Below are 55,333 nucleotides of genomic sequence, written 5' to 3'. Positions count from 1 at the left end.
GCCTCGAACTGCTGCAGGCGCTCGAACAGGCGTCGCGCCGCAAAACGCGACAGGTTCTTTGTGACCAGCGATCCGGGGACGGCATCTTCATTCAGGAGCAAAAATATCACGTCGCCGGCGCCCTTGGCACGCAGTTTTGGCGCTGCCGCCAGGAGTTTTTCGGCGCGGCGCGACAGCTCGGCGGCCAGCCGGCAGGTTTCGGCCGCCGCTTGAACCAGCGCGACACAAACCGCGCGCTCGAAACCTTTTTCGCCGGGTCGGATGCGCTTGCCGCTGGCCTCGCCGCGAAACGCCGGGCCAAAGGCCTGCGCCATCAGCAGCGGCAGCGGCCGCGGCCAGCGCAGGCTTTGCGCCAGCACCAGGTCGGCGAGCCACCAGGCCAACAGCTCGGCATCGGGGCGCATGGCGACGACGCGGGCGGCAATCGCCGCGGCGGCGAACGGCGCCGGCCGCCGCGACCCCGTCAGGTCCTCGATCTCAGCGCACAGGTCGGCGAGCGCCTCGTCGTCCCACGCGAGCCCAAGCATCTCGGCTGCTTTTGCCAGCCGATCGCCGCTGACCGCCGGCGGCTGCAGCGCCAGCTGGCGCCAGGCGCCAAAAATGGCGCCGGCCGGACCGGGATCGGCGCCGGCCGGGCAAAGCAGCCAGGCATCGCGCAGGGCGGCTTCGTCCTCGACGCGGCCGGCGAGCCGCATGCTGGCGGCGGCGCATTTGAGCGCCAGCCGCTGGCGCCAGGCGCCGGCCCAGGCCGGCTGCGCCCGGGCAAGCGTGTCAAGCGCGCCCAAGGCGGCGCCGGCCCGGAAAGCGGCGTCTGCGTCATGCATGGCACCATCGGCCGCGCGCGCCCAAACCGGAACGGTCGGCGGCGCGGACGGATTGGCGGTCGCGGGGTCGAGGCGAATCATGCTTTCGAGGGTAAATCGGGCGTGCGGTTTGTGCCATGATTTTCACGCCCAAACGCACAGCTTGTCGGCGACACAAAACGAATGATAATGTTGCCTTATCGTTCGTTTTGTGCTTAATATGAGAAATGGCCGTTTTCGTCGAGCAGAAGCCCAAAAACCACGCCGAGCGAGGCCCCGGACCGTCATACAGCCCGGACGCCGGGGATCACATTTCGGCGGCGCAGCCGTCGGCCGAGGCTGAGGCGCTTGGCGCCAGCGACCTCCCTGACCTCGTCGACGTCGTTATGGAGATGGGCAGGACGCCCGAAGAACCGCCCGCCGAAGCCCCCTCCCCTCCTCCAGCCATCGCCAATCGTCGCTTGCCGGCGCATCTCGACGCGCTTGCCGGCCGCGCACGCGACTACGTCGAGGCAGCGAGCTCAGCCAACACGCGCCGTGCCTACGCCGCCGACTGGAAGCATTTTGCGAGCTGGTGCCGGCGTCAAGGCCTGGAAATGTTTCCACCAGATCCGCAAGTCGTCGGGCTGTACATCACGGCTCAAGCGTCCGGCACGGTGACCGGCGACAAGAAGCCAAACTCCGTGTCGACGATCGAGCGCCGGCTCTCCTCCCTGACCTGGAATTTTTCCCAGCGTGGCCAGCCCCTGGACAGAAAAGACCGGCATATCGCCACGGTGATGGCCGGCATTCGCAACAAGCACGCCGCCCCGCCCCGGCAGAAGGAAGCAGTGCTGCCCGAGGATCTGATCGCCATGCTGGAGACGCTCGACCGCGGAAGCTTACGCGGCTTGCGCGACCGCGCCATGCTGCTGCTCGGTTTTGCCGGCGGCCTGCGCCGCTCCGAAATCGTTGGCCTAGATTGCGGCCGCGACCAGACCGAGGATTCTTCCGGCTGGATCGAGATCCTGGAGAAGGGCCTGCTGGTAACCCTGCGTGGCAAAACCGGCTGGCGGGAGGTCGAGGTCGGGCACGGCTCGTCCGACGCGACCTGCCCGGTCGTGGCGCTGGAGACCTGGCTGAAGCTCGGGCGCATCGCCCACGGTCCGCTGTTCCGCCGCGTCACCGGCCAGGGCAAGGCGGTCGGCGCCGAGCGGCTCAACGACCAGGAGGTCGCGCGTCTGGTCAAGCGCACCGCGCTCGCCGCCGGCGTGCGCGGCGATCTTTCGGAGGGCGAGCGAGAGAAGCTGTTTGCGGGCCATTCGCTGCGAGCCGGCCTGGCGTCCTCGGCCGAGGTCGACGAACGCTATGTGCAGAAGCAGCTCGGGCACACCAGCGCCGAAATGACCCGGAAGTATCAGCGCCGGCGCGATCGGTTCCGCGTCAACCTCACTAAAGCGTCCGGATTATAGAAAAAGCCCCTCCCCTACCCTGCTCGGTATGTTGCACCGGCAGGAAGGGAAGGCTCTCAGCGGACGGATACCTTGGATATCCGTTCAGCTCTTCAAACGCAGCTTCCGCTCACCTTGCAATCTCAAAGCGCAACTTTTAATTTGCAGGGATGATCCGTCGCCGTGTGCTACCTCAAATTCGTCAGGCGCTTGCTCGTCACGGCCGTCCCCGTCAGGTCGGCAAGACAACGCTCGCCTAGAGAATCTTGCCTCGGTGGCGCCTGAGGGGACGCTCGCCAGCTTCTTCCGCACGGCCGCCGGAGCCGAGATCGATCTTGTCCTTCAGCTTCCGGCCAATCGCGGCGTCTGGGCAGTCGAAATAAAACGCAGTCCTTCACTCGGAACGGGTCTGCACATGGCCTTGGAAGATGTTCGGCCCGACCGCACTTTCGTCGTGTACGCCGGAACCGAGTCCTATCCGCTAGCCCCGAAAATACAAACTGTCGGGCTCATCGAATTGGCATCGCTGCTAAGCGAGCAGTCATAGTCGCGTGTCGGCAAGGCCCTCTTCCTGTGTCAGCCCGATCAAGAATCCGGTCGATCGTGCGGGTCGCTCGGGCCGCGTTGCCAGCAATCGCGCCGTTGCCGCAAGACAACTTCACCAGCCCTTCTTCTTCATGCGGTCGCGCAGCGCGTCGCTGATATCAAGCGCGCTGCCCGCGGCCTCCGCCCCGCGCTGTTGCCCGGTCTGGGACTCCTTCGCCCCTTTTCCGGCGGCAGCCTTCTCTAGCGCCCCCACCCTGGCATTGAGCAACGCGGTAACCATCGGCCACACCGAGAATTTCTGAGCGCGCGCTTTTTCCGTGAGATCCCGCAGATAACCGCCGCAACTGCGAATATGTTCGGCACGTTGCAGGATCGCGGCCAGCGTAATCGCCGCGTTTTGCGCCCCCATGACCTCCACGGCGTCCTGCCAGGCGCCTGGGCTAACGCCGATAGTCGGCCGCGCCGTGTCCGCAGCGGCTGCGAAGTCCCGCCAGGTCCGGATTTGTGCCCCCCGCGTGAAGTTTGCGATGTCTGGGCAAGCGCTCAGCACCATTCCTAACGGCACGTCCCGTTGTGGCAGGCTGCGCACGTTCTCGTCGTGCTCGGCGTCGCGGCCGGCTTCATCTTTATATTCTGTGCAGTTTCTGGATTCACCGGTAGGATTATTATTTGTGTTTGAACTTTGTATGTGGCGTCCAGATTGGGACTCATTGGCGTCCGGATTCTGTGATTTTACAAATGTTTCCAACGTCTGATGCACGTCGATCCAAAGGTCTTCGAGGTCGGATGCAATACCCTCGAGTACCTGCCGGGGGGCGGTGCGTGGTAGGCTGGCAATAATTGCTTCATAACGGCGCAGGAAGCCTCGCCAGTTGGCAGGAACGCTCTCGTTGATGCCGGCGTCAATCATCTTCACCACATCGCGCCGGCAGATCGTCAGCCGCTCCTTGACCAGGCGGAACGCCTTGCGCTCGGCCGCAACCGCCTCCGCGAGCTCCCGAAACTCCTCGGCACGAGCGAGGATCGGCGACAGGTCGAAGCCGTAGGCCTGCTCGATCACGCCGCCCTGCCCTTTCCTGGCGAAGCGCTTGCCGTTCGGGCTATCGCGGCGGATGATCAGACCACAATCCACCAGGACTGCGATATGACGCCTGAGCGTGGTCGGCGGCATGCCGTTGGCGCGGCGGATGAGCTGCTCATTTGACGGGAAGACGACCAGATTGCCCTCCCCGGCAAGCTCGTCGTCACGATGAAACGTCAGCAAGGCATTGAGCACCGCTAGCGCGCGATCGGTTGCCCCGAGGGGTTCCTTGGCCTCTCTGATGTCGCGAAAGACCTGCCATTTCGAGACCTTGGCTTCCTGTTCCACGTTCCTGGCCGCTACCTGGCTTGAAATCAGGCCAAGCGTCATCGGCCGCCGCCCAAAGGGCGTCGTTGCAATATGCGTCCCCATCTTCCTTCACCTATCGCTAGGCAAAAGAAACCTGCTCGCCAAAACGACGCCAAGACTCTTGACAGTGATTCGTGGATTTGCGATTCTCAGAGTTGCTACACGACTGAGAAGGGCTTCCGCGCGGTGACGTTCGGGGGCCTTTTTCTTTTGCGGTTCAGTGCTCCTTAGTCCGTTATCTGTTGCCGGAACTCGTCATAAAGCGCTTGGAGGCGCTCCCGCACGAAGCTCGCGAATTCCGGTTCGCTGCGCTTGTCGAAAGCGAAGGTCGTTTTCGTTTCGCTATCACTGATCTTGACCAAGCGGGATCCGTTGGCGGCAGTCCAGACCGTCCGGTCGGGCTTGTTTGCGGTGGCCTTGACTAAGTCATGGATAGCCTGGAAGCGCTCATCGCTGATGCGAGCGGCAAATTCCGGCTCATGGATCATCTTCAACGCCTTGGCGCGGTTTCCCCGCTCCTCAAGCAGGTCGGCGAGTTCGGCCCATCGCTGGCGCCCAAATGATTCTGCCGTGCCGATGGCCTCGATGATTTCGGCCGGCAGACGGGCAACCAGCGCAATCATCTTTGAAAGCGCCGCCTTGTCGACGCCGAGTGAAGCCATGATGATATCGCGCGAGAAGCCCCTGGCCTCCAGCTTGGCCGCAAAATAGCACCGCTCTATGTAGGAAAGGTCGCTACGACTGTTGTTTTCCTGACCCTGGCTGACGACGAGTTGCTCGTCCGTCAGATCCCTGACGACGGCGCGGACCATCCGGCCGAGCTGTCTAACTGCGCGCAGTCTACGGTGACCGTAGGCCACCTGATATCGGCCGCCGTCCTCGGGATGTGGGCGGACCAGGATAGGGACCTGTTGTCCGTGCTCACGGATCTGCGCCACAAGACCCGCTTGCGCTTCATCACTCACGCCCAGACGATCGATCACGATCGATTGGTCGATCAGGACGGGATCGAGCTCAATGACCGCCTGCCCTTCAGACAGCTTGCGTTCGATCTCTTCAGCCCGCTGCGCGCGCGAATTGATGTTTTCAAGCGACTGCGAGATGGCTCCAACAGGCCGGCCGGGCTTGAGCGGCCGCTCAAGGCCCATGAGAGGCCTGACCAGCGCCGTTCTGGCACCGTCCGGCGGAGACTGGTCACTAGGGCCTTCGGACACTTCGAAAAGATTCTTGCGGGCCATGGCTACTTCCGCCCCCAGGTTTTTCGGATTAGTTCCTCGATTTCGCCGTTGACGAGGGTCAGGCTTTCTAAGGCGCGGTCATAGGTCCCACGCGTGAATTGGCCGCGTTCAACTTCATAGAGGGTTTGCTTGGTCAGTCCCGCATCGGAGATCGCGGTCGACTTGAGCATGGCGTTTTCAAGCACCCGATTGCCGAAGATCGATCGCATGAACCCGGCCATTTGGCTTTGCGGACCATCGTTTGGCTCGAATCGGGTGACAAGATAGCGCATCCAGTCATAGTCGGTATTGCCGCCGGCGTTTTCCACGACCGCTAGCAGGTCCGAGGTCATCAGCAGGAACTGGGACATCGACATGACATCGAGCATCTGTGGATGCACCGTGATGATCACTGCGGTGGCCGCGCACAAGGCAGACAGCGTCAAGAACCCCAATTGCGGCGGGCAGTCAATGACGACCACGTCGTAGGCGCTTTCTATCTCGCCCAGGCATTCACCAAGCCGCGCGAAGAACATCGTGCCTGGCTGCCGGCTCGCCAGTACTTTCGGCGTCTCGTGTTCAAACTCCATCAGCTCAAGATTGCCGGGGACAAGGTGCAGGTTGGGCGTATAGGTGGAACGCACGATTTCGAGAATGCTGCGGCATTCCTCATCGTAGCGGATCGCCCCGTATATGGTCTCGTTGGATCCGACATCCAATTCGGGCTGATGGCCGAACATAGCTGACAGGCTGGCCTGTGGGTCAAGGTCGATCGCGAGCACGCGGTAGCCGCGCAACGCTAGGAACTGGGCGAGATGGGCAGCCGTGGTGGTCTTGGCGCTACCGCCTTTGAAATTCATTACGGAGAGGATCTGGAGCTTCTCCCCTGCCCTGCGATGGCGTACGTATTTTCCCGGCCCTTTAGAGTTTTGCTCGTCGAGCACCTGGCGAAGCCGAATGATGTCGTCCACCGAATACACCCGCCGTCCATTTGCCTGCGGTTGCGGACCGTGTCCGTCGGCAACGATCTGGCGAAGATAGCCTTCGTGAATGCCGATGAAATCCGCGGCCTCACCTGGGGTGAACAGGCGCATGCCCTTCTGGGCGGTCGGGGGAAATATCCTCGCCTGATGTGCCTGGAGTTGGCGTGAAAGCTCTGCGGCGTCCGCGGCAATAAGTTCCCGAAGGCTTTCGCCCGCCGGAATGCTATGGTTGATTTTCTCCAACATCGGCCCCATCCTGAATCTGCGCATTTTGGCCAATGGGCGACGTAAATGCGCTGATGAAGATGGACTGATTCTGGAATGCGGACAAATCCTTTTTGGTTACCAAAAAGTTAACTTGCAAAACGGCTAGATGAGTCTCGCGTGGCCGGCAACTTTAAACCAAAGGCGCTTCAGCCGTAAATAATATCAAGCTGCAGCGCGCTGTGATCTTGGGTTCGCTAAGTCCAACGGCTTTGCGGCTGAGGCAACACGCTCGACCCTTGGCTAAATTGTCGCCGCAAGGCACTGGGGCGCTGCCCGGACTCTAGTTTCCCGGGCGAGCGTCGAGACGGAGTTGCACGTGTACAACTTTCGCCGCCAGGCCGGACCTACCCGCAAACTCTTTGGCGTGTGAGGCCCTCCGACAGACATTTCCGGCACTATTACCGCCCTAATGGACTTGGCCGGCGCCTACGGACCTTGGACCAAGCGGTGAATGGTGGGCCAGCCCCTACCGACGCAGTCGCGCGCAGTCGCTCATGTTCAACCGTGCATATACGATCTTCCCAGATCGCGGTTCGCTCAAGTTGTACGTGTGCAACTTGGCAATTTGGCTGCCTGCGGTGCGTTGCGGCGGCGTCACAGTACGGGCGCGGCCGCTACGGCTGGATGGAATTGCCCAATGCGCTTTCAGTTTTGCTTCAGTGGGCAGCGTTCGCGGGACACCTCTGCGAAGGTCCTGCATTGGCCCAGTGGCGCGCCGACCTTCTTTCAGGTCGCGTTTGGAGGTCCAGAGCTCGTGACAAATCGGTGCGCGCCGCTGTCTGCGTTGTCTTGGTGAAATTGGACCACCGCGCTCTTCGCGGAGTTATGCACCCACGGATGCAACTCTGCGGGCCAGTATTACTGCCCTCTGCTGCTGGCCCCAACGCAATCGCGCCCCGGAGCAACCTCCGGCGGATCCGATCGGGCAAAAGTTGCACGTGCGTATTTACGCCGAGCTGTCGTCTGCAGGGTTTCGTTTTGACACCCCGGTGCGAGCGGCTGGTTAAGCGGGCATCGCGCATTGCAAGAATGGTCACCCGATACTCGTCCTTGCCCTGGTGCACAGTGGCGACTGATGTTCGCGCAATTTGCGCCAAGCCACCGCCACACAAATTCACCGGGAAACTACCGCGGGGCAGAGCCTAGTGAGAACATTTGCACCCCGGGTACCTCTTTGCAGTTGCGTGTGAGTGCGGGGGACGCGCTAGGCGCGGCAGCGCGTTGTTGGTTTAACCAACTTCGAATGGACCGCCACGCAGTTGTACACGTGCAACTCGCTCACGACGCCCGCGTCTCCATAGTCGCTGGGCTCGTTAGAGGCAACGTGAGATCTGCCGACTGCCGTCTCGGTGAAGGGCGCAGTGGGGGGAGGGGCCCGGCCGCTAACACTGCCGGCGCGGCGTCTTCAGCCGAACGAGATATGCCGCGGGACTTTGCGCCTACGACAAAGAACGCACATGAGCCAACATTCACTGGACAGTATCCCGCTGGCGCAACTCGCATCCGCGATATTCTCTGGCGGGCTTTCACCCATGCAGGGAATAGCGGGGTAGATCTCTCCAGAAGGAGGTCAGTTCCACGCAACCAATTGTAATGAACTGGGGCACCGAGCCCCACCCTGGAGCACACAATTAACACGCTGGTAACCTTAACGCCGGCCTTAACGCCCATCTTCTGATTGGCCGCGCAGGCCTCAATGGCGGAGCGCTTCGACGATCTTCCGGAGGGTTGGAATACGGCTTCGCGACGCTTGGTGGCAGTTCACCACCAATAGCCAGCACCTCAACCGATGGCACGAACGGAAACTGCATGTTGTTTCTATTGGCAACAATTCAGCTTGCCGAATGCGCCATGCTGCGGCTGAATTGGGACAGGGGGGTGGCTCCACTACAGCCCGGACGCCTTCGTGAGATTGGTCCCGAACCGGACACGCCGCCGCTTATGTTTGCTCGTCATCTCGGCCGCAGCGTAACTGATCTGCTCTTGACGGTAATGTTCTTCAATGTCGACCGAAGAGGCAAGACCGGCGCGCAGCGATTGTCCTGAGAACAAGCCAGCTCGCTCCCCTTCCGGCAGATCAGAACGGACGCCGGCTGAAAGTGCGGTGCGCTTGACCAGACGGGCAACATGCTTGTCAGAGAGCCGCCCACCGTCAACACTCCTGTTGTTCTTGAAGATGCGTCGGAAGAGGGGCCCTTTTGTCACCCGGGCAAAGCGGATCCAGGTATCAAGTGCAGCAACGGGGCAAGTCTGGTCGGACGCGCCGCGGCCGACTTCGACCTCGCGCCATCCAGTCTTTCCGCGTAGCGTCACCAGTACACCCTGATCTGGAAAAAACTCGATCCAACCATTGCCGCCGCTGCGGTCGTCGCGGACGACGTCGAGACCGACAATCTCGGAACGCCGCAGGCGGCCGGCGAAGCCCAACAGTAGGATGGCCCTGTCGCGCAGACCTCTGAGATCATGACCGAGCGTATTGACCATCTCCTTGATGTCTTCGCCAAGGACAGCTTCCTTCTGCCGAAGCGGCTTTGGGTGCCTTCCGCGAATGCCGGCCAGGACCGAGGAAACATGGCGATCAGCGCGGTCAATGGCAAAACCGCGCTGAGTAAAGCTCCAGGCGAGACCGGAAAGCCGGCGCTCGATTGTGGAAACCGACAGTGCTGGCACGCCGTGTTTCGGGTCGTCGGCTGCGCAGGCGTCGATATAGCGACCGATGATCTTCGGATCCGGGGGCAGGGGCTCAAAGCCTTGGCGCAGGCACCAAGAGGTGAAGTGTCGCCAGTCCTTGGCGTAGGCGTCCAGCGTATTCCTAGAACTGGCGGTCTTGACGTTGTTCGTTCCCGTCTCAAGAGCTTCCAGCCGCCCCGGCGGGCCGGAAGCTTGACCCAATTGTGGCGCCGGTTCAACGACGGCATTGTCGTCGATTGCGGGCGGGATTTCGCCGGGACTCACCATCATGAACGCGACGCTAACAAATCACGTCCGATAAGGCAATGTTATCGGACATAACCGGCCAGCAACGACTTGTGCGTTTAGCCCTAACAACCATAGCATAAAGCGCACAGGCGCACTACGCTGGTAACGGATGATTCGCCTTGATCCCGTGCCCAACAGCCTCGCCCCGCCGCCCACCGTGCCGGCCTGGGCGCTCACGCCTGGTTCCCGCGCCAGTGAAGCTGATGCCGCCTTCCAGGCCGGCGCAGCCCTGGCCTCGCTCGACAGGCTTGCCCGCGCGCAGCCTCCCTCGGCCGGTGTGTGGCGCCAGCGGCTGGCACTGAACTGCGCCGCCGCCAGCATGCGGCTCGCCGGCCGCGTCGAGGACGCTGCCGCCTTACGCGACGCTTGGTACCTCCGCGCGACGACCGCCGATCCCGGTCCCGCCGGTGCCATCCTTGGCGCATGGCGGCAGTTGGTGCTGCAGCCCCACATCTACTACCCCGACCGGCTGGAAAAGATCGTCGACCAGCTTGGCCTCCACTGGGACGGGAAGAAGCTCGGCGACCTTTGCACAGCGATTGAAAATCTATCCCAGCGGCCGGCGCCGTTCGCCGCCTCAGCAATCGCCGCTCACGTAGTCGCCACGCTGCCCGACTCCGAGCTTTTTGCCTGGTGGCTGGCCGATCTGGTTCTGGCACAAAGCCTGCGCTGGCCGCGCCCGCTGCCGCTGCTGATGGCGCAGGCTTTTGGACCGGCCTTCCGCGCGGAAGGCGGCGGTAAGCGCATCCGACCCGGGGAAGATGGATTCGAACGCGCCGTTTGCGTGGCGCTGGTGCAAGCGGCGGCGGAAGCGTGCCGCATGGCTGCGGAGCTGTTACGTCGTGCCGACAAGCTCCTGGCGGTGGCGCCAAAACTGCGCGCCAAGGGCGCCGGCGACGTGATCTTCTTGCTGCTCAATGAAGATGCGGTGTCGGGCTCAGTAACGACCAAAAACCTGTCGCGCTTTGCTGCGCGGCGCCTGTTTGAGCGGTTACAACAATTGGAAGCCCTGCGCGAACTCTCCGGCCGCCCCAGCTTCCGGCTGTTTGGACTTTAGCGATGAGCGAGGGGGCCGCCCGCCGCAAGGCAAACGATCAGCCGGCGTTGCTCGACACCGAGTTAGAACATCTGCCTGCAGAACTGCGCTGGCGCGAATGGATGGGCCGCGTCGAAGCGGTGATTTTTGCCGCCAGCGAGCCGGTGTCGCGAGAGGTGCTGTCACGGGTTGTGGGCAAGGATTGCCATCTCGAGCTGGTCATTGACGACATCCGCGCCGAGCTCGCCGGCCGCCCCTATGAGCTGGTCGCGGTCGCAGGCGGCTGGCAGCACCGGACCAAGAAGGCCTTTGCCGACGTCATCCGCGGTGCATTCGGCGGGACAGCGCGGCAGGGCACCGAGGGATCAAGAGAGCTGACGCAGTCGGAGGCTCTCGTCCTGATGTGCATTGCCTATTTCCAGCCAATCACGCGCGGCGAACTCTCGAGCTTCTTCGGCAAGGAGGTGTCGCGCGATCTGATCGGCGTGCTGCGCGCACAGGAGCTGATCGCCTCAGGGCCGCGCAGCCCGCGGCCGGGCGCGCCTTACACCTATGTGACGACGAAGACCTTCCTGTCGCAGTTCGGGCTCGACACGCTGCGCCAGCTGCCCGATTTCGAGGCGCTCGAGGATGCTGGCCTGCTGTCGAGGGAAAAGCTGTTGGCGGGCGACATCATGCCGGGGTTTTCGGACCCCGGGGAGAGTAGTGCTGACGTTATCGACGAATAGGGGAACGCGCCATGATCCGGCCGCCGTTTCGGACTCCCCGGATTGATCAATGGTCCCACCAGGCATCTCGAAGTCATTTGGTTCACGACGGGGTGGAGTTTCTGCCACCGACCCCTCATCACCGCAATCTTTCTCAAGGGTCTAACGCCGGTTTTATCATGAGCCACCTCAACGGCCCCACACTCGGATAGTGTTGCCTCAGCACGGGGCGAAGGTTCTCAACGTGCTGCTCGCCAGTCTGGTTTTCCTGGCTTGGCGTACTCTTCGATGCTCGATCGCCCATTTGTGGCGCGTCGAGAAATGCAGCCGGCTTCGCAATTCCACAATAATGTCGCCGCAAGTATTCCGTCACGCCGCTCTACGGTCCGATAGCCGCTCGCGGAGACCTGGCTGATGTCGCGAGGATCGTAACGCACCTCAATGTAGCCAAGCGGGTGCCCCCGCGACCGCGCGGAAGGTGGTGCCGCCAGGCGTGTTATCGATGCGTCGGATATCGTGCATGCATTTATTCCAGCCGCGGAGACGATTGGGGGGATAGCTGACCGCCAGCGCAGGCACACGAGGAAAGGAAAGCCTGACGCCGGAGGGGTGCTTAACGGTTCCATCTCAGCGATTCGCACCCACACCCAATCGATTGGCAGTTTCCGGGGTGAACTCATACAGCCAGGCCGTTCCGCGTCCCGCTGAATTCTTCACAATCGTTTCCGTCAGAATGCCTCGCGCCACAAGGGGATCAATCGACTCCTTCACCGTGTTGCGCGTCATCCCCGTCGTTTCCTTGATGTTCGCAAGCGTTAGCTTCTCGCCGCTCCGATGCATCATAAACAGCACCGTCATCATGCCGACCTGCTTCAACCGCGATTGCGGCGTCTCTCCTTCGATCGGTTTGTCGAGGACTTCCTGCAAGGCATAGGCCGAAAACCTCTGCTCTTGCCGTTGTGCGTCGATCACCCTTGCCATCGGCTATACTATCAGTTATTCGATAGTTTAAGAGTCGCGACCACCCGCGCCAGCTGGCCAAGGGACGCGTCACGCGTTTGAAGGAAAATGGTCATGGGAAACTCGCTCGTAAGGGCAATCGTCGCTGCAACCAGCCTAGCGTCATTCTATCTTGTTTTCGACAGTAAAGCGCAAGCTGATGAGTGGGGCTGCCAGGTTATCCTGTGCCTTTCCAATCCAGGCGGTGCGATGCAGTACGCCGAGTGCCGACCGCCCATCAACAAGCTCTGGCGCTGGCTTGCCAAGGGCCGCTCGTTTCCCACATGCCGTGGCGTCCGGTTCCAGAGTTCGCGCCCAGGCTATGATCCGTATTACTGCAATGAAGGTTTTACACTCACCAGCTCGTTCGGGTCTGCCGGACGTGTCGCCACGTGCGTGTCGACCTCTCTCCAGCCCGTTGACAGGCGCTTCTGCTCATTCCGGCGCGATGACAATGGCGGCGATCACAGTTCCGTGCTGTCTCCGCAATTGCAACGAGAGGGTGGCCGGTCTCAGTGCCTGGCCAAGGTTACGTCCCGGCCCAACATCCGGGAGCAGCCGCACTTTATCGACGTGACCGTCGACGGTGTCGGCAAGCAAAGGGTCTGGTACTGACCCCATGCCTGTTCTCTTCGTCGATCTTGCGCAGACCTGCGCACCCGTAGTCGCGGCCGAGACGCTGGCGGGCGTCGTCAGCCTTGAGAGCCGGTTCGTGCCGTTCGCCATCCGGATCAACAGCGGCTCGCCGCTTTCAAAGCAGCCGTCCACGAAAGCGGAGGCGATCGAGGTCGCCACGTCGCTGGCGGCTGAGCAGCAGGATATCCAGCTCGGTCTCGGTGGTATCGGCATGGAAGAGCTTCGAAACCTGAAGCTCTCGATCTCCGACGCCTTCGATCCGTGCCTCAATCTTCGGGCAACCGCGACGCTTCTCGATGGCTACTACCGGCTCGCCGTTAACGCGGGTGCCGAACCGAACCGGGCGGGGCAGGTGATGCTGCAATCCTGGTACGGGCGAGGCGATCCCACCGTTGGCGACATGGTCAAGTACGACGAGCAGGTCAGCCAGGAGGTGAAGCGGATTGGCGGATCCCTTGCGACGCTCGAAATAGAGGATGGCGGGCAGGGGAGGGGGGACAGCGAGCCTGCCGCAGTCGAAGTAGCGGTCGAAGAGCAGACAGGCGACCCACCCTTCGATCAGGCGGCATCCGCGCCGTCCTGGGATGTCTTCAATTCGCGGCGGCGATCTTCCGTCCTCGTGTTTCCAGAACAGTCAAACGGAGCAGAGTGAATGATCTTCAGTTCCCATATCCGGCCGATTGCTGCCCCCGCTTTGATGTCGGCGGCCATCGTGGCGACCATGATCGAGCCTGCATTCGCGCAAGCCGCCGGCATCGAAACCGTACTGCAGAACATCGTCGACATGCTGACCGGCAACATCGCCAAGCTGCTGGCCACCATCGCGGTGATCGTGATCTGCATTGCCTGGATGTTCGGCTACATGGATCTCAGAAGGGCAGGGTTCTGGATCATAGGCATCGGCGGTATCTTCGGCGCCACCGAACTAGTGAACACCATCGTCGGAGGCTGACGCCATGGCGAGTTCGCGGCCGACAGTTGAGGAAGATACGCTGTTTATCGCCTGCACCCGGCCGGCGATGATCGCAGGGGTGACGATGGAAGCCATGGGCGTGAACATCATGCTCACCACCATCCTCTACATCGTTGCCGGCTCGATCGCCTACGCTCTCGTGGGCGTGGCCTTCCACCTGTTGTTCCGCGCGCTCGTCAAACACGACCAGAACATGTTTCGCATCCTGCTTGCCTGGGTGGAGACACGTGGTCGGTCCCGGAACAGCACCTATTGGGGCGGCGCAACTCTTACGCCCCTGAGGCTCGCCCGACGCTTCGACGAAAGGGATCTTGGTTTTGCCTAGTCTAGCCACGCTGAGGTCTCGCGAACTCGATCCGCAGACCTTCATCCCCTATGTCCGCCACGTCGACCGGTCGACCATAGCGCTCGATTCGCGGGCGCTGATGGTGACGATCGCGCTCGAAGGCGTCTCCTTCGAGACCGCCGATGTTCTCGACCTGAATGCCCTTCATCGCGATCTCAACACACTCTACCGGAACATCGCCGACGAGCGGCTTGCCGTGTGGACCCATCTCATCCGTCGTCGTGACAGCAGTTACCCGGAAGGAACGTTCACCACGCCGTTCTCGAAGGCGCTCAACGACAAATACCGCGCGCGCATGGTGGACGAGGATCTGTTTCGCAACGATCTCTATCTAACGATCCTTTGGTCTCCAGCCCGCGATCCGGCAGACATGGCGGCAAAGCTGTTGTCGCGCCTGCGTCGCGCCCGTCGGAGGTCGACGGAGCTGGACGAGGAAGCGCTGAAGCAGCTTCACGACAAGGTCGCCGATGTCATGGCGGCTTTGAAGCGATTCGAGCCGCGCCTGCTGTCGCTTTACGAACATGATGGGTTGCTGTTTTCGGAACCGAGCGAGGTGCTGCACCAGATCGTCGGCGGACGGCGGGAACCAATACCGCTGACCGAAGGGCGCGTCGCGTCGGCGATCTACTCCGATCGGGTCATCGTCGGCCGCGAGACGCTCGAGATCCGGCACGAGGCCGCAAGCCGCTATGCTGGTATGCTGAGTTTCAAGGAATATCCGGCCCGCACTAGGACCGGCATGCTCGACGGCGCACTCACCAGCCCCTTCGAACTTATCCTCACGCAGTCATTCTCCTTCGCCTCGAAGGTAGACGCCCGCGTCATCATGGGCCGCAAGCAGAACCAGATGGTCAGCAGCGGCGACAAGGCGGCCTCGCAGATCGACGAGCTGGACGAGGCGATGGACGATCTGGAGTCCAATCGGTTCGTGCTCGGCGAGCACCATCTGACGCTTTGCGTCTTCGCCGCCTCGGTGAAGGAACTGACCGACAATCTCGCCAAGGCACGCGCCAGCCTGACCAGCGGCGGCGCGGTCGTCGCGCGCGAAGATCTGGGTCTCGAGGCTGCCTGGTGGGCGCAGCTGCCGGGCAACTTCCGCTATCGCGCGCGGTCCGGCGCGATCACATCACGGAACTTTGCCGCCTTGTCACCCTTCCACTCCTATCCGATCGGCCAAAAGGACGGCAACGAGTGGGGGCCGGCCGTTGCCCTGCTCAAGACGGCGTCAGGATCGCCGTACTACTTCAATTTTCACTACGGCGATCTCGGCAACACCTTTGTTTGCGGGCCGTCGGGCGCTGGCAAGACCGTGCTGCTCAACTTCATGCTGTCGCAGCTCGAGAAGCATGATCCACATGTGGTGTTCTTTGACAAAGACAGGGGCGCCGATCTTTTCGTGCGCGCCGCTGGCGGCGCCTATCTGCCCCTCATGAATGGTGTTCCGACCGGTTGCGCGCCCCTGAAGGCGCTCGAGCTCACGCCCGAGAACAAGGTGTTCCTGACGCGCTGGGTCGGCAAGCTTGTCGGCTCGACAACACGGGAACTGACCGTGACCGAGCTTCGCGACATTGCTTCCGCGATCGACGGCCTTGCCGACCTGCCGGTCGAGCGCCGCACGATCGGCGCGCTCAGAACCTTCCTCAACAACACCGACCCGGAGGGGATCGCGGCCAGGCTGCGACGGTGGGAGAGGGGAGGGCCGCTCGGTTGGGTGTTTGACAATGTGACCGAGGATATCGGCTTCGGCGATTTCGGCGCCGACGCCAGATTCGTCGGCTACGACATGACCGACTTTCTCGACAATGAAGAAATCCGCACGCCGCTGATGGCCTACCTCTTCCATCGCGTCGAGCAGCTGATCGACGGCAGGCGGATCATCATTGTCATCGACGAGTTCTGGAAGGCGCTGCAGGATGAGGGGTTCAGGGACCTCGCACAGAACAAGCTGAAGACGATCCGCAAGCAAAATGGCCTGATGCTTTTCGCCACCCAAAGCCCGCGTGATGCGCTCATTTCGCCGATCGCGCACACCATCATCGAGCAGTGCCCGACGCAGATCTTCCTGCCGAACGCCCGCGGCAATCATGCTGACTATGTGGACGGCTTCAAGCTGACGGAACGCGAGTACGAATTGATCGCTCGCGAACTCTCGGTCGAAGGCCGGCGGTTCGTGCTGAAGCAGGGCCACAATAGCGTCGTCGCCGAGCTGAACCTCAGGGGCTTCGATGACGAACTCGCTATCCTTTCCGGCCGTACGGCCAATGTCGAGCTTGCCGAAGCGATCCGCGCGGAGGTCGTCGGCCAGGGCGAGGACTGGCTTCCCATTTTCCACCAAAGAAGGAGTGCGGGCTGATGGCTTCTTACAGACTTCACGGCGCGGCGATTGCCGCGGCGCTTTTCCTTTCCGCGAGCGGCGCCGCAGGGCAGGGGATTCCGGTGATCGACCAGACGGCGATCGCCAAGCAAATCGAGAGCATCGCGCAGCTCAAGTCGCAGCTCGATGCGCTCCATCAGCAAATCGAACAGGCGCAGCAGCTCTATGGCTCGCTCAACAAGCTCACCGATATGGCGGATGTCGCAAGCATCCTCAACGATCCAAGCATCCGAAAAGCCTTGCCGGCGGACTTCAATGCCATCGAGGGGCTGTTCAAGGGCAAGGGCGCCGGCGTGTTCGGCGACTCAGCCTCGAAATTCCTCGAAGGCAACTCCACCTATCGAACCAGCGCCGACGATTTCTACGCGCAGGAGCTCTCCCGCATCCAGAACAAGAATGCTGGCCAGATGAGCCTCGGCCAGCTGATCTACGACACCGCGACCAAGCGCATCGACGGCATTGATCAGTTGCGCGAGAAGATATCGACGGTGGGCGACGCCAAGGATATCGCCGACCTTCAGGCACGGCTGCAGGCCGAAACGGCTTTCCTCCAGACCGATGTGCTCCGCATGGAAGGCCTGCGCATGGTGCAGCAGGCGCAGGCCCAAGTCGATGAGCAGCGCAAGGCCGAAGACTGGCGCCAACGCATGGACTCGATCAAGGCGGCGCTACAATGAGGAGACTGCTGCTCCTCATTGCGATAGCTGGTCTGGCGGCCTGCTCGGAGCAGGCGGAAAGAACCTACACCGTCGATGAACTGGTGGCGGACGAAGCGTTGCTTTCCGGCCTCGTCACGAGTTGCCGAAACAATCCGGGTGAGCTGAACGACACGACGAACTGCAGAAACGCCGAAGCCGCCGACGGCAAAATGCGGCTTCAACGGATGCGGCAGTCGTTGGGAGGTTGACCATGTATGAGGTGTTCGCCTTCGTCGATGAGCAGTTCAGAACTCCGTTGGAGACCTTCATCTCCGATGGCACGTCGAACATCTCCGAATGGGTTTCGGGGCCTTTGACGGCGGCTGTCACCCTCTACATCGTGCTCTACGGCTACCTTGTTCTTCGTGGCTCGGTGCAGGAACCGATCCTCGATTTCGCTTACCGGGCGATCAAGCTCGCCATCATCATGATGCTGGTGAAGAATGCCGGCGATTACCAGACCTACGTCACGAACATCTTCTTCGATGTGCTGCCGCGCGAAATCTCCCAGGCTCTCAACACCGGCACGGCGCCGAGCGCTTCCACCTTCGACAGCCTGCTCGACAAGGGGCAGGCCTCCGCCACCGATATCTGGTCCCGCGCCTCCTGGCCCGTCGATATCGTCACGGGCGTCGGCGGCATGATGGTGATCGGTGCGAGCTTCATCGTCGCGGCGATCGGCTACATTGTTTCGCTCTATGCCCGCCTGGCGCTCGCCATCGTGCTGGCGATCGGCCCGATCTTTGTGGCCCTCGCCATGTTCCAGGCAACGCGGCGCTTCACCGAGGCCTGGATCGGGCAGCTTGTGAACTTCGTGACCCTGCAGGTCCTGGTCGTCGCCGTTGGTTCCCTGCTGATCACCTGCATTGACACCACCTTCACGGCGATCGAGGGATACAGTGATGTGCTGATGCGGCCGATCGCGCTTTGCGCCATCTGCCTCGCTGCTCTCTATGTCTTCTATCAGCTTCCCAACATCGCTTCGGCGCTCGCCGCCGGCGGGGCGTCGTTGACCTATGGCTACGGAGCGGCACGCGACGCCCACGAAAGCACACTCGCCTGGACGGCATCCCATACCGTCCGTGGCGCCGGCCGCGGCCTCCGCGCGGTCGGACGGACCTTCACCTCGAAACGCGCCGGCTCATGACGCTTTTCGCACCAACAAGAAAAAGGCTTTTCTGGAATGATCCGAATTTTCCCGCTGGTTTGCATGGCGGCGATCTTAAGCGGCTGCGCATCGCTGAGCTACCCGCTCGCCAAATGCGACGGCTATTTGCGCCGGCCGCTCAATCGCTCGATGTGGGAATGGGAGGACAATAAGAACCTGACGCAGAAGCATTCGAGTGCACAACCGGCGATCTCCCAATCGGCGGCCGCACCCTATGTCGAAGAGGGCAGGAAACCGCCCGCCTTCGCCCGTTTTGACATCGCTGCATCCAATCGTCCTTGCGGAGCGTGACCCATGGTCTCGAGGGACGAACTCAAAACATACTTCGAGAAGGCGCGACGCTTCGATCAGGACCGTATGGTTCAGGTCGAACGCTCGGCGCGCATCGCCTGGTCCGTGGCAATCGTCGCCGGCATCCTCGCCGGCGTATCGATCTTTGCCGTCGCGGCCTTGACCCCGCTGAAGACGGTGGAGCCGTTTGTCGTGCGGGTGGACAATTCGACAGGCATCGTCGATGTCGTCTCGGCGCTGACGTCGACGCCGGGCACCTATGACGAAGCCGTCACCAAATACTTCGCCGCCAAATATGTGCGTGCGCGGGAAGGCTACGTCTGGAGCGAGGCGGAGGAGAATTATCGCACCGTCGCCTTGCTGTCGACACAGCCGGAGCAGACGCGATTTTCCACATACTATCGTGGCAGCAACCCAGATTCGCCGCAGAACACCTACGGGCGCAGCGCCACGGTGCGCATCAGCATCGCGTCGATCTCGCTGATCAATCCGAATGTCGTGTCCGTCCGCTACATGCGCACGATTACTCGCGTCGAGGAGGTTCGGACAACCCATTGGGTTGCGACGCTAACCTTCTCCTACGTGAATGCGCCGATGTCCTCGACGGATCGGCTGGTGAACCCTCTCGGCTTTGTGGTCAGCGAATACCGGGCCGATCCGGAGGCCATCAACTGATGCGCACAATCGCAATCGCCACCCTCCTTCTGGCGGCCTCCGCCTCCACCGCGCTTGCCCTCGAAATTCCCCGCGGCGCATCGCAGGACAGCCGTGTGCGCTTTGTCGACTACCAGCCCTACGACATCACCCGCATCGTCGGGTCGATGCGCTCCTCGGTGCAGGTGGAATTCTCGGCCGATGAGGAGATCGCCCACGTCGCGCTCGGCAATAGCGTCGCCTGGGAGGTCGCGCCGGCAGGCAACATCCTGTTTCTCAAACCGCGGGAAAATCAGCCGGTCACCAACATCTCTGTCGTAACCACCCGTCGTGACGGCTCAACCCGCAGCTATCAGATGGAGCTGACGGTAAGGGATGGAACGGTGGAGGTGGGCCAGAATACCTATTTCTACGTCAAGTATCGCTATCCGGCTGACGAGGCCGAACGACGGCGACAGGCTGCGGCGGCGCGAGCCGTCGCGGCTCAGGCGAAGGAGGCTGACAATGTGCTCGCCCTTCATGAAGCCTATGGGCCGCGAAACTGGCGCTATTCGGCGCAGGGCTCCCAGGCACTGGAACCGGAAACGGTCTACGACAATGGCAAGGTGACGACGTTCGCCTTCGTCGGCAATCAGGAGATGCCCGCGATCTACATCGAGAACTCGGACGGCAGCGAGAGCCTGGTGCCCAAATCCGTCGACGGCAACCTGGTCCTGGTACACGCGATCAGCCGCAAGTTCATCCTGCGCAGGGGAGGGGACGTGCTTTGCGTCTTCAACGAGGCCTATGACCGCGTTGGCATCAATCCGGATACCAACACGACCTCGCCATCGGTCGAGCGCGTCGTGCGGACCGACGCCGGCGCAACGCGATAGGAGGTGGTCATGACACAGGAAAACGAAGGCCGGATTCCGGGCGAGCGGGCGGAAACCATTGCGGCCAGGCGGATCGACAACAATCCCACCCTGAAGCGAGGCGCCGTGGCGTTGGCGGTGGTCGCCTTTGTTGCCTTCGCCTTGTGGTCCATGAGCGGAGAAAAGGCACCGTCGGACACGACAAAGCCGGAGCGGGTGGTCATTCGCCAGACGACGAATTTCGAACCGGCCAAGGAGAAAGTGGAACCGGTCCAGGCGCGCCCGGAAGTGAAGCTGCCGACCCCTGTCGTAACCGAAGAGGCCAAGGAAGAAGACCCGCTGCTCGACTCGGCGCGCCGTGCGCCCGTCATGGCATACAGCGGTGGACAGGAGAACGAGACATCGCGCCGGGATACCGAAGGCTCAGCGACATCGACGGAGGGCAACTACCTGCCGCTCAACGGAAACATGATGGGACAGAATGCGGTCAACGCCGATGAACAGCGGTTTGACGGCCTGCTGCGGCCGACCCGGCTCGAGGGCTCGCGTGCCGGCACGCTCGGCAATTGGAGTTACATCGTCGCCATGGGAACCTCCATACCTTGCGTCCTGGAGACCGCCATGGCGTCGGATCAGCCGGGCTTTGCGAGTTGCGTGATCAACCGCGACGTCCTCTCGGACAATGGACGGGTCGTGCTGATGGAGAAGGGGACCCAGGTCGTCGGCGAATACCGTGGCGGCCTTAAGCGGGGGCAGAAACGTCTCTTCGTTCTCTGGAATCGGGCAAAGACGCCCAAAGGCGTGATCGTTACACTCGCATCGCCGGCGACGGACGCCCTCGGCCGTGCTGGCGTCGACGGGTATGTCGACACCCATTGGTGGGAGCGGTTCGGAAGCGCACTCCTTCTTTCCGTCGTCGGTGATGCGACCAGCTACGCCAGCAGCCGTCTGCAAGACAGTGGCGTCGACGCGCAGAACACGACGAGCGCAGGCCAACAGGCCGCGGCCATCGCCGTCGAGCAGTCGATCAACATTCCACCTACACTCAACAAGCACCAGGGCGAACTCGTCTCGATTTTCGTGGCGCGCGATCTCGACTTTTCCGGGGTCTACAGACTTCGCGTGACGGAGCCCAGGAACCGCATCTTCGACCGCGCGGTGCTCGGCGACTTCAGCCCGCGGACGACGCTCGTGACGAAGTAGGGCAGGGCGTATGGCCGAGGGAACCGACGCGGCAGTCGTTCGCCACCTCCTCTCACCATTGGCGCCATTCCTGACCAATGGGTCTCTATACGAAGTGATCGTGAATCGGCCTGGTCAGATGCTGACGGAAGGTACCAATGGATGGCGCACCCATGACATGCCGGAATTGACCTTCGAGAAGCTGATGCGGCTTGCCCGCGCAGTGGCGACTTTCTCCAATCAGTCAATCGACGAGAGGCGACCAATCCTCTCGGCGACGCTTCCAGGCGACGCGCGCATCCAGATCGTCATCCCGCCCGCGACAACGAAGGGTACGGTGAGCCTCACAATCCGAAAACCCTCGTCATTGAACCTTACTCTCGATGATCTGGAAGGAAGTGGGTTCTTCAGCGAAGTCAAGGCCACGGGGCAGGGAGACGCCGCAAGCGACCAGAGGCTGAAAGCCCTTTATGACGAAGGCCGCTACAAAGATTTCCTGCGCGAAGCAGTGATTGCGAGGAAAAATATCATAATCTCGGGGGCGACAGGATCGGCAAAGACGACGCTGTCAAAAGCGTTGATCCGGCACATTCCCGAGCAAGAGCGCATTATCTCCATCGAGGACACACCTGAACTCGTCATCCCGCAGCATAACCACGTTCGCCTGTTTTATTCCAAAGGAGGGCAGGGGCTGTCATTAGCCGGACCGAAAGAACTGCTGGAAGCGTGCCTTCGCATGCGCCCGGATCGAATCCTGCTTCAGGAACTCCGCGACGGAAGCGCGTTCTACTACATCCGAAACGTGAACTCCGGCCACCCAGGGTCGATCACGACCGTGCACGCCCACTCGGCGAAGCTGGCCATCGAACAATTGGCTCTGTTAATCAAGGAATCCGAGGGCGGTCGCAACCTTGAGCATGACGACATCCGTAGCCTTCTCAGGGTATCCATCGACATTATCGTCCAGTGCAAGCGTGTAGGCGAACGGTTCCGTGTGACAGAAATCTACCGTCAGTCTTTATAGAGAATATGCCAATCACCCTCAATTTTATCTGGCTTTTTTCAAGAAGTTCATAGTATTATATGAACAGTGCGTTCCAACAACACACAGTCAGCAGAGTGTTATGTTATTCTCAAGGACGAAATGGCGACAGCAGGCTAAAATAGACTGCACAATTGGTCCGAAGGTGTTTAAAATCGTCTGGAACATTGGCTTGACGCCGCAACATCTCGCGCAACAGCCCGACAGAAAACGACCGGCGCCGATTTGGTGGAGGCTTGCCTGAACTGAAGGCGCCGGCCAAGTAGGGAGTGTACGCTACAGCCATACCTGAGTCTTGACGCTGCGTCACCCACGCCATTTCACCGCGTGGTGCGGGCATACGTCCTACAAATCTCGGCTGTCACACCTCAGCCTTGGACCGGAGCTTTCTTGGCTGGCGTTGGCTTCGCCTTGCGTCCGAGGCCCGCTGCCTTCGCGAGCGTCGATCGTTGAGCCGCATAGTTCGGTGCTACCATAGGATAGTCTGGCCTCAAGCTCCACTTCTCGCGGTATTCGTTCGGCGAAAGCCCATAATGAACAGCGAGATGCCGCTTCAGAGATTTGAATTTCTTCCCATCTTCGAGGCAGATGATGTAGTCCGGCGTCACCGACCGCCTGGGATTGACCGCCGGCCGCTGCTTCGGCTGCTCCACCGCGACCGGCTGACCGACGCCCAAAAGGGATGAATGAACCGAAGCGATGAGCTCGGGCAGGCCGGCGACGGGGACCGCATTCTTGCTGACGTATGCTGAGACAATATCCGCCGTCAGCCCAACAAGATCGGCGGTCGCGGCATCGTTTTCTTCGTTCAAGTATTCACTCCTAAAATTGAGACCTGAACCCACCCCGCACAGCCATCGTGTACCGAAGTTTCAGCGAATGTCGAGAAAGACGATTGCGGCTTCGGCTCTCGTCACAGACGACATTGCGCCGAGAGCGAGAGCCATCCAGCGAAAAACAGCATACGCGGTGTTCGGCAAGGCGGCTGCATCCCCGACCACGACAGAGCCAGCCGAGCAGAGAAAGGCACTGCTGGCTCGATTGGCCAAGGCCCTTTATCTTTTGGAGATCGAGGCGAGCGGCGAACTCGAAACATGCAGGCTCTTCTCCGCTCAGTGGAAGGAATGAGACCTACTGCTGCGTAGCCGGCCACCCACCGTCCATCAAATCGTCCGCAACTCGCCGGCTGACGTCTTTCCGGAACGTTTGTCCTGCACCAGTTCGTAGCTGATCTTCTGACCATCATTGAGACCCCGCAAGCCGGAGCGCTCAACGGCCGAAATATGCACGAACACATCGGGGCCGCCCTGATCAGGCTGAATGAAACCAAAACCCTTCTGCGAATTGAACCATTTTGCCGTTCCGGTAGCCATAAAGAGCTCCTTCGTTTACAGGACGATCGCGCACCGACCGCTGGCCATTTTCAGAGGCAGATCAGCAGGCCAAGCATATTTCATGACGGTCATCTGTTGCCAATACGGAAAAGCGCACCGGAGTCGCCAGAATGTCTCGAACGCCTGTCATAAAGCTCCATAGAAAATCGTCTGCGGCCGCGGGTCCTGCATGAGAGACTTTCGTACGCCTGACTGCATCCGAAACCCTTCGGCATCTCAGTCCATTTTCAGCGGTCTCGCCCCAGCCCTGAAAAGCGGACATTCACCGACGGGCGACAAGCGAGCTTGGCAAGTAAAACGATAACGCATTGCTTTATAATGATATTCTCTAGTTCCATAATGTTTGTTATGCAACTTAAAATTGTAGCAGCTATTTAGTAATGCGACAGTTGCCCCAGTTAGAGATGCGACACTTTTCCGCTTCCGAGGCTGGTCAACATGAAGCTGGAAAGGAAGGCTGGCGACCCACAGGGCCTGGCGTGAGACCGGGCCCATTGCGGAGCCGTCATGCCTTTGGTCACCTTGTCGCAAAAAGAGCTGCATCGTCTTGAAGCCATCCAGAAGATCCGCGATCGACGGCTGAGCGTCGTCCAGGCGGCTGAGCTCCTTCATCTCAGCCGCAGTCAGGTTCACCGGCTGTTGCACGCCTATGACCAGGACGGCGCCGGCGGCCTGGTATCGAAGAAGCGCGGCCGGCCGAGCAATCGGCGCCATGATGAGAACTTTCGCAATACCGCATTGGATCTGGTGCGCGATCGCTACCGGGACTTCGGCCCAACGCTTGCCCGCGAGAAGCTGCTTGAGTGGCACCAGATCGCCGTCAGCACTGAGACGCTACGCAAATGGATGACGGAAGCCGGCATCTGGACATCGCGCCGGCAGCGCAGGAAGCAGCTTCACCAGCCAAGGGGTCGGCGCGACTGCCTCGGTGAGTTGGTGCAGATCGATGGCTCGCACCATTGGTGGTTCGAGAACCGCGGCCCCAAATGTGCCCTGCTCGTTTACATCGATGACGCGACGGGCAAGCTGCTGCATCTTCGATTTGCCGGTTCGGAGAACACCTTCGACTACCTGATCGCCACGAAGACGTATTTGCAGGAGTGCGGCAAGCCGATTTCATTCTACAGCGACAAGCATGGCATCTTCCGCACGACGCATGGATCCGAGAAGGATCGGACGAGCGGCCTGACACAATTCGGACGTGCGCTCTACGAGTTGAACATCGACATCATCTGCGCCAACACTCCGCAGGCCAAAGGCCGTGTCGAGCGGGCCAACCAGACTCTGCAGGACCGGCTCGTCAAGGAATTGCGCCTTCGCGGTATCAGCACGATCGAGGCGGCCAACGCCTTCGCGCCGGAGTTCATCGCGGATTTCAACGCCCGCTTCGGCAAGGAGCCCCGCAATCCGAAGAACATGCACCGTCCCCTGGCCAAGCACGAGAACCTGGACAGCGCTATGTGCCGCAAGGAGTTCCGCACGCTGTCGCAAGCCTTGACGCTGCGCTATGACAAGGTGCTGTTCATCCTTGATCCGAGCGATTTTGCGAAGCGCCTGGCCGGCAAGAAGGTGGTCGTGTGCGATTATCCCGATGGCCGGCTCGAGATCATGGAAGGCAGCACATCCCTGCCCTACAGGACGTTCGACAAGTTGCGCTCGGTTCACAGATCCGACGTCGTCGAGAACAAGCGCCTGGACGAAGCACTTGCAATGGTGACCGAGATGCAGGCCGGTCGCGATCTTCAGCGCAGCCAGCACGGCCCGCGCCGCACGGGTCAGGCGAACCACATGTTCGGTATCCCCGATGGCAGCCACAGCAACGGTTACGTCAAGCGCGGCCGCAAGCCCGGCAAGAGGACGGACTTCATGAACGATCCTGTCGTCGTTGCGCGTCGACAGCAAGCGTTGGCGAGGCTACCCGCGGCCGAGTGACAATCCTGCTGAACGTGCTCTGGGTGTCGCCGGCAGCGAAGCCCGGGACGCTTATGCGATCTACCAGCGAGGTAGTCAGTCGAGCAACTCGACATTGATCAGTGGCCATTGCGGACCGACGCCCGCGGCTTCGTCCTGTCGGCCGAGCTTGCGCAAAGTCATGGCCGTGGTCACGCGCCAGGCAAGGTATTCGTCGCGACTGCCGGCTATGTCGTCGACGTAGCGGCGGTATTGTTCGGGATAGGCCGTGCGCAGTTGGAATCTGTGGTTCCGGCAGAGAGCCATCGTGGCGAACACCTCGTCGCGCACCGCCCCGCGTGTTTCCGGTTCAAATAGATCCGGCGCCACCTGCACGACGGTGGCGTGGAACCAGGAGAACGGCTCCAGAAGATCCCGGGCGTTCCAGACCGCTGTTCGCCAGTTCTGCGCCATCATTGCCTCGTCTAAGCTCGTCGAGCCGATCCTATGAGGCTGCCGGGAGCACGGCAAGTTGAACACGTCCGCCGCCGACGGCGACAGCAGCTCTCAAAGCTAAAGCCGAGGGAGCTCCGCTGGAACGCCCCCGATCGGGCTCTGCAACCCGGACCAGCTGACGCCCGATCGGGCGCTCTTGTCGGCGCCAAGAAGCTGCGGCTTCACCGTCGGTGCGACATTTCAACTTTGCTAAAAACCGAACACCCCTGCCCTATGAGTGTCGCATTTCTAACTGGCTGGCGGTGTCGCGTCTCTAAATCGCTTTGACAAAAATTGTAGGCGCAAAGTTAAAATGTCCCACTTCTGCAAAGTAGGAATGTCGCCTTTGCTGAATGCCATCCTCACCGGGAAGCGACCTTGCCATGGCGAGGGCGCAACTCCTGATTATCAGGAGTATCAAGCAGTTGCTCAAAGGTTTAAGTCGCCGCGGAATTTCGCCTCGCCCCCCGAAGTGAGATCGTCTTCCGAACCGCCCTCGACTGGGCGCCATTCGACGGACTCTCCGAAAGCCACGTCAGTGGCAGAGAGACTCCCCTGCACCAACGTTCGAATAGCGTAGAAGGTGACGAGACTCATTGCCTCGACCCGGAACCGCAGGCCTTCATCTGTCGGTCTCAAAGTTGCGCTGCCCTCGGCGATCTGGAGCAGCGTATCGGTGCCGATGACAGCGATGTGGTTGCAATATTCGCGAGACCGGGCGCAGACCCTCTCTCGTACCCTGCCCGCATCCGGGGTCGTCACTAATGCTTCGGCGGCATACTTCGACATCGGACCTCCTGATTTATCGGCGCTCCTCCGGAAAAGGAAGGCGACGATCACTGGCTCAGACTGCTGGTCGCGGACATGCTTTCGGAATGGACCTCGGCTAAATCATGTGCTCGCTCGCAGAAGCCTGTGTCAGCCGGCGCAGCTGATTGCGAGGCCCGAGACCGAAGCTTTTTGAATATCGATTTGCACCGCTGCTAACTGATTGCCGGCGGCCTCGATCAATGGCCCGAGTAGCCGGTAATGGAAACTTGCGGCTTCGAACCGCGACAGCCAATTAGGCTCGATCACACTTGTTAGGCTGGAAATGCCCAGGAGCTTACACGCCCCGGGAACGGAGCCGATCAGCTGCCCGAAAAGTTTCCCTCCGCGTCGATCCTTTCTTATGAAAAACCGTGACCACTCGTGGATCCCACGGCCACGCGGCACCGGTCCGTCAACCAACTGCGAATAATGATCATCGAGAAGATGGGGAGCGGTGGTCGGCAGAAACCTATAGCCGCCGACGACATGCCCGTCCTCGATTGAGAGGACGTAAATAGTGTTGGGAGTATCGTAGGCGTCGATCTCGCGTTGGTCAGGCCGGGCGAGCGCGGCCCAGCCACGCTCGCCGACAAATATCTTATGGCGTAGCCTGTAATGTTCCTCCAGGAGGTCCTGGTTGCGAGGATCGGCGATACCTGTGATCAGGCGAATCATGATTTTGGCCACTCCTGTTCGGAGCGGCATTTTTGGGGGAATTCTCGCACCGGCTATTGCCAGCACTAGCCATTGACGCGCACGGTCCGTTCAGCCGGCAATCTCCATCGCGGTCAAAGCCTTAGCTACTGCCTGCGAACGGGTGACGGATCCCGTCTTCCGCATTGCACCGGCGATGTGTTTGTTCACCGTGGAGTCTGATATGCCAAGGATCTGGGATATCTCCCAGGCCGTCTTGCCCTCGGCCACCCAGGTCAGCACTTCGCGTTCTCGGTCTGAGAGTGTTAGAATTTTGGGCCGGCTGTGGTTGACCAGCAGTTGAAGTCTGCTGGCGAATGTAAGTGAAAGAACGTTAACGGGCTCTAGGGCATCCTTCTGGGTGAACGGCTCTTCCCCTGACAGCGAAATGCAGCCAGCAAGCGCGTTGCGAACAGGTATGGGCACACACACGCCGTCTTTAAGGCCCACGTCGGCCGCCTCCATCATGATGCGATCGCCTGCAGAGCTTAGCTTGTCGGTGTATATCCTAGCCTCCTTCCAGGCGAAGGGCGCCTTACAGATCCCTGAGGCGATCGCGACCGGGTCGCGCCGGATATAATCGCAGGACACGTAATGCGACATCCAGTCTTCGGGCCAGAAGTGTTCTAGAATCAAGTCTTCGAAACGCTGCCCCTGGCTCGGCAACCCCGTCACAATGAAGTGACTAAATCCGAAATGGCGAACCGCCGCGCGATAAAGCTCGACGAGCGATTGGACGGTCGCGGCGTTGGCCAGCTGCAATGCGTCCTGAAGTACGTGCGTGGTATTCATGCCGCGCTCTCCTTGCTTGAATGCCACTGAACTGATGTGAGCTTTCTGATGTACAGAGCTTGTCAAAGGTGACTTTTGAGCCGCCGCGACCTACAACGCAAGCTAAAACCGGCAGCATTAGCGGTGCTGAAAATTCAAAAAGCCAGAAGATTTCAGTTTTTTCTTCTACTATGCTGTGGGGCGCGCGGCTCCTCGAAAGGCGGTGCAATTTCTTGCTTTGACGACCCCTCACCCTCCCGATATCTCAATTGTGAAAAGACGGCAAACCAGAATCGAAAATCATCGTCGCGACCGGCATAACGCGCCGTGAAGGCCGCCGATGCAGCTGCGAGCGATGCTCCCGAGCCATAAAGGGCAATAGCCGCGTCGACGGCCTCAGAAGGATCGGCAAAATGCCAAAGTGTCAGCGGATTGCCGCCGGCCAGTAGGTCTTCGTTATCGTGTTGTGCCACGCCAAAATCTCCCGCAGGGTGCGTCCGGCGCGGGGCTGAGTATAAGCCAGCAGGCCGGACGTTGATCACCCACGGAAGTGAGCCACGGTCTCGGGCATTTGCCCGGACATAGTCGTGCCGTCCCTAGCCTTGCAGTTAAAGGCGCGCGGCATGAATGCCGTAGAGCGCCCTTTGGCGTGACAAAGAGTATTTCAGATCGAGGCGGCAAAGGCAAATCGCGGGAAGTGCTCCAAACCTGAAAAAGATGCCTTGCGAAGGTGGTAATTCTACCACCTTTGCCTCCGTCATCGATTGCGGTAACGGTCAACTTTGACTGTGTCCTTTGAGCTCGGAAACGCAACAAAATCTAAAGTTCCGGCGAGAGGAGAGCGACCGCGCGCGCTCTCGAATATCAGGACTCGCTCGCTTTCGACCGGGAGCAGGGCTGTCGATGGAGCCAGTGGCAATTATCTGCTCACAAGACGCAGAACTCTACATGATCCTGGAACACATCCTTGGCATGGACGGCTACAAAACCGAGCTCGCCGGCAATATCGAGGAGGCGGCTGAACGGACGAGGGAGACACTCCCCGCGGCGGTCATCCTGGATTGTCGTCCGGGCGGGCTTCCGGCCGCCGCGCTGTGTGCCCGGCTGAAACAGGACCCGATCACCCGTGCCATCCTGCTTATCGCCCTGATCGCACCGGGCGCGGAAGACCAGCACATTGCACTCTTGACAGCGGGCATGGACGACAGCCTGGTGCGGCCCCTGGTGCCGGCAAAGTTGCTTTCTTCCTTGCGGTCGCAGCGTATCTCTGTCGCCCGCGGCAATGTTCAAGGCCACCACGTTCTTAGTTTCGGGGGCCTGGAAATGCACCCTGACAGTTTTCGCGTGCGGCGTGGCGAAAGCGAGATCCAGCTCGGGGCGATAGAATTTCGCCTGTTGCGACACCTGCTCGAGAATCCGCGGCGAGTTTTCAACCGCGAGGACCTGATTGCGGCCGCATGGCCAAGCAACATCCACGTCGACACACGCACGGTGGACGTTCACGTCAGCCGGTTACGCAAATCCTTGCGAAAGGTGGGGCCCGGCGTCTCCATCCGAACGGTCCGGTCCGCCGGCTATATGCTTGATTATGCGAATGGCAGCTGAGCAACAGAATCTTGCCGCGCTGCGATGGCCAAGGTGCCAATGATCTTGCCAGGAGCCGCCGAGACCAGCAGCGGCCCTCTTGCCGAATTCCATGCTCGCGGGCGTGCCCTCGCCAAGGCCCATCCGGAATCTGGCGCTTGGGTCACGCTCGATATCGGCGGACGGTCGACGCCAGGTTTCGTGCCACTCGAGGTTTCCGGCGTGGTCGCGGCAATCAGCGACGGTCCCTTTGTGATCGGTGGACCGTTCGGTGCTGGGGAAGAAATATCGCTTGGCCGCACCCTGGTGCTGGTTGTCGATGACTGGCCAACATTGTGCTGACGTGCAAGCCAGGCTTCACGCACGATCCGGAAGCTTTTGCCAGCCAAGGCATCGATGTCTCGACCCAGGATTTCGTCGTCGTGAAATCGGATATTACTACAAGCTGAATTTCGCCGGGATCGGCACACCGATCGGGGTCGCGACACCGGGGATCGGCTACTACACCCCCGGTCTGCTGCATTGGAAAAGAGGCCGATTCTGGCCGGAGCACGAATTCCCTGAACCTGAGATCAGGGCCGTTGCCTTTGGAAAATCCCGTAAGACGCGGGCCATTTGAACAATCTTAAAGGCGGCCCAAGCTCAGACGCCCGCGGCATCCTTCAACCGCGCCAGGTGGGCACGGCAGATTTCTTCGACCAGCCTGTGCAACTTTGCGGTGCGCTCCCCGAGCCAGCCAAGCGCCTCTTCGCTGATGTCGTAGTGCTTCGAGTATCGCGCTTTGACATAGGCCTCGTTCAACGTGTTGAACCATGCGCGGTAACGCTGCTGGTCGCGCGGCCAGACTTCGGCGAGCCGCCGGTCTTGTTCCTCCGCAAGCGCCCGAAGGAATGTGAGTTTGTGTGAGGGCGGGCTATAATTCGTGAGCACCAAAAGAAGCGCCGCATAGGCGTTCTCAATCGCCTGATGTAGCTGGAAGGATGCGTTCTTAAGGCGTCGTTTCTCCAGAGCAAATCTAAAGGCTTCGAGAAAATCCCCTGCGCTTGGTATGCGATCATCGAAATACTCGTCAGCAAACTTATAGGCTGCCGCAGGACTAAGCGCCTTCGGCTCGGCCAGCGGCTCGTCATCAAGCTCGTAAAGCACGACGCCGTCGCGGCGAATGTCGGTGAAGAAGTACTGTCCTCCGCGCAGCGCCGTATTCACTTCGCGGCGCGAATGCACGATGAAGTTTGTCGGCGTCTCTAAACCTCGATCGCGAATAAGACGATCCTTTGCCTTGTACCAATAAGCGAAATCGGCGAGCTTCCGATTGTTGACAATAATCAGCAGGTCGTAGTCTGACCGGTACCCTTTCATGGTATGCGGTTCATCGACCCAATCGCCACGCGCATAAGAGCCGAACAGGATCACCTTGAGGATCCGGCCCTTCTTCTTGAACTCGGTCGTGCCGTCCGCAATGGCGTCGTCGAATTCTTCATGGATGAGCTCCATGATCCGGCCAAGCTCACGCTGCTTTTTCTCCGGCAAATGATCGATGCTGGTCTTCATCATTGGTGGGGTTACAATCCGGATTAAAGTAATACGCCGGCTGGAACGCTTCTCCTATCGCTGCGCGAAGGGAGGCGGATGGGGCTACGAGGCCTGCTTTGCTTGTGTCGCCCAATCTTGCCCCTCGCAATAGCAAGAATTGCCCACGCGTTGGGATACGCAGGTCTGTTAGGAGAGCACGTCAGCACCCTCACGCCTGACCGGTGAGGCCGCACGGGCTCTTTGTCCCTAGAGTTCCCAACAAATTGGGAGTCCTTTCCAACAAGACGTCTGCAGGAGTTTTCATGACCAGCATATGGGTTTACACGGCAACGTCGAATTGTTGATCGTTATAGAGCGCTGACTGGAGTGGTTGGCAAGAACGATTTGGCAAGGGCCATTGGGACCCTTCCGCAACCTGCAGCCTGCGCGCCGGAGAGCGAGCACATTGTTTAAGGCAGGCGCGCTGATGAAGCCACTGATCCTGAGTTCTACCTGGTCTCCGGCCACATCTTGGCGGAGGCCGGCTTCGCAAGATGAACTGATCGAGACGGTCTGGACCGACAGGGACAATGTCGATACCCGCACCGTGGACCTCCATATCAGTCACCTCAGGAAGGTGCTCAAGACGGCCTTACCCCACACTTTCATCCGCACCATCCGTTCCGCGGGCTATACAATAGAGGAGCCCCCTCGATAAGCGGCAGCGGCATCACCGGCGAGTGCTTCCCAGCGCGGTTCCGCATCGGCGGCTCACGAGGAATTCAAGTCTGTCATTGGATCGCTTATGTCTCAGACTCCTCGAACTCAGGCGCATGAAATCCTCCTAGACCGACCTAGCAACGAGTTCTTGCGGGCTATGACGGACCCTCCCCGCAAATACTCCGCCGTGCGGAATCCTGCCTCATCAAGCTCATAGTTCTGCACCGTGCCGACGGCCGGGGCCGAGGTGAGGATCTGGTTGACAATGTCGGGCAGACGACCTCTCGAGTGCGGTTCACTTGTTCGGCTCATGGTCACTTCTTTGCTCCCTGCGGTTCTCAATAGGTGACGCCGCGCACGCGATCGATGACACGCTGCTGTCGCTCCGAAACAATCCCCCGGGTGCTTTCGGTTCGAACCGTCTGCTGTAACACCCTCAAACGCTCGTGCATCGCCTCGAAGGCATGCCGCTGCGCCGGTGCCAAGCGATTGAGGACGTCCTTCTCGCCGCGGAGTAGTGCATTGCGGCCAAAGCGCTCGTCGAGCGCCCGACTGATCGCCGCGAACTCGCGCTGGATTGTACGATCGATCGACGCAGCGGCGACGTTGTGCTCGACACTCCCCTTTCTGCTCGCCGTCACGAGTTGCCTGAGGGCTTCCTCGGCCATTTGCGACAGGCCGGGAATGGCAACCGCCATTCGCCGACGCTCTTCGGCGACAGCTCGGGTTTCGCTGTCGAGAGCGGAGGCAAAGGAAGCGCCGAGCGACCGCACGTGGCTCACCGCTTCCGGCACAGCCTTGAGCGCTCCTTTCCGTTCCCGGCCGACGGTCAGCGGGCGATCGAGCACACGATCACTTCCGCGCAGCGCGCCGTAGGCGCCGGGGTCATTTTTGACGGCCGCGGCGATCCGCTCACCGGCAAAGCCCTTCACAACCAGCTCCTCGATCTTGCCGATCGCGCCGGCCGGATCGCGCCAGATGCGCGTCGCCGTCTCGGCGAGCGCCGCGCGATGATGACGATAGTGCCGAGCGGCGAGTGCCCTCTCCCGCGCCTCCTCTTCCACCGACGTCTTGAACTCCGTTACGGCAGCGAGCATCGGCAACAAGGTAATCGTCTCCTTGTCCGATGCGACGCTGGCGCCGGCGACGATCTTGGAGCGGTCCTGTCTCTCGGCCAGATGCTGTTCCTCGGCAAAGCGCCGAACGACAGCGAAGAGTCGGGCGAGCTTCTCGCGGCGATCGGGGGCAAGATCCTCCGGCATGCGCTCGACCATGTTGCGCTCGGCAACCGCATCCGCTTTCGCGGTGAAGGCGCTCCAGCCGAAACGTGCGGTCAATGCATCGTTGACGGCTTTGACCTCTTGAACCAGCAGGCGGTCCTCGACGGCATAGGCGAAGGCCGTCTTGTAGGCGTCGTCCCCGCCGCGGTCGCGGACCGCCTCGATTTCGACCAGACGCGCCATTGCCGGTTTCGAGAGCGCCGGGATCGACAAGGACATATGCGCGCGGCGTTGCTCTTCGCGGATACCGAAGCGCTCGGCCTGGCGACGGAACTCGGTCGCATGGGCGCGAGCGAGCGGCAACAATTCCGACAGGGCGGCCTTGGCGGCGTTTTCATCGCGAGCAGCACGGCCATCGACGAACCGGTCGAACCCGCGCATGTGGCCGAGCCTCTCCGGCGCGCTCGCCAGATGATCAGCAAGCCCGCGTGGTTCGATTGTGGCGTCCGATGCCATCGCGGTCAGCGCCGAAAGCGCATGATCCGGATCGCGATAGATTGTCTCCAGCAGCGGCCGCAGGATCGCTTCCCGCTCCTTCCACCGTTCCGAGGCAAGCTGCGCGCGGCGCGCATCTTCGTCAACGCTGCGGGCGAACGCGATGGTCGGCGGAATCAGATATTTTCCGGCCGACGAGACTTCTGCCGAGAGGGATTCGGTTCGCTGCTCGTTGTACGAGACTTGGCGTTCCCGCTCGATCGCGAAACCCAGAGCGATGCTCGCCCGCTCCCAATGCTTCGCCACCTGCTCCCGCTTCTGCGCAATCCACGCCAGCCGCCGCGCCGCACCCTCTTCTATCCCGGCTGCGATCCCGGCAAGCGTGTCGATGCCGCGTCGCCGCGCAAAATCACGCGCATGCGCCCGGTGGCCTTCCTCGCTTTCGAAATCGAGCGTCGTCGTCTTGGCGCCGGATCGACCAAGGCGCTCGACCAGCTGTCTGAACAGGTCCGGCCGATGACTTTCCCGCTCGATCCTCTTCTGACGCGCATCGGCGGTTTCGACCTGCTTCGCAGTCCAGACGTTGCGCTCGACCTCGCGTTCCTCGAAGCGCTTCTCCCCCGTCTTTTCATCGATGACGGGCACCTTCACCTTGACGGCTTCGACACCGTCCTTGCGGAGCGTGACGGTGTCACCGGTCGAGACGCCACCTCCGGCCAGCGCCTTCGGCAGACTCACACCCCAGACACGATGGCCGGTTCCGTCATCGGCCTTCACATCGGCATAGGGGCTTTCCTTAAAGTCCTCATCCTGCGGTCGGAACTTCGCCTGACCGGTCTCGACCAGTTCGCCAGTGACGCCGGCGGCGTGATCGACACGCGGCTTGCGTCCCCATTCCGGCTTTGTCTCGAAGTCCTCCCGCGCAGCATAGAGGTCGGCGCGATCGCGATGGCGGGTCATCGACACATAGGTCAGATGCTGGTCCATCATGCCGGTGGCGAGAACGAAGGTTCGGTCTACGGTCGACCCTTGAGACTTGTGGATGGTCGCCGAATAGCCGTGATCGATGTTGCGATAGCTGTCCTGGCTGATGGCGACGTCGCGGCCATTGTCGAGCCGGACACTCAACAGTGCGCCGCCTCGCTTGTCGCCGGTCGAAACGACGGATCCGAGCATGCCGTTCTTCACATACTGCGGCCCAAGCCGCTTTGCCCGCGGTTCGAGGAAACGGGCATTTTCCAGGAAGATGACCCGATCGCCTGCGGCGAATTCACGAAGCCCGCGCGCGGTCTGGAATTCACGCGCCTCAGTCAGGGCGCCCTCCTCCATCATCACCTTGCGCAGGGATTCGTTGAGACGTTTTACATCCTCATTGGTGTGCGCCAACACAAGCAATTCGTCACCACGAAGACGGGGCGCATCCTCGCCATCGGCGGATTTCTGAAGCAGGTCGCGGCGGGCACCGGTCCAATCGGCAACGATGCGTTCGAGGAGCTCGGCGCGCGTTTGGGTCTCGACGATGCGATCATTCTGGGCATAGGCATCGAGAGCCTCTTCGACTTTACCTCGGGCGAAAAGACGCGAGGCTTCGCGCGCCCACGCCTCCCGTTGCCGACGCACACCAGCAAGTTCAGCGAAACCGATCCGCTCGCTGATCGCGCGAAACGCCGCGCCCGCCTGGATCGGCTGAAGCTGCATGGCATCACCGACCAGAACGGCCTTCGCACCGGCGTTCTCAACGATCTTCAGGACGCGCGCCATCTGCTGCGAGGAGACCATGCCGGCCTCGTCGATGACCAGCACATCGCCGCGGTTGAGCTGTTCGCGTCCCCCGGCCCACGCCAGTTCCCAGGATGCCAGCGTGCGCGACCGGATGCTGGAACTGTCCTCCAGTCCCTCCGCCGCCTTGCCGGCAAGGGCTGCACCGATCACCCGGCGTCCTTCGCCTTCCCAGGCGACGCGAGCGGCCGCGAGAAGCGTCGACTTACCCGCGCCCGCAAGTCCGACGACGGCCGCGATGGCATCGTCACGGGTGACATGGCGAACGGCATCAACCTGCTCGGGATCGAGGCGAAGCGGTTTTTGCGGATCCTGTGTCTCGACCGTTTCGATCGCCGCCGCAACGGCTAGATCAGAGACAGCGAAACTCCGCCGCTCGGAAAGAACGCGCGCCGACTGTGCCATGTCGTATTCGATGCGCAGGATTTCCCGCGTGGTGAAAATCGCCGGCTCCGATGCCTTGCCGCTCTCACTATCGACCTGCTGCGGCTTCATCAGCACCAGGTCGTCCGAGGCCATCAGCCGGGCACGGATATTGGCGAAATCCGCCGGATCATCGACATATCGATGCAGCGCCTTGGCAATATCCTTTTCATCGAAGGTGGAGCGTTCATTGGCGAGCTGTTTCAGCAGAAGCTTGGGATCGGCCAACAGGCGGTCCGCCATCTCCTGCCGGCGCGCGAGATCGGCCGGGGCGAAATACATCTCCATACCCTTGCGCGCGAGCGCTGCCTTCTCCGGACCGAGGTGTTTCTGCGCAATGCCGTCGAGGCCTTGCTCGGCATAGGAGCGTCCGTCGAGCCGGATCTCGTGTCCGGCAAGCGCCAGATGCCGGTTGGCGGTTTCGGCCCAGGCGATCTTCCAGGCCTTCATGGTTTCCTTGTCGCCGGCCCAGACCGTGTAGACGATCTTGCCGTTCGGCCTATCGGGTGTGGCGACGCGCAGTGGCCCGCCGTCTTCGCCGAGCACCCGCACCTTCTTTGGCCCGAAGCCTTTTTCGGTCAGTGGCCGCAATGCGGCCATCAGGTGGATGTGCGGATTGTTGTCCTTGTCGTGAAACACCCAATCGGCCACCATGCCTTTCGACGTCAGATTGTCGCGAACGAACTCGCGCACCAGGGCTATGTTTTCCGCCCGCGTCAGCTCCTCCGGCAGCGCGATGATCAACTCGCGGGCGAGCTGGGCATCCGAGCGGGTCTCGAAGGCATCGACGGCGTTCCAGAATGCTTCGCTGGCGGCCGCAACGGACTTCCCTTTGACGGCGATCCGCAGCCAAGCGGGACTGTCGTCGGGCAGCGCCAGTTCCTCATGCACCAACTCCGATGCGCCGCCGCGATAGCTGAATGATGTGCCGGTCTGTTCGTCCACCATGCGGGCGCGATGGCGATAGGCGGCAGCCGAGACGATGCTGCGTCCCGCTCCTCTGCTGATCACCTGCGCTCTGACGAACATGATCGCCACGACGGTCTTGCCAATCTCCCAAGCACGTCGCGTGAGCGACGTATATTGCGCCCTCAAATCGATCGGACCGAAGGGCCGATGCCGCCTTCCGGAACACGGCCACGGCTGAGATTTCCGGCTGCGATGTTTCGAGGTGATCCAACCTAGCCTATTTTACTATCAGAAAACAGATAGTATGGTCGCCAGCGTTCAGATGCTCCAACACGGAAGGAAGCTGGAATGGCTGCAAAATCATCGATTTCCGACATCGACGCCCAAATCGAAAAGCTGCGCGAGCGCAAGCGAACGATGATCGCGAAATCCGCCGAACGCTTTGCCCGTGCAGCGACAAAATCCGGTCCGGCGGAAATGGAGATCCCCGATGAGGAGGTCGACCGAATATTCGAAGAAGTCGCGGCGCGATTTCGCAAAGGAGAAAAGGAAGGGCCGGCCGGCGCAGCTGCTCCGCCGCGTCGATCGGCAGATCGCGGGACTGGAACGACGGCGGAGGTTTCTCATGATGGCTGACCGTAAGCGCGAGGCCCGAGAAAAGTTCCTGCTCGGTGGCATCGTGGTCAGAGCAGGTCTGTCGAAAGCGGACCGGGCATTTCTGCTAGGAGGCCTTCTCGAACTGGCGAGCGTCTCGCCAGGCACGGCCGAGCATCGACGGCTGCGCGATATCGGCGAGGAAGCGTTCAAGGCTGGTGCGCAGGACCGCGGATCACCTCGAATTGTGGAGACGGTGGAATGACTGTGCAGGCAAAACCACATCCAAGCCTGTTGCTCGTTGTCGCGCCGGTCGCAGTCACCGCATTCGCCGTTTATGTGGTTGGCTGGCGCTGGTCGGAACTGGCCGCGAGCATGTCAGGGAAGACCGAGTATTGGTTCATGCGGGCATCGCCCGTGCCGGCGCTTGTGTTCGGGCCGCTCGTCGGCCTGTTGGCCGTTTGGGCATTGCCATTGCACCGGCGAAGGCCGGTCGCGATGGCAAGCCTTGTCTGTTTTTTGGCCGTCGTCGGCTTCTACGCGCTGCGCGAGTTCGCCCGGCTTGCCCCATCGGTGGAGAGCGGCGCGGTGTCATGGGACCAGGCGCTGTCCTATCTCGACATGGTTGCCGTCATCGGCGCGGTCGCCGGCTTCATGACGGTGGCGGTCGCCGCGCGCATCTCAACCGTCGTGCCCGAACCTGTGAAACGCGCCAGGCGCGGAACCTTCGGGGACGCGGACTGGCTGTCGATGCCGGCGGCGCAAAAACTGTTTCCGCCGGATGGCGAGATCGTCGTCGGCGAGCGCTATCGGGTCGACAAGCAAATCGTCCACGGGCTGCCGTTCGTTCCGAACGATGCGGCGACCTGGGGGCAAGGCGGCAAGTCACCTTTGCTCACCTACAAACAGGATTTCGATTCCACCCATATGCTCTTCTTCGCAGGGTCCGGTGGCTTCAAGACCACAAGCAATGTGGTGCCGACGGCGCTGCGTTATACCGGGCCGCTGATCTGCCTCGATCCTTCTACCGAGGTCGCCCCGATGGTGGTCGAGCACAGAACCCGCGCGCTCGGCCGCGAGGTGATGGTGCTCGATCCAACGAACCCGATCACGGGCTTCAACGTGCTCGACGGAATCGAGAACTCGCGTCAGAAGGAAGAGGACATTGTCGGCGTCGCGCATATGTTGCTGTCGGAAAGCATGCGCTTCGAAAGCGCGACTGGCGCTTACTTCCAGAACCAGGCGCACAATCTCCTGACCGGGCTTCTCGCCCATGTGATGCTGTCGCCGGAATATGCCGGCCGGCGCAATTTGCGCAGTCTGCGGCAGATCGTATCCGAGCCGGAGCCGTCGGTACTGGCGATGCTGCGCGACATTCAGGAACACTCGGCGTCGGCCTTCATCCGCGAGACCCTTGGCGTCTTCACCAACATGACCGAGCAGACGTTCTCGGGCGTCTACTCGACCGCATCGAAGGATACGCAATGGCTGTCTCTCGAGAGTTATGCGGCACTTGTCTGCGGCAACACGTTCAGGTCGAGCGATATCGTATCTTCGAGGAAAGACGTCTTCCTCAACATTCCGGCGTCGATCCTGCGCTCCTATCCAGGCATTGGCCGCGTGATCATCGGCTCGCTGATCAATGCCATGATCCAGGCCGATGGCGGCTTCAAGCGCCGGGCGCTGTTCATGCTCGATGAGGTCGATCTGCTCGGCTACATGCGCGTTCTGGAGGAGGCGCGCGACCGTGGCCGGAAATACGGAATTTCCATGATGCTGATGTACCAATCCGTTGGTCAGATGGAGCGGCATTTTGGAAAAGACGGCGCGACATCATGGATCGACGGTTGCGCCTTCGCGAGCTATGCGGCGATCAAGGCGCTCGACACGGCGCGCAACGTCTCGGCGCAGTGCGGGGAAATGACCGTCGAGGTCAAAGGAAGCTCCCGCAACATCGGCTGGGACACGAAAAATACGAGTTCGCGGAAATCGGAAAGCGTGAACTTCCAGCGCCGGCCGCTCATCATGCCGCACGAGATTACCCAGTCCATGCGCAAGGATGAGCAGATCATCATCGTGCAGGGCCACAGTCCGATCCGCTGCGGGCGCGCGATCTATTTCCGGCGCAAGGAGATGAACGAGGCGGCCAAGGCCAACCGGTTCGTCAAACCGTGAGCACGAGAAGGTCACGCGAACGGTCAGCGGCAGCCGCGCCGGTCATAGCGTTCGAAAGGATCGGACTCGCCCGGCGGCATGAACCAGTCGACAAACTTCGAATAGCCCATGGCAAAGCCGATGAAGCCGACCGCCATCAGGAGAAAGGCCCAGAACGGCATCCCGTTCGCGGCTTCGGGCTTCACAAAAGCCGCCACCGAGAGCGGCGCCATGACGAGCCCGGCAAGGACAAGCAGATTGACGACAGGGCGGAACATGCAAAGCGCAAAGAAGGTCAGGTGCCACGCACAGTAAAACAAGGTCAGCATGCTTCCGACGACAATGGCGGTGAGCAAGCGGGCGAAAAACCGCAGAAGGTGAAGAACCGGGTTTGTCCGTCCGGGCCGTGGGCTCTTGCCGGCAGCAGGCTGAATTTCGCCCATCACCTCGTCTCGCGTGATCGCTTGCGCAGGTTTTCTCGATTAGCCATCATAGCCAAACCATCGAATATGCGAGAGTCTAAGTCGCAAGAGAGATCGAGGCAAGCACAGGCCGTAGGGGCGCGATCCGACCTCCGACGGGGCAGTGTCCGCAGCAGGCGTGGCATGGTATGTGGCGCCGCCGTCGTCGAACTCCTGCGACCAGTTATCGCCTCCGGTGCGGCGAGGCGGCCGCCTCGCCCCCGCGAAAGGGATCGTAACCGGAGGCGGAGACTGCGCAGCGGGCTCCGTGAGCGACGCGCAGCCGAGCGAATAGAGCCCAGCCGCCGCAGGCGGTTCGCCCGAAAACGGCTTTGAGAGGACGGACAATCCATCACGAAAATGAATCGCTGCGCGACAAGCGATTCATAAGTGTCGTTGGACGAGCATTTCGCGATCGGCGATTCTTGCCCCATGCTGGCTCAGCCCTATCGGCTTTATGTCGAACGCTCGGACGCCGCGCAAAACATGGCGCGTTTCTACGTGCTTTCCATCGAAACAACGTTGTTCGGCACACCCTGCCTGACACGCCGCTGGGGACGCATCGGCTGCGGCGGACAGTCGATGGTTCATCACTTCGATCAGGAAGAACAAGCCGTGTCGATGTTTCTCGAGCTGCTGCGGGCGAAGCGAGCGCGTGGATATAAGACCAGACCCCTTGCACAGCCGAGCGTCGCTTGATGGCCGGAAGAGAGTGATACCGGACGAAGCGGAGCTTCGGGTTTGCCACGCCGGTCGATCCGGCGTGACGAACCAGGGGTCCTAGCAAAAAGCCTCCCTTAGTGGGGAGGCTCGGCATCGAACTCGGCTTCCTGTGCGGCGATCGCCGCCTCCAGTTCCGCGTACGCCTGCGCCAGTTCCGCTTCGATCCAGCGACGCTCGTCCCGGTAGACAGCGTTCCGCAGCTCGGCCCGCAACTCCTCGATGTGCTGCTCGATGGAAATCGTCATGGTCGTCATCTCCTTGGATAGTGTGAAAGATGACGCCTGCGGGTCGTGAGGATCGGGTCGGGTCAAGGATCGCGTAGCGACCGCCGGAGGCGGCGAGCGGGGGAGCCGAAATGCGCAAGCATTTTGGGGGTACCGCTCGTCCTTGACGCGGCACGAGTGCCTCATGGCAGACTTGGCGTTCTGAGCGGAAAGGTCCTCGCCTCGTGTGGCTGAGAGAGAGGAGCGAAAGCGGGCTCGATGCCCGCTTCGCTCCCAGTACCGCGCGGGACCGATTGAACAGCGAAGCCGGCCCCGATTGCTCGGGGCCGGCTGCCTGGCGTTCAGTTCGGATTGTTCCAGAGGATCACCTTCTTGCTGGGATCGCCGCCGGGCGCGGGAGCGAGGTTGCCGAAGATCACGCCGATCTCGGGGGCTTCCAGCTTCACCGAGAGGTATTCTTCGCCGGTCTGGCGGGCGACGCGGTTCCAGCCCGCGCCGATCTCGAAGCCGGTCCGGCGGTGGATGACGCGGAAGTCGGGGGCTTCCTCGCTTGCCTTCTGGCCGTTCGGGACGATGGCGATCGGGGCGTTGACCCGGATGGTGGCGAAGACGCCTTCGAGAGAGCCGTCGGTCTTCTGCGTCAGGGTTGCGATCGTGGTGGCCATGGTTCTGTCTCCTTCGGTTGCTCGGGACCATTCCCGATGGCGCACGAAGAGACGGCCGACTGCTGCGGTCAGCTCGGCCGAAATTTCTTGCAAAATTCTATTTTCCGCCAGGACAAGACGAACCGAAATCGAATTTTGCAAGAAATTTCGGGCGAGTCTTACCCCGTCAGGGGTTGGCCGCAAAAGCAGGCGGTCGTCTATACGAGCGACATAAACGGGAATGGTTCGGGGCAACTGAAGGCGACAAATCATGATGGCCGTCCGGTCCAGCACTGCGGATATCGGCCACGCACCTTTGAACGCTTCGCCCCCGCGCCGGTCGACACCCTGCCCTCGCACGTTCCCGGCCGCTTCAAGCGCATGAAGCACGCCCTGCCCGCATCACCCTTTCATCGATCCTCGAGGTCGACACGGCGGCTGCACTGCCACCGGAAACTGCGCTAGGTGTACCCGGTGGAGTTGTTCGCGCCGGTGTTGGATGCGCGATCTTCGTCGACACGCCCGGGCCAGCGGCTGGCCGCCCGGACCGCAGGTGCCCGTCAGGCACACCGCTGTCGGCAAGCAGCCGGCGCCGGGCAATCGGGAAGGCTTCGTCGGAGGGTTTTGCGCGGAATACTATCGATGGCACTTGCCCCGCTTCCATCGCTCGCCACCTATCGGCGCGGGCAGTCTCTCAAGGATCTAGTGGGCCATCTCTGCCAGCCACAGGCGCACGTCCTGCATGGAAGGCATGAGAACAGATGGGTTGTCTCCTGAAGCGATAAAGCCCCAGCCCTGCCAATAGCGTTCAGCTTCGGCGTCGATCGCCCGGACAACGACCGCGCGGCCGCCGACGATATCGGCGCCGGCGATGCAGCGTCGCAGCGCATCCTTGACCAGCCCGCTGCCGATGCCCTGCCCGGCATAGCGATGATCGACGGCGAGTCGTCCGATCAGCAGTCAGGGGATGGGTCCGGGGGCGCCCGGTGCGGATCGCACGCGGCGCGCTGTTGCGCTGGATCACGCTTGGAGCAAGACCCGTAATAGCCGACAACTTCGAGCCTATGCGTGTGGTCATCGAGCAGTTCAATGCCGGAACGCGCCACCTAGCGTCCCCAGGGTGCTGCCCGTCGCAGCCGTTCGGCCGCCTTTGGCGGCGGAGCGGAAATCGCCTGCATGAAGGCGTCGTAGGCGTCTGGCGAGAGGCGGATGACGGTCTCGTTGAGGATCGCCGCCTGCGCCTCGTGCAATGCGGCACGGCGCATGAATTCGGTGCCCCACAAGCCGAGCAGTTCTGCGCCACGATCGATGATCGTCAAATCATCGTCGCGGAAGCGCATCGAGACAGGCGTTTCCTTCCTTGGGGGCGTGGTGGCCATGTCGCGCTCCTGTGCTGCAACTGTATACACGACGCCGATTGCAATGCTTCTCTCTATGAAAGGAGTTCACGGCTCACTGTCGTAGCCCTCGCCGTGGGCCAGCCGGCCGATCTCCGCAACAAAGAGATCGCGGTGCTCCTCCGGCATCTCGGAAACGTAGTAGGCTCGATGCGGGTCCCCACTGGTGCGCATCCGCTCGTAGTGCTCGTAGCTCATCAGGACGAACCGGGGTTTCCGGTGTTTGGTAAGGACGACGGGTTCGCGGGCAGCGGCGCTGGTGACTTCGCCAACCTGTTTGTTGAGATCGCCCGTCGTGAATTGCCGTATGACCGTGTTCCTTTATCGATCTCCTAATATCCAGATTTTCCGAAGCTCGCGTGCCACCTTGTCTAAGTCTCCCGACACTGGCGCCGAAGGCTGCGGTTTGGGAAGACGATACCGGCCCGCGAAACGAAAGCAGTCAATGTCAAATATTGACATTGCTCCGGATGCAGACCAATTATCCAGCAATTTGGACAAGGAGGTCGCGGTCATGGCCAGCAGCCTGCATGTGAGTTTGCCCGATGAAATGCGCGCCTTCGTCGATATGCGCGCTAGCGGGAAAAACCAGTACTCGACACCGAGCGAATATGTACGCGCGCTCATTCGCGAAGATATGGCGCGCGAAGAGGACCGCCGCTATGCCATCCGCTCGCTGCTCAAGGCGGAAGAGGAATTCCGGCGCGGAGAGATGATGCCCCTTTCGGCTCTGGACGCCGTCGATGCGGAACTGGATGAAGAGCTGCGATAGTGGCTCCTCGCATTCTCATCCTGCCGACCGCACTCGATAACTATCGCCTGGCGGTTCGCGAGACGGCGCGGAAATGGTCCCCCGAACAAGCAAAGAAATATGGCCGCCTGCTTCGAGCTGGATTCGATGCGATCCCCGAAGCCCATGCCCGCGTGAAGACAAAGGAGGACGAGCGCGTCGGGAAGTCGCTGTTCCGGCTCCACAAGATCGAACACCATTACGCCGTTTATATTGCCGTTGACGATAGAACCTTCGTCATTGCCGCCGTTTTGCACGAGCGGATGGACATCCCTGCGCGACTGCTGGAAATCGAACGATTGAACGACAGGGAATATGAAGTGCTGATGGGATATCCTCGGCCGAAGCCCTGAGGGCGGCTGGCCGCGAATCGCGGCCGGAAAGAGTGGCCCGGCATTCGCGGTGTTCCTCCGATATCCGTTCCTTCCACGCAGTATGAAGACGGCGCTCACGCGCCGTCTCCTCTCAGTTCCCAGACATTGATGCCGAAGCGGCGGGCCTTATCGCGAAGGTTTTCGGTGATGCCGGAGCCCGGAAAGATGACGACGCCGGCCGGCATTACCGAGAGCATTTCGTCGTTGCGGCGGAAGGGTGCGGCCTTGGCATGCTTCGTCCAGTTCGGCTTGAAGGCGATCTGCGTGACCTTGCGGGCCTCGGCCCAGCAGGCGGCGATGCGTTCGGCGCCTTTGGGCGAGCCGCCGTGCAGCAGGACCAAATCCGGGTGTTTGGCGTGAGCCTTGTCGAGCGCGGCCCAGATGCGCTCATGATCGTTGTAATCCATGCCGCCGCCAAAGGCGATCTTGGTGCCGGCCGGGATCAGCACCTCGGTCTCGGCGCGGCGGCGGGCGGAAAGGAAATCGCGGCTGTCGATCATCGCCGCCGTCATGTTGGCGTGGCTCACCTTCGAGCCGGTGCGCGGCCGCCATGCCGATCCGGTCTGCGCCTCGAAGAGGTCGGCCGCATAGTCGCGCATGAACTCGAAGGCGTTGCGGCGCTCGAGAAGGGTGATGCCTTCAGCGATGTGGCGCTCCAGCTCGACGCTCTTGACTTCCGAGCCGTCTTGCTCCCGCTGGCCGGTGCGCTGCGCGTCCTCGTTGCGCTGAAGCTCGCGCTGGATGCGCTCGCCGGCGCGGTGGAAGAGGTTGACCGTCGACCAGAGCAGGTCTTCGAGATCGGGCTCCAACCGCGTGTCGCCGAGCATATCCGAGAAGGCGTCGAACATCGCGGTCAGCGACGACTGGACCATTGGCTCCTCGGGAAGCGGACGCGGATCGGGCTCGTCCTGAAAGGGGCGATGGCCGTGGATCTGCATCTCGTAGATAAAGCGGCCGGTCGCGGATGTGGCATGGTGGGGCTCGAAGGCATCGTCGTTGGGAAGGGTAAGGTTCATGGTGGTCTCCGTCGGTTTGGGCCGCGCCTCTCGCGGCCTGACGGCGATCCCTTCCATCCGGCGGGCGGGCCGGAACCGCGGCGCCCGCGCCGCGGCCCAGCGGAGCGCCGGGCGGGGACAAGAAGGTTTCTTGGTGCGCGAGGAATGCCGGGCCGCTTTCCCGGCCCGGCAGGGGAAGAAACCTGATTGACCCGCTGAAGGCCCGAACGCCGGATGGTAAGGGTCGCCTCTCGGCAGGCCCGCGGGCGCGCACCCACCCGAACGGCGACCCACCGGACCGGCCTTCACCGCCACCGCCGCGCCCTTACCCTCGCCGTCCCTCACGGCCGTCTGACGCGGGCAGAAAGACCCGGGCGTCTTCCGAGGTGAGCTGCGCCCTCAGATGCGCGGTGAACCGGGCCGGTCCGAGCCGGCGCAGGTCGTCGTTGAAGTCGCCGAGTTCCGGCGCAAGCACGAGCGGCAGAATCCCGAGTGCCCGCGCGCGATGGCTCAATCCCTCGATACCGTGTCGGCCGGCGGCATCGGCGTCGGCGGCGATGTATAGGCGCATGCATCCGGACGGGAGCCGGAAGGCGGCAAGGTGATTGACTGTCAGCGCCGAGACCATGGCCATGCCAGGCATCATGTGCGCGAGCGACAAGATGCTTTCGAGTCCCTCGCCGGCGGCCATGACCGGGACGGGACCGTGGACGGGAAAGCGGAAGCGCACGGCGTTGCCGAGCAGCCCGCCGAGCGCGCGGCGGGGATCGTCCACCTTCGCCTTGCCGTCGCCCTGCGGGTCCAACCATGTGCGGTGCACCCCGGTGATCTTGCCGAAGCGGTCGGTCACGGCTGCGATCAGCGCCGGATAGCTGCTCGTCTGGCCGGTCACGAGATCCCGGTAGTAGCAGGACGGGTGGAAGCGCAGCGCCGGATGCAGCGATGCCCGCAGGATACCGCGCTGGCGCAGATAGTTGTCGGCCAGCGTGCCGGCAAGCGCCTGCGTCATGCGGAACAGCCGTTGAGCGCGTTCGGCGACCGGTCTTTCAGCCGGCGGATCCTCGCTGGCGTCGCCCCGGTTGGACTGGGGCTCATTCAGGAAACGCCGTGCTTCATCTGCAACGTCGCGGAAATCGACTAGCCCACAGGTTTCCCGCACGAGATCGAGCAGGTCGCCGAACTGGGCGGTCGCCGTATCCGCCCACCGACCTTTGCGAGGACCAGCAAGATGCACATAGAGCGAACGTCCCTTGCTGTTGGCGACGTCACCGACGATCCAGTAATTGCCGGATCGACGGCCGGCGGAGAGATAATGGCGGCAGACCGCCTCGGCATCACGCGCGAGACGGTTGGCCAGTTGCGAGGCGGACAACATGACGGTCACGCACGACCGGCAACGTCGACGATGCGGTGCCGTTCGATGAGACGCGCCAGGATCGTCGGTCCTTCATTCGTGGTCGGAACAAAAAACCTGACCTTCCAGGCGATCATTTCGGAGAACAGGCCTATTGCTCTCAGCCTGTCACGCATCCCATCGGTGAAGCCGGTAAGCTCGACACGGTAGTCGTTCATCACTCGCACCCGGCGCAGCGCCATGTCGCCGGCCAGGCCAACGACCGAGGATCCGCCGAGCAGCGATTGCCAGACCTGGTCGGCGCTGATGACCTCGGTCCGGTCGAGCCCGAAATTCCTACAGAGCCGGGCAAGCCTTTCGGAAGAGACCAGACGGCCGACGATGCGCTCCCCCTCATCGGTCTCCAGCCGATAGACGCGGCAGAAATCCTGCGGGAGCAGTTTCCAGATCGGCAACAAAAGCCCGGAGACCATATGCATGGTCGAGATGGAAAATTCCGGGAGACTGGCGACCTCGGTGTTCCAGGCGGCGGAAAAGATCCGCCCGTCCGCTTCCTCCCAGCTCGTCTCTTCGAGCTGGCGCACCTCGAAACGGATTTCGTCCATCGGCCGGATGAGCGCGACGCGCGGTTGGACCGAGCCGTCGTCGAGCATCACCGAGCGCGTTGGAACCTGCACGGCCGGGCGACCGGACTTGCCGTTGACCATCAGCTTCGCCTGGCGATCACAAGCGGCAAGTTTCAAGGCCTCGGAGAGCAGCATCGGCTGGTTGCGATCCATGCGTTCGATGGTCAGCAGATGCGACTGCGCGCCGGTGACCGGATGGGTGTAGACGAGCCTGCGGTCCTTCACCGTCATGCGGTCCGCTACAAGCGTCTCCAGGCCCTTGTCATAAACACCCGCTGCAATCGCCCCTTCTATGCGGGCAGCCAGCAGCTGCTCGAAGGCGTCGAACAACAGGTTCTGCATGGCAATGGTCAACGCCAGCATCCGGTTGAGGAAGGTGTGGATCGGCGGCAGCTCGTCCTTGAGCCCTCCCTCTTCCGCGGTCAGCGACAGGCCGGTGATCGTCTCGAATTTTTCCAGCGAGCAGCCTGCGATCCCGCCCCGGTGGATGAGCTTGTAGAACTGTCGCAGCGCGTCGCGGGCATATTGGGATTCGAGATTGTCCTCGCTCCTGAACATCCCCTGCCCGCCCGTCTGGCGTTGCCCGCGCGTGATCGCGCCCAGCGTGTCGAGACGCCGGGCGATGGTCGAGAGGAACCGCCGTTCGGCTTTCACATTGGTGGCAACCATGCGAAAGCGCGGCGGCTGCGCCTGGTTGGTGCGATGGCTGCGTCCGAGTCCCTGGATCGCCACGTCGGCCCGCCAGCCGGCTTCGAGGAGATTGTGCAGGCGCAGGCGCCGGTTCTTCGCGCTGCGATCCGCATGATAAGACCGTCCCGTGCCGCCGGCTTCCGAGAAGATCAGTATCGGCTTCTCGTCGTCCATGAAGGCGCGGGTCTCATCAAGATTGGCGCTGCCTGGCCGGCTTTCGACAGCGAAGCGGTCGATTGTGCCGCCATCGTTGCAGCGGACGATGCGGCGCGTGCGCCCAGTGATCTCGGCCACGCGATCTGTGCCAAGTCGCTGGACGATCTGGTCGAGCGAGGTCGGGATGGCGGGCAGGCTGCCAAGCCGTTCGAGCAAGGCATCCCGGCGCGCGACGGCTTCGCGGCACAGGACGGGGTTGCCCGCGGCGTCTTGGACCGGCCGCGATAGCAGATTGCCCTCAGCGTCGGAATATTCCTCGAAGAGCTGGGTCGGAAAGGAATGGTGCAAAAATTCCGCGACGATCTCCCGCGGCGTGACATCGACCTGGATGTCGCCCCACTCTTCAGTCGGGATCTCCGCGAGCCGGCGTTCGGTGAGCGACTGGCCGGTAGAGATGATCTGGACGATGGCCGCATGGCCCCCCTTCACATCCCTGTCGATTGCGGCGATCAACGCCGGCGTCTTCATCGAGGTCAGCAGATGGTTGAAGAAGCGCTGCTTCGAGCTTTCGAAGGCGGAGAGCGCCGCGGCCTTCGCGCTTTTGTTTAGCGTGCCCTTGCCGGCCCCACCGGTCGCACTAGTGATGCCGGTGGCTTCGAGCGCCGCGTTTAGATTGTTATGAATGACCTGATAGGCCTCGGCATAGGAATCGTAGATGCGGACCTGTTCCTCGGTCAGTTCGTGTTCGAGGATGTCGTATTCGACGCCCTCGAAGGACAAGGACCGCGATGCGTAGAGACCCATCGCCTTGAGATCCCGGGCGAGCACTTCCATCGCCGCAACGCCGCCGTCCTCGATCGCAGCGATGAACTCAGAGCGGGTCGAGAAGGGGAAGTCCGCACTACCCCACAGGCCGAGCCGTTCGGCATAGGCAAGAGACTCAACCTCGGACGCGCCGGTGGCGGAGACATAGACGACACGAGCATCGGGAAGAGCGCGCTGCAGGCGCAGGCCGGCGCGGCCCTGCTGTGAGGCGGCCTTTTGGCCGCGCTCGGACCTGCCGCCGGCGGCATTGGCCATGGCGTGGCCTTCGTCAAAGATGACGACGCCGTCGAAAGCCCTTGCGTTCCCAGCCGCATGGCTGAGCCAATCGACGATCTGCTGGACGCGCGAACGCTTGCCTTCGCGCTCGTCGGTGCGCAGCGTGGCGAAAGTGACGAAGAGGATGCCTTCATCGAGCTTGATCGGCTTGCCCTGGCTGAAGCGCGAGAGCGGCGTGACCAGCAACTTCTCCTGGCCGAGCGCGCTCCAGTCGCGCTGCGCATCCTCGAGCAAGGTCTCGGATTTCGAGATCCACAGATGACGCCGACGGCCTTTGAGCCAGTTATCAAGAATTATTCCGGCAGCCTGACGGCCTTTGCCGGTACCCGTTCCGTCGCCGAGAAACCAGCCACGGCGAAAGCGGACAGCGCCCTCCGTCTCGGGGGTGACCGCTTTCAGATTGTCTAAGGTGGCATCCACGGACCAGTGGCCGGCGAGATAGCCGCAATGCGCTTCGCCGGCATAGATCACGCCCTCAAGCTGGGCATCGGAGAGATCGCCGCTGGTGACGACGTGCTTCGGCAGATGCGGACGGTAGGTGGGCTTGGGCGGCGCGACCGACGCCATGGCGACGGATTCGACCAGCTTGTCGGGATGCGGTTTGGCGCCGGGGATATGGATCGCCTGCAGCTGGTATGGTTCGTAGATGCCGTCGGCTACATCGACACGGGTTTTTGGCGCTGCCTCGCGAAGCTCGTAGTCGAGCTCGACAACATCGTCGACACGAACGGGTGGCGGAGACACGGGTCGCGGTGCGCGGACAGCGGGCGATGGTCGGCTTGTTGGAGCGGTCACCGTCGCCGGACGCATGGCGCCGGCGGCCTTGCGGACGGCCACCTTCGCCGCGCAGGCACTCAAAATGCCGTTGGACAACGCGCCGATGGAGTTCGGCGCGGTCGAGGGCGAGCGGGGCGGAAGGCTGGAGATCCAGCAGAGAAGCGTTCCCAGATCCGGAGCGACGCCGTGCGAGGCGACGAGCTTCATAGGATCGGCGGTGGCGATCTTGTCGATCACCGTCAGGCGAGTTTCCATCGTCGTGCCGTGGCGGGCATAGATCGAGCCGTCGATCGCGGCGCTGAACAGCACCGTGCCGCGTTCCTGCAGGCGGACGAAGGCGTCATGCCATTTGAGATTATCGGGACAAAGGCTGGAGCCAGTGATCGTCACCAGACGGCCGCCGGGGGCAAGCCGGGCGAAGGCGGAGGCAAGATGGCGCCATGCGGCATCGGCCATGCGGCCTTCAATATGAATGCCAGCGGAAAACGGCGGGTTCATCAAGACGACGGTCGGGCGGACAGATCGGTCGAGATAGTCATCGATGTGTGCGGCGTCATGCTGTGACACTACCGATCCCGAGAAGAGGTGCCCCAGCAGATCGCGACGGACCGGCGCATATTCGTTGAGGGAGAGACGCGCATGCGCGAGCTCGGCGAAGATCGCCAGGAGTCCGGTTCCGGCGGACGGTTCGAGCACCGTGTCGTCGGCCATGATGCCGGCGGCGCGAGCCGCGACAAGGCCAAGCGCCATCGGCGTCGAAAACTGCTGGAGCTGCTGGCTTTCCTCGGAGCGCCGCGTGTGGGTCGGGATCAGGCTCCCGACCTTGGTCAGCATCGCAAGTGCTGGCTGCGGCGCGTTCGCGCGAGCGGAAATCGCCGCGCCGAACTTGCGCAGGAACAGGACCTGCGCGACCTCGGTCGCCTCATAGGCGTCTTTCCAGGCCCACAACCCTTCGGCGTCCGAGCCGCCAAAGGCGTCCGTTAGCATGGTGCGGAGGTCGGCAGCGCCAATTACCTGGCCGCGTTCGAGACACGCCAGAAGGTCATGGCCGGCGCGGTGAATCTTGCCGGCACGGCCGGCACGACCGGTGGGCGCAAGCGAGGTGCCGGCTGCATTCGCGGCGCCGGATATGATGATGTTCATGGGAAACCCTGTCGAGAGCGGGAAAGGACACGGCCAGCCCGGACGCTCTCCAAGCCCCGGCAGGCCGCCCCTCTCCGGCCCCTCTCTTCCTCCGATGCGATTAGACGGCCGGCGACGGCCTTCACCCGGGCGCGAGATTGAGATCGCCAAACGCCGTGGTGCCGGCGACCGACACCTCATGCAGGACGGCATTGCCGCCGGCGGCGATCCAATCGGCGGCTTCCTGCGCGGACAACTCATGAACATGGACGAAATGACGCTCGGCCGTTGCGCGCTGGCGCTCGAAGGCTTCGCGGTCTTCGAAGGCGTAGAGCGTGTCGCCCGGACCGTCACAATAGATGACGACGAAGCAGACGGGCTGAGCGACCTGCGCGCGTAAATCGAGGACGACCCCGCAGCGGCCGGTTGGCGATAGTCGAGTGCAGCGATGGACATATTGCTCTCCTGAAAACGCGCAAAGGCCCGGTGCTCCATTCGGAGCACCGGGCCTGGATGGGAAAAGTTGAAGGTGAGGTTGGCCGAGCGTGCGGCCCCGACCGTCAGGGCAGGCCGGAGGGGCGACGGCCTCGATGAAGACTTCGTCGGTGTTGGCTTCGAGGAGCATCAGGATGCGGCCGTCAATGGCGACGCACTCGTCGCCTATCCACTGGCGATCGGGCTTGGCATGCCTGCCGGACCGGTCGGACGGCACATAAACGATCGTAAAATGCGGATACTCCCGGCCATCCGGCGCGACATGGGCATAGGACCCTCGACTGCGATAACGACCCCGCCCGTGCCATAGGATGTGCGAGCACCCTGCCGGGGCGCACGAGGGCCGCGACATCCGGCGTGCCGCTCGGCGTCGAACGATATTGGCCGGGGTCGTGCGTGCCGAGCTCCGCCGAATAGAGGGAATGGGCGAGATGCCGGGGCATCTCGCCCGGGCGAGGCTTACGTCTTATCTGCATCGTCACCTCCCTGGCCGCTGGCGCTCGACGAGGAATTGCCGGTTCCAGCACGGTTCCCTGCCAGAAAACCTTAAGGATTGTCGGGGTCCGGAAGGACATAAGCGTCGTATGGGTTCCCGTCGGCGAGGTGCTCGAAGAGTGTGAACACGCCATCCGCGCCATCACGCCCAACAGCACAAAGAACAAAGCGACGTTCTTCCGTGTGGGCGTCGAGGCACTCTATGAGTGCAAGGTTGCCGTCCCTGGCTGCACGAAGCAGGGTCTGAAAGTTGGCCCGGGCATAGTTGGTATTGCCATTGCATCCTTCATGGCGGGCCGCCGGAGGCCTCTCCTCCGGCCGAGCCAGCCATCCTCTCCCGGCCGAACTCTTCCCCCTACCGCCGCCGCATCCGACGTTCCCGCTTCACGGCCCGGCCCTATCGGTGTTGACGACCGGACGTAGAGGCATCACGGGTGTCGCGGATTTTACTAGCTAATTTTAGATAGTAAAATGAGCGCTGCCTAGGTAGCTTCGACCCAAGCAAGGAGAGAACCGAGATGCGAACATTCACGATCGGCGAGCGGACGCTGGCGGAATCCGCGTTGGAGTTCCGGACGCTTCTTGCAGATGCCTATGAGCAGGGGCACCGCGCGATGTGTATGTGCAAGGAGCCAGCGGTTGCAATGTATATCGCGCGGCTGGAAGACCAGTACCTGATAAAACGCATGCCGCTGTCTGGACGCGACCACGATCCTGCCTGCCCGTCCTATGAGCCGCCCTACGAACTTTCCGGCCTCGGCCCGCTGATTGGTAATGCGATCCAGATCGACGCCAGCGGCAAAGCCGACCTGAAGCTGGATTTTTCCCTGACGAAACGTGGACCACGATCAGCTCCTATCCTGTCGGCCGAACCGTCTGAGCCGGGCATCCGCAGCGAGCCCAGGAAACTGTCGCTCAGGTCTATGCTGCATTATTTCTGGGAGGCCGGCGAATTGACGGAATGGCGCGCAACATGGGCAGGCCGGCGCGGCTGGGGCCGGGTGCGAACCAGCCTTCTCAATGCGGCCGCGCAGATGACAGCAAGGGGCGGTCCCTTGGGCGACGTGCTCTTCGTGCCGGAAGTGTTTCATCCTGAGGACAAGGACGGGATCGCCGCCCGCCGCGCGACGGCGCTCAAAAGCATACAGGCGACCGGCTCGGGACCCCGCAAGCTCATGCTTATCGTGGCTGAGGTCAAGGAGTTTTCCGCCGCGCGCGAGGGGCAGCGGATCCTCGTGCGGCACATGCCGTTTCCGCTGATGATCGAGGAGGGCGCGTGGCGGCGGCTCGCCCTGCGCTATGAGACCGAACTCGAACTGTGGCGCTCGAGCGAGGCGTTTCACCTCATTCTTATCGCAACCTTCGGAATCTCGACTGCCGGCATCGCGTCGGTCGAAGAGGTTGCCCTGATGGTGGTCAACGAGCACTGGCTGCCCTTCGAGGACATTAACGAGCTGCGGCTTTTGGAGAAGCTGAGCCACCTCAAGCGAAAAAGCGTCAAGGGGCTGCGGTTCAACCTGCCGCGCGATGCACCGATCGTGTCGGTGACATTGCCGGAACAGAAGCCCGGCCCCGTCGCAATGTTCATCGTGCCGGGGAGCGCCGGAGAGGAATACGAACACGCGCTAACCGACATGATCAATGCGAGGCCAGAAATCACACCCTGGGTATGGCGGGTCGCGGAAGGTGAAATACCGCGGCTTCCTTGATCCGGGAACATGGCGCCACCCTGGGCGTTGACAGAACGGCGCGAATAACAACACGTCACGCTCTGGAAACTCGTCAATCTTATCGGAATAGTATGAAACCTGAGAGAAAGCCGTTTGTCGTCGAGGTAAAGAACCGGCATCGCCTGTCCCGCCATGAGCACTCGATCTGGGGAAAAATCGACCTGAAGGCCGCCAGCGATCAGGTCGCCGCGGAGCAGACGGCCGGCGAGAATGGTGCGGCTATCCGACCGTCTGATGCTGCGGCGGAGAAGGGCCGAGATCAGCGCCTGATCGCGTCGTAAACCAGCTTCGGAACCACCAATCTGTTCACATAGAAATGCCGCTTCGCCTTGAGACGGGCGATATAGGCGTCCTGTTTCTTGTTGGAGCCGAGTCGATTGAAGCGCGTCCGGAACAGTCGATCATTCCGTCCCCCGGTCCAGCGAGCCTGCCGCGGCCACGACCTTTGTGGCCCCGGCGCATCGCATTTTTGCAGCAGTTCGCCCAGAATGTCGTAGATCGGGGCGCTGAACAGGCGGCCGACCTTCTCGATGGCTTCCGCGGTGACCTAAGTATGAAATGAAAAATCGGATGTCATGGAGTTCTCCACAATGACAGCCCGGCGCGATGGCCGGGCGACTAGGGGAACGGATGGAAGATGGTGCTCGGTGGACCGCGGTCAGGCTGCTCTCTCCAGCAGCTTTCGAGCCTTGCCTTCGAGTTCGAGCCGTGTGTCCTGATGAGCCTTGCCACGCGCCAACGCGGTGATGCCCTGCACAAAGTCAAAGATGCTCTCGGGCGGCCTCCCCTCTTCGCAAAGCACTGTTTCGATGATCTTTCCGGTTTCAGCTTTGGAGAAGCCGCGCTTGCGCAGCAAATCCGAACGATCTTCATCGTTTCGCGCAACGACCCGTTCACGGGCGGCCCGGATGCCGGCCATGAAGGGCGCGGGTGAGGAATTGGCGAAGTTCGTCAGCGCCGGGGCCGCCTCGTGGGCGAAACGCTGTGCTGCGAACTTCGAGTGCCGGATGGTGATTTCCTCGAAGTTTTCTGTGCCGTCGGGTAGGGGCGAGGGTTCCCGATGGGATTGACCTCTACCCCTCCCACGGAACCGGACGTGATAGTTTCCCATCATCCGGCTCCTACGTTTGCATGCATACGATCCAGTCGTGCCTGTAACCG

55 protein-coding genes and 2 pseudogenes (1 of these 57 cut by a window edge) are annotated in these 55,333 nt (G+C 61.7%); 31 read left to right on the top strand and 26 right to left on the bottom strand.

The genetic code is table 11. The annotated features are described in order from the left end of the window. Window positions 1-905: the 5' portion of a DUF1403 family protein gene (locus PU724_RS27765; RefSeq protein WP_354424745.1), read on the bottom strand. The gene continues 49 nt to the left of window position 1, outside the view; the window shows 905 of its 954 coding nt (coding positions 1-905); its start codon is at window positions 903-905; its stop codon lies beyond the left edge, outside the window. 125 nt (window positions 906-1,030) lie between these two features. Here PU724_RS27765 and PU724_RS27760 point away from each other — a divergent pair, with 125 nt between their 5' ends. Beyond that, window positions 1,031-2,254 carry a site-specific integrase gene (locus PU724_RS27760; protein ID WP_354424743.1) on the top strand — a complete coding sequence of 408 codons (1,224 nt, stop codon included), beginning with the start codon at window positions 1,031-1,033 and terminating at the stop codon, window positions 2,252-2,254. Between the two features lie 637 nt (window positions 2,255-2,891). On the opposite strand, the gene repC is transcribed toward PU724_RS27760, so the two are convergent. The 4 genes from repC to PU724_RS27740 all read right to left on the bottom strand — a co-directional run bounded on the left by repC (window position 2,892) and on the right by PU724_RS27740 (window position 9,594). Then, window positions 2,892-4,232 (bottom strand): plasmid replication protein RepC, encoded by a 1,341-nt coding sequence (gene repC / locus PU724_RS27755; protein WP_354424741.1) that lies wholly within the window; start codon window positions 4,230-4,232, stop codon window positions 2,892-2,894. A gap of 164 nt (window positions 4,233-4,396) precedes the next feature. Further along, window positions 4,397-5,407: a plasmid partitioning protein RepB gene (gene repB / locus PU724_RS27750; protein ID WP_354424739.1), complete on the bottom strand. Its 1,011-nt coding sequence runs from the start codon at window positions 5,405-5,407 to the stop codon at window positions 4,397-4,399. Window positions 5,408-5,409: 2 nt separating this feature from the next. Then, a complete protein-coding gene (gene repA, locus PU724_RS27745) occupies window positions 5,410-6,615 on the bottom strand; it encodes a plasmid partitioning protein RepA (protein ID WP_354424737.1) in 1,206 nt (401 codons plus the stop codon). A gap of 1,908 nt (window positions 6,616-8,523) precedes the next feature. Then, a complete protein-coding gene (locus tag PU724_RS27740; protein WP_354424794.1) occupies window positions 8,524-9,594 on the bottom strand; it encodes a site-specific integrase in 1,071 nt (356 codons plus the stop codon). A 130-nt stretch (window positions 9,595-9,724) separates the two neighbouring features. Between PU724_RS27740 and PU724_RS27735 the strand changes: the two genes are divergently transcribed. Next, window positions 9,725-10,672 carry a DUF1403 family protein gene (locus PU724_RS27735; protein ID WP_354424735.1) on the top strand — a complete coding sequence of 316 codons (948 nt, stop codon included), beginning with the start codon at window positions 9,725-9,727 and terminating at the stop codon, window positions 10,670-10,672. A 2-nt stretch (window positions 10,673-10,674) separates the two neighbouring features. Further along, window positions 10,675-11,379 carry an SMC-Scp complex subunit ScpB gene (gene scpB / locus PU724_RS27730; protein WP_354424733.1) on the top strand — a complete coding sequence of 235 codons (705 nt, stop codon included), beginning with the start codon at window positions 10,675-10,677 and terminating at the stop codon, window positions 11,377-11,379. A 606-nt stretch (window positions 11,380-11,985) separates the two neighbouring features. Here the strand turns inward: scpB and PU724_RS27725 are convergent. Further along, window positions 11,986-12,339: a helix-turn-helix domain-containing protein gene (locus tag PU724_RS27725; RefSeq protein ID WP_354424732.1), complete on the bottom strand. Its 354-nt coding sequence runs from the start codon at window positions 12,337-12,339 to the stop codon at window positions 11,986-11,988. A 93-nt stretch (window positions 12,340-12,432) separates the two neighbouring features. Between PU724_RS27725 and PU724_RS27720 the strand changes: the two genes are divergently transcribed. From PU724_RS27720 to virB11, 13 genes and pseudogenes are all read left to right on the top strand, one after another. Next, window positions 12,433-12,972 carry a hypothetical protein gene (locus PU724_RS27720; protein ID WP_354424730.1) on the top strand — a complete coding sequence of 180 codons (540 nt, stop codon included), beginning with the start codon at window positions 12,433-12,435 and terminating at the stop codon, window positions 12,970-12,972. 4 nt (window positions 12,973-12,976) lie between these two features. Beyond that, window positions 12,977-13,649 (top strand): annotated as a pseudogene (locus PU724_RS27715) (lytic transglycosylase domain-containing protein). Continuing rightward, window positions 13,646-13,945, top strand: a complete 300-nt coding sequence (locus tag PU724_RS27710; RefSeq protein ID WP_354424728.1) for a TrbC/VirB2 family protein — start codon at window positions 13,646-13,648, stop codon at window positions 13,943-13,945. Before PU724_RS27715 ends, PU724_RS27710 begins: the two are co-directional and overlap by 4 nt. 4 nt (window positions 13,946-13,949) lie before the next feature. Beyond that, window positions 13,950-14,291: a VirB3 family type IV secretion system protein gene (locus PU724_RS27705; protein WP_354424726.1), complete on the top strand. Its 342-nt coding sequence runs from the start codon at window positions 13,950-13,952 to the stop codon at window positions 14,289-14,291. Continuing rightward, entirely contained in the window at window positions 14,284-16,665 is a 2,382-nt protein-coding gene (locus tag PU724_RS27700; RefSeq protein ID WP_354424724.1) for a VirB4 family type IV secretion/conjugal transfer ATPase, read from the top strand. Before PU724_RS27705 ends, PU724_RS27700 begins: the two co-directional genes overlap by 8 nt. After that, window positions 16,665-17,363: a P-type DNA transfer protein VirB5 gene (gene virB5 / locus PU724_RS27695; RefSeq protein WP_354424723.1), complete on the top strand. Its 699-nt coding sequence runs from the start codon at window positions 16,665-16,667 to the stop codon at window positions 17,361-17,363. The genes PU724_RS27700 and virB5 overlap by 1 nt, the downstream gene beginning before the upstream one ends. Continuing rightward, window positions 17,360-17,593, top strand: a complete 234-nt coding sequence (locus PU724_RS27690; protein WP_354424721.1) for an EexN family lipoprotein — start codon at window positions 17,360-17,362, stop codon at window positions 17,591-17,593. Before virB5 ends, PU724_RS27690 begins: the two co-directional genes overlap by 4 nt. A gap of 2 nt (window positions 17,594-17,595) precedes the next feature. Further along, window positions 17,596-18,531 carry a TrbL/VirB6 family protein gene (locus PU724_RS27685; RefSeq protein WP_354424719.1) on the top strand — a complete coding sequence of 312 codons (936 nt, stop codon included), beginning with the start codon at window positions 17,596-17,598 and terminating at the stop codon, window positions 18,529-18,531. 36 nt (window positions 18,532-18,567) lie between these two features. Further along, entirely contained in the window at window positions 18,568-18,843 is a 276-nt protein-coding gene (locus tag PU724_RS27680) for a hypothetical protein (RefSeq protein WP_354424717.1), read from the top strand. Window positions 18,844-18,846: 3 nt separating this feature from the next. Continuing rightward, window positions 18,847-19,518, top strand: a complete 672-nt coding sequence (locus PU724_RS27675; protein ID WP_354424715.1) for a VirB8 family type IV secretion system protein — start codon at window positions 18,847-18,849, stop codon at window positions 19,516-19,518. Next, a complete protein-coding gene (virB9, locus tag PU724_RS27670; RefSeq protein ID WP_354424713.1) occupies window positions 19,518-20,372 on the top strand; it encodes a P-type conjugative transfer protein VirB9 in 855 nt (284 codons plus the stop codon). The genes PU724_RS27675 and virB9 overlap by 1 nt, the downstream gene beginning before the upstream one ends. Before the next feature lie 9 nt (window positions 20,373-20,381). Next, the gene (gene virB10 / locus PU724_RS27665) at window positions 20,382-21,554 is read left to right on the top strand and encodes a type IV secretion system protein VirB10 (protein WP_354424711.1); all 1,173 of its coding nucleotides are present in this window, start codon (window positions 20,382-20,384) and stop codon (window positions 21,552-21,554) included. 10 nt (window positions 21,555-21,564) lie between these two features. Next, complete coding sequence (gene virB11 / locus PU724_RS27660; RefSeq protein ID WP_354424709.1) at window positions 21,565-22,557, top strand: P-type DNA transfer ATPase VirB11; 993 nt, start codon at window positions 21,565-21,567, stop codon at window positions 22,555-22,557. A gap of 386 nt (window positions 22,558-22,943) precedes the next feature. On the opposite strand, the gene PU724_RS27655 is transcribed toward virB11, so the two are convergent. Further along, entirely contained in the window at window positions 22,944-23,387 is a 444-nt protein-coding gene (locus tag PU724_RS27655; RefSeq protein WP_354424707.1) for a Ros/MucR family transcriptional regulator, read from the bottom strand. A gap of 67 nt (window positions 23,388-23,454) precedes the next feature. Between PU724_RS27655 and PU724_RS27650 the strand changes: the two genes are divergently transcribed. Continuing rightward, window positions 23,455-23,703 (top strand): hypothetical protein, encoded by a 249-nt coding sequence (locus PU724_RS27650; protein WP_354424705.1) that lies wholly within the window; start codon window positions 23,455-23,457, stop codon window positions 23,701-23,703. A 35-nt stretch (window positions 23,704-23,738) separates the two neighbouring features. Here the strand turns inward: PU724_RS27650 and PU724_RS27645 are convergent, their stop codons facing one another. Continuing rightward, complete coding sequence (locus tag PU724_RS27645; RefSeq protein ID WP_354424703.1) at window positions 23,739-23,948, bottom strand: cold-shock protein; 210 nt, start codon at window positions 23,946-23,948, stop codon at window positions 23,739-23,741. 528 nt (window positions 23,949-24,476) lie between these two features. On the opposite strand from PU724_RS27645, the gene PU724_RS27640 reads away from it, so the two are divergent. Next, the gene (locus tag PU724_RS27640) at window positions 24,477-25,901 is read left to right on the top strand and encodes an ISNCY family transposase (protein WP_354424701.1); all 1,425 of its coding nucleotides are present in this window, start codon (window positions 24,477-24,479) and stop codon (window positions 25,899-25,901) included. A 75-nt stretch (window positions 25,902-25,976) separates the two neighbouring features. Here PU724_RS27640 and PU724_RS27635 read toward each other — a convergent pair whose 3' ends face one another. The 5 genes from PU724_RS27635 to PU724_RS27615 form a co-directional block, all read right to left on the bottom strand. Further along, a complete protein-coding gene (locus PU724_RS27635; protein WP_426213695.1) occupies window positions 25,977-26,333 on the bottom strand; it encodes a DUF5131 domain-containing protein in 357 nt (118 codons plus the stop codon). A gap of 450 nt (window positions 26,334-26,783) precedes the next feature. Further along, window positions 26,784-27,143 carry an SMa0974 family conjugal transfer regulator gene (rctB, locus tag PU724_RS27630; protein WP_354424697.1) on the bottom strand — a complete coding sequence of 120 codons (360 nt, stop codon included), beginning with the start codon at window positions 27,141-27,143 and terminating at the stop codon, window positions 26,784-26,786. Between the two features lie 129 nt (window positions 27,144-27,272). Beyond that, a complete protein-coding gene (locus PU724_RS27625; protein ID WP_354424696.1) occupies window positions 27,273-27,839 on the bottom strand; it encodes an acyl-homoserine-lactone synthase in 567 nt (188 codons plus the stop codon). A gap of 90 nt (window positions 27,840-27,929) precedes the next feature. Beyond that, on the bottom strand, window positions 27,930-28,649 hold the full coding sequence (locus PU724_RS27620) for a LuxR family transcriptional regulator (protein WP_354424694.1): 720 nt from the start codon (window positions 28,647-28,649) through the stop codon (window positions 27,930-27,932). 152 nt (window positions 28,650-28,801) lie between these two features. Next, window positions 28,802-29,101 carry a hypothetical protein gene (locus PU724_RS27615; RefSeq protein WP_354424692.1) on the bottom strand — a complete coding sequence of 100 codons (300 nt, stop codon included), beginning with the start codon at window positions 29,099-29,101 and terminating at the stop codon, window positions 28,802-28,804. A 430-nt stretch (window positions 29,102-29,531) separates the two neighbouring features. Here PU724_RS27615 and PU724_RS27610 point away from each other — a divergent pair, with 430 nt between their 5' ends. After that, window positions 29,532-30,233, top strand: a complete 702-nt coding sequence (locus tag PU724_RS27610) for a response regulator transcription factor (RefSeq protein ID WP_354424690.1) — start codon at window positions 29,532-29,534, stop codon at window positions 30,231-30,233. Between the two features lie 24 nt (window positions 30,234-30,257). Further along, on the top strand, window positions 30,258-30,554 hold the full coding sequence (locus PU724_RS27605) for an MlrC C-terminal domain-containing protein (RefSeq protein ID WP_354424688.1): 297 nt from the start codon (window positions 30,258-30,260) through the stop codon (window positions 30,552-30,554). Window positions 30,555-30,854: 300 nt separating this feature from the next. Here PU724_RS27605 and PU724_RS27600 read toward each other — a convergent pair whose 3' ends face one another. After that, window positions 30,855-31,763, bottom strand: coding sequence for a nucleotidyltransferase and HEPN domain-containing protein (locus PU724_RS27600; protein ID WP_354424792.1), 909 nt, complete (start codon window positions 31,761-31,763; stop codon window positions 30,855-30,857). Window positions 31,764-32,211: 448 nt separating this feature from the next. Here PU724_RS27600 and PU724_RS27595 point away from each other — a divergent pair, with 448 nt between their 5' ends. Continuing rightward, window positions 32,212-32,442: a helix-turn-helix domain-containing protein gene (locus PU724_RS27595; RefSeq protein ID WP_354424686.1), complete on the top strand. Its 231-nt coding sequence runs from the start codon at window positions 32,212-32,214 to the stop codon at window positions 32,440-32,442. Between the two features lie 340 nt (window positions 32,443-32,782). Here the strand turns inward: PU724_RS27595 and traA are convergent, their stop codons facing one another. Beyond that, entirely contained in the window at window positions 32,783-37,399 is a 4,617-nt protein-coding gene (gene traA / locus PU724_RS27590; RefSeq protein WP_354424684.1) for a Ti-type conjugative transfer relaxase TraA, read from the bottom strand. Between the two features lie 219 nt (window positions 37,400-37,618). Between traA and PU724_RS27585 the strand changes: the two genes are divergently transcribed. The 3 genes from PU724_RS27585 to traG are packed head-to-tail and all read left to right on the top strand — an operon-like array spanning window position 37,619 to window position 40,039. Next, a complete protein-coding gene (locus PU724_RS27585; protein ID WP_354424682.1) occupies window positions 37,619-37,906 on the top strand; it encodes a TraC family protein in 288 nt (95 codons plus the stop codon). Then, on the top strand, window positions 37,896-38,129 hold the full coding sequence (locus tag PU724_RS27580; protein WP_354424680.1) for a conjugal transfer protein TraD: 234 nt from the start codon (window positions 37,896-37,898) through the stop codon (window positions 38,127-38,129). Before PU724_RS27585 ends, PU724_RS27580 begins: the two co-directional genes overlap by 11 nt. Continuing rightward, on the top strand, window positions 38,126-40,039 hold the full coding sequence (traG, locus tag PU724_RS27575; protein ID WP_354424678.1) for a Ti-type conjugative transfer system protein TraG: 1,914 nt from the start codon (window positions 38,126-38,128) through the stop codon (window positions 40,037-40,039). The genes PU724_RS27580 and traG overlap by 4 nt, the downstream gene beginning before the upstream one ends. Window positions 40,040-40,062: 23 nt before the next feature. Here the strand turns inward: traG and PU724_RS27570 are convergent, their stop codons facing one another. Then, window positions 40,063-40,347, bottom strand: coding sequence for a hypothetical protein (locus PU724_RS27570; RefSeq protein ID WP_426213694.1), 285 nt, complete (start codon window positions 40,345-40,347; stop codon window positions 40,063-40,065). A 564-nt stretch (window positions 40,348-40,911) separates the two neighbouring features. Between PU724_RS27570 and PU724_RS27565 the strand changes: the two genes are divergently transcribed. Beyond that, window positions 40,912-41,178, top strand: a complete 267-nt coding sequence (locus PU724_RS27565) for a WGR domain-containing protein (protein WP_354424790.1) — start codon at window positions 40,912-40,914, stop codon at window positions 41,176-41,178. A gap of 98 nt (window positions 41,179-41,276) precedes the next feature. On the opposite strand, the gene PU724_RS27560 is transcribed toward PU724_RS27565, so the two are convergent. Together PU724_RS27560 and PU724_RS27555 are read right to left on the bottom strand one after the other, a co-directional pair. Further along, the gene (locus PU724_RS27560) at window positions 41,277-41,447 is read right to left on the bottom strand and encodes a hypothetical protein (protein WP_354424674.1); all 171 of its coding nucleotides are present in this window, start codon (window positions 41,445-41,447) and stop codon (window positions 41,277-41,279) included. 320 nt (window positions 41,448-41,767) lie between these two features. Next, complete coding sequence (locus PU724_RS27555; RefSeq protein WP_354424672.1) at window positions 41,768-42,091, bottom strand: DUF736 domain-containing protein; 324 nt, start codon at window positions 42,089-42,091, stop codon at window positions 41,768-41,770. A 36-nt stretch (window positions 42,092-42,127) separates the two neighbouring features. On the opposite strand from PU724_RS27555, the gene PU724_RS27550 reads away from it, so the two are divergent. Then, window positions 42,128-42,535, top strand: a complete 408-nt coding sequence (locus tag PU724_RS27550) for a hypothetical protein (RefSeq protein ID WP_354424670.1) — start codon at window positions 42,128-42,130, stop codon at window positions 42,533-42,535. 237 nt (window positions 42,536-42,772) lie between these two features. Here the strand turns inward: PU724_RS27550 and PU724_RS27545 are convergent, their stop codons facing one another. The 3 genes from PU724_RS27545 to PU724_RS27535 form a co-directional block, all read right to left on the bottom strand. Beyond that, window positions 42,773-42,970: a hypothetical protein gene (locus tag PU724_RS27545; protein WP_354424788.1), complete on the bottom strand. Its 198-nt coding sequence runs from the start codon at window positions 42,968-42,970 to the stop codon at window positions 42,773-42,775. A gap of 206 nt (window positions 42,971-43,176) precedes the next feature. Further along, window positions 43,177-43,449 (bottom strand): type II toxin-antitoxin system TacA family antitoxin, encoded by a 273-nt coding sequence (locus PU724_RS27540; RefSeq protein ID WP_354424668.1) that lies wholly within the window; start codon window positions 43,447-43,449, stop codon window positions 43,177-43,179. Window positions 43,450-43,515: 66 nt separating this feature from the next. Further along, window positions 43,516-43,776 carry a type II toxin-antitoxin system prevent-host-death family antitoxin gene (locus PU724_RS27535; RefSeq protein ID WP_354424786.1) on the bottom strand — a complete coding sequence of 87 codons (261 nt, stop codon included), beginning with the start codon at window positions 43,774-43,776 and terminating at the stop codon, window positions 43,516-43,518. Window positions 43,777-43,912: 136 nt separating this feature from the next. Here PU724_RS27535 and PU724_RS27530 point away from each other — a divergent pair, with 136 nt between their 5' ends. Beyond that, window positions 43,913-44,239, top strand: a complete 327-nt coding sequence (locus tag PU724_RS27530) for a ribbon-helix-helix domain-containing protein (protein WP_354424666.1) — start codon at window positions 43,913-43,915, stop codon at window positions 44,237-44,239. Further along, complete coding sequence (locus tag PU724_RS27525; protein WP_354424664.1) at window positions 44,239-44,610, top strand: type II toxin-antitoxin system RelE/ParE family toxin; 372 nt, start codon at window positions 44,239-44,241, stop codon at window positions 44,608-44,610. Before PU724_RS27530 ends, PU724_RS27525 begins: the two co-directional genes overlap by 1 nt. A 95-nt stretch (window positions 44,611-44,705) precedes the next feature. Here PU724_RS27525 and PU724_RS27520 read toward each other — a convergent pair whose 3' ends face one another. The 3 genes from PU724_RS27520 to PU724_RS27510 form a co-directional block, all read right to left on the bottom strand. Beyond that, window positions 44,706-45,647: a DUF2493 domain-containing protein gene (locus PU724_RS27520; RefSeq protein ID WP_354424662.1), complete on the bottom strand. Its 942-nt coding sequence runs from the start codon at window positions 45,645-45,647 to the stop codon at window positions 44,706-44,708. A 304-nt stretch (window positions 45,648-45,951) separates the two neighbouring features. Next, entirely contained in the window at window positions 45,952-47,001 is a 1,050-nt protein-coding gene (locus PU724_RS27515) for a DUF7146 domain-containing protein (RefSeq protein ID WP_354424785.1), read from the bottom strand. A gap of 5 nt (window positions 47,002-47,006) precedes the next feature. Further along, the gene (locus PU724_RS27510; protein WP_354424660.1) at window positions 47,007-51,473 is read right to left on the bottom strand and encodes a strawberry notch-like NTP hydrolase domain-containing protein; all 4,467 of its coding nucleotides are present in this window, start codon (window positions 51,471-51,473) and stop codon (window positions 47,007-47,009) included. A 178-nt stretch (window positions 51,474-51,651) separates the two neighbouring features. On the opposite strand from PU724_RS27510, the gene PU724_RS27505 reads away from it, so the two are divergent. Further along, the gene (locus PU724_RS27505; protein WP_426213693.1) at window positions 51,652-51,852 is read left to right on the top strand and encodes a hypothetical protein; all 201 of its coding nucleotides are present in this window, start codon (window positions 51,652-51,654) and stop codon (window positions 51,850-51,852) included. 641 nt (window positions 51,853-52,493) lie between these two features. On the opposite strand, the gene PU724_RS27500 is transcribed toward PU724_RS27505, so the two are convergent. Further along, on the bottom strand, window positions 52,494-52,682 hold the full coding sequence (locus PU724_RS27500) for a DUF6117 family protein (protein ID WP_426213699.1): 189 nt from the start codon (window positions 52,680-52,682) through the stop codon (window positions 52,494-52,496). Between the two features lie 278 nt (window positions 52,683-52,960). Between PU724_RS27500 and PU724_RS27495 the strand changes: the two genes are divergently transcribed. Both PU724_RS27495 and PU724_RS27490 read left to right on the top strand, forming a co-directional pair. Next, entirely contained in the window at window positions 52,961-54,151 is a 1,191-nt protein-coding gene (locus tag PU724_RS27495) for a DUF1173 domain-containing protein (RefSeq protein WP_354424656.1), read from the top strand. Window positions 54,152-54,243: 92 nt separating this feature from the next. Then, entirely contained in the window at window positions 54,244-54,453 is a 210-nt protein-coding gene (locus tag PU724_RS27490; protein ID WP_354424654.1) for a hypothetical protein, read from the top strand. A gap of 377 nt (window positions 54,454-54,830) precedes the next feature. Here the strand turns inward: PU724_RS27490 and PU724_RS27485 are convergent. Then, window positions 54,831-55,208: pseudogene (locus PU724_RS27485) on the bottom strand (DUF932 domain-containing protein); the annotation flags it as partial. Window positions 55,209-55,333: the final 125 nt, after the last annotated feature.

The organism is Mesorhizobium abyssinicae, from assembly GCF_049887195.1.
GTDB classification, from domain to species: domain Bacteria; phylum Pseudomonadota; class Alphaproteobacteria; order Rhizobiales; family Rhizobiaceae; genus Mesorhizobium; species Mesorhizobium abyssinicae.
This window is presented reverse-complemented; position numbering and strand designations above follow the sequence as displayed.

Excerpts from the sequence above, each read along its gene's own strand:
- PU724_RS27760 (WP_354424743.1), top strand. The coding sequence starts at position 1,031 with ATGGCCGTTTTCGTCGAGCAGAAGCCCAAAAACCACGCCGAGCGAGGC.
- repC (WP_354424741.1), bottom strand. The coding sequence starts at position 4,232 with ATGGGGACGCATATTGCAACGACGCCCTTTGGGCGGCGGCCGATGACG.
- repB (WP_354424739.1), bottom strand. The coding sequence starts at position 5,407 with ATGGCCCGCAAGAATCTTTTCGAAGTGTCCGAAGGCCCTAGTGACCAG.
- repA (WP_354424737.1), bottom strand. The coding sequence starts at position 6,615 with ATGTTGGAGAAAATCAACCATAGCATTCCGGCGGGCGAAAGCCTTCGG.
- PU724_RS27740 (WP_354424794.1), bottom strand. The coding sequence starts at position 9,594 with ATGGTGAGTCCCGGCGAAATCCCGCCCGCAATCGACGACAATGCCGTC.
- PU724_RS27735 (WP_354424735.1), top strand. The coding sequence starts at position 9,725 with ATGATTCGCCTTGATCCCGTGCCCAACAGCCTCGCCCCGCCGCCCACC.
- scpB (WP_354424733.1), top strand. The coding sequence starts at position 10,675 with ATGAGCGAGGGGGCCGCCCGCCGCAAGGCAAACGATCAGCCGGCGTTG.
- PU724_RS27725 (WP_354424732.1), bottom strand. The coding sequence starts at position 12,339 with ATGGCAAGGGTGATCGACGCACAACGGCAAGAGCAGAGGTTTTCGGCC.
- PU724_RS27720 (WP_354424730.1), top strand. The coding sequence starts at position 12,433 with ATGGGAAACTCGCTCGTAAGGGCAATCGTCGCTGCAACCAGCCTAGCG.
- PU724_RS27710 (WP_354424728.1), top strand. The coding sequence starts at position 13,646 with ATGATCTTCAGTTCCCATATCCGGCCGATTGCTGCCCCCGCTTTGATG.
- PU724_RS27705 (WP_354424726.1), top strand. The coding sequence starts at position 13,950 with ATGGCGAGTTCGCGGCCGACAGTTGAGGAAGATACGCTGTTTATCGCC.
- virB5 (WP_354424723.1), top strand. The coding sequence starts at position 16,665 with ATGGCTTCTTACAGACTTCACGGCGCGGCGATTGCCGCGGCGCTTTTC.
- PU724_RS27690 (WP_354424721.1), top strand. The coding sequence starts at position 17,360 with ATGAGGAGACTGCTGCTCCTCATTGCGATAGCTGGTCTGGCGGCCTGC.
- PU724_RS27685 (WP_354424719.1), top strand. The coding sequence starts at position 17,596 with ATGTATGAGGTGTTCGCCTTCGTCGATGAGCAGTTCAGAACTCCGTTG.
- PU724_RS27680 (WP_354424717.1), top strand. The coding sequence starts at position 18,568 with ATGATCCGAATTTTCCCGCTGGTTTGCATGGCGGCGATCTTAAGCGGC.
- PU724_RS27675 (WP_354424715.1), top strand. The coding sequence starts at position 18,847 with ATGGTCTCGAGGGACGAACTCAAAACATACTTCGAGAAGGCGCGACGC.
- virB9 (WP_354424713.1), top strand. The coding sequence starts at position 19,518 with ATGCGCACAATCGCAATCGCCACCCTCCTTCTGGCGGCCTCCGCCTCC.
- virB10 (WP_354424711.1), top strand. The coding sequence starts at position 20,382 with ATGACACAGGAAAACGAAGGCCGGATTCCGGGCGAGCGGGCGGAAACC.
- virB11 (WP_354424709.1), top strand. The coding sequence starts at position 21,565 with ATGGCCGAGGGAACCGACGCGGCAGTCGTTCGCCACCTCCTCTCACCA.
- PU724_RS27650 (WP_354424705.1), top strand. The coding sequence starts at position 23,455 with ATGTCGAGAAAGACGATTGCGGCTTCGGCTCTCGTCACAGACGACATT.
- PU724_RS27645 (WP_354424703.1), bottom strand. The coding sequence starts at position 23,948 with ATGGCTACCGGAACGGCAAAATGGTTCAATTCGCAGAAGGGTTTTGGT.
- PU724_RS27640 (WP_354424701.1), top strand. The coding sequence starts at position 24,477 with ATGCCTTTGGTCACCTTGTCGCAAAAAGAGCTGCATCGTCTTGAAGCC.
- PU724_RS27635 (WP_426213695.1), bottom strand. The coding sequence starts at position 26,333 with ATGGCGCAGAACTGGCGAACAGCGGTCTGGAACGCCCGGGATCTTCTG.
- rctB (WP_354424697.1), bottom strand. The coding sequence starts at position 27,143 with ATGTCGAAGTATGCCGCCGAAGCATTAGTGACGACCCCGGATGCGGGC.
- PU724_RS27625 (WP_354424696.1), bottom strand. The coding sequence starts at position 27,839 with ATGATTCGCCTGATCACAGGTATCGCCGATCCTCGCAACCAGGACCTC.
- PU724_RS27620 (WP_354424694.1), bottom strand. The coding sequence starts at position 28,649 with ATGAATACCACGCACGTACTTCAGGACGCATTGCAGCTGGCCAACGCC.
- PU724_RS27610 (WP_354424690.1), top strand. The coding sequence starts at position 29,532 with ATGGAGCCAGTGGCAATTATCTGCTCACAAGACGCAGAACTCTACATG.
- PU724_RS27605 (WP_354424688.1), top strand. The coding sequence starts at position 30,258 with ATGGCCAAGGTGCCAATGATCTTGCCAGGAGCCGCCGAGACCAGCAGC.
- PU724_RS27600 (WP_354424792.1), bottom strand. The coding sequence starts at position 31,763 with ATGAAGACCAGCATCGATCATTTGCCGGAGAAAAAGCAGCGTGAGCTT.
- PU724_RS27595 (WP_354424686.1), top strand. The coding sequence starts at position 32,212 with ATGAAGCCACTGATCCTGAGTTCTACCTGGTCTCCGGCCACATCTTGG.
- PU724_RS27585 (WP_354424682.1), top strand. The coding sequence starts at position 37,619 with ATGGCTGCAAAATCATCGATTTCCGACATCGACGCCCAAATCGAAAAG.
- PU724_RS27580 (WP_354424680.1), top strand. The coding sequence starts at position 37,896 with ATGATGGCTGACCGTAAGCGCGAGGCCCGAGAAAAGTTCCTGCTCGGT.
- traG (WP_354424678.1), top strand. The coding sequence starts at position 38,126 with ATGACTGTGCAGGCAAAACCACATCCAAGCCTGTTGCTCGTTGTCGCG.
- PU724_RS27570 (WP_426213694.1), bottom strand. The coding sequence starts at position 40,347 with ATGCTGACCTTGTTTTACTGTGCGTGGCACCTGACCTTCTTTGCGCTT.
- PU724_RS27565 (WP_354424790.1), top strand. The coding sequence starts at position 40,912 with ATGCTGGCTCAGCCCTATCGGCTTTATGTCGAACGCTCGGACGCCGCG.
- PU724_RS27560 (WP_354424674.1), bottom strand. The coding sequence starts at position 41,447 with ATGACGATTTCCATCGAGCAGCACATCGAGGAGTTGCGGGCCGAGCTG.
- PU724_RS27555 (WP_354424672.1), bottom strand. The coding sequence starts at position 42,091 with ATGGCCACCACGATCGCAACCCTGACGCAGAAGACCGACGGCTCTCTC.
- PU724_RS27550 (WP_354424670.1), top strand. The coding sequence starts at position 42,128 with ATGGCGCACGAAGAGACGGCCGACTGCTGCGGTCAGCTCGGCCGAAAT.
- PU724_RS27540 (WP_354424668.1), bottom strand. The coding sequence starts at position 43,449 with ATGGCCACCACGCCCCCAAGGAAGGAAACGCCTGTCTCGATGCGCTTC.
- PU724_RS27530 (WP_354424666.1), top strand. The coding sequence starts at position 43,913 with ATGTCAAATATTGACATTGCTCCGGATGCAGACCAATTATCCAGCAAT.
- PU724_RS27520 (WP_354424662.1), bottom strand. The coding sequence starts at position 45,647 with ATGAACCTTACCCTTCCCAACGACGATGCCTTCGAGCCCCACCATGCC.
- PU724_RS27515 (WP_354424785.1), bottom strand. The coding sequence starts at position 47,001 with ATGTTGTCCGCCTCGCAACTGGCCAACCGTCTCGCGCGTGATGCCGAG.
- PU724_RS27510 (WP_354424660.1), bottom strand. The coding sequence starts at position 51,473 with ATGAACATCATCATATCCGGCGCCGCGAATGCAGCCGGCACCTCGCTT.
- PU724_RS27505 (WP_426213693.1), top strand. The coding sequence starts at position 51,652 with ATGCAGGACGGCATTGCCGCCGGCGGCGATCCAATCGGCGGCTTCCTG.
- PU724_RS27495 (WP_354424656.1), top strand. The coding sequence starts at position 52,961 with ATGCGAACATTCACGATCGGCGAGCGGACGCTGGCGGAATCCGCGTTG.
- PU724_RS27490 (WP_354424654.1), top strand. The coding sequence starts at position 54,244 with ATGAAACCTGAGAGAAAGCCGTTTGTCGTCGAGGTAAAGAACCGGCAT.